This window comes from Hydrogenothermus marinus, assembly GCF_003688665.1.
GTDB classification, from domain to species: domain Bacteria; phylum Aquificota; class Aquificia; order Aquificales; family Hydrogenothermaceae; genus Hydrogenothermus; species Hydrogenothermus marinus.
The window spans coordinates 460,681-505,272 of sequence record NZ_REFO01000010.1 but is presented as its reverse complement, the minus strand read 5'-3'; the positions used below and the strand labels follow the sequence as shown (position 1 = coordinate 505,272).

The following is a 44,592-nucleotide window of genomic DNA, read 5'->3' as shown; positions in this document are numbered from 1 at the left end:
TTTATATTTCTTATTCTTTTTTCTCTCTATAAAGGGTTTATTATTTTAAACCTTTCTCTTTTTTTGTCAAGTTCTTTTTAAAAGGTGTTCTAAAAATATAGAGTCAGATGTAAAATAAGGTAAAAACTAAAAGTAGGGGGGAATAAAAATAAGAAGAACTAGATTGAAATTCAAAAAAATAATCAAAATAACTAAATCAATACTAAGAGAAAAAAGCAAAAAAGAGAAAAAAGGGAAAGGAAGACCAAAAGAATATCCAGACTATTTAATTATATCAATATTTCTATACCAAATTCTAAAAGGATATTCATATAGAGAAGTATTAGAAGAAACAAAAGATATAATACAGAAATTACCATCATTATCTGTATATCATTATAGGGTAAAGACTTTGCCAAAAAGTTTATTACAAAAAGTAATACACAAAACAGCAATAATCATAATAAAAAAGATAAAGAAAAAAGCTTCTTATTTTATAGCAGATGGAACAGGATTTAGTTTTGATGATATATACCCTCTTAAATACTTAAGAGGATTAGAAATAAGGAAGGTACAAAATCATATAAGAATAGTACCTAATAAGTATAGTTACAGAAGATAAAAAAAGAATAGTTTTATGGGCAGAAGAAGGGGAAGCATATGCAAGTGAAATAAAGCTTTTAGAAAGGGCTTTAAAAAATATAGATATATCTAAAATTAAAGTTTATTCCTTTATAGCAGACAAAGGATTTGATAGTATTAAAATAATGGAAGATATAGCAAAATCAGGAGTAGAATTAGCTATTAGAGTAAAAGAAACATTTAGGATAAATGTAAAACATCCATTAAGGAAAAAATCAAAAGAAGGCTGGAATAAGTTTGGTAGGTATAGATATTTAATAGAGAGCTTATTTGGTAATATAAAACAGAAATTAGGGGGAGTGTCTATAAAACTGTGTAAATTTTAACATAACCTAAACTCTCCCTTCAAATAAAATTGAAAGTTGGCCATAAATCCTTCCCCATTCTGTAATAGGTTTCCTTGCCCACTTTTTCTCAAACTCTACGGCTACTATATACAAATTCTTTAGTAAAGCTTCATCTGAAGGATATACTCTTTTTCCTTCTGTTATTTTCCTAATCTTACTATTAACACTCTCTATTATATTCGTTGTATATAGCACTTTCCTAATTTCTACTGGAAATTCAAAAAATGCCATTAATTCTTCCCAATTTGCTCTCCAGCTTCTTCCTATGTGAGGATATTTATCTGACCATTTCTCCTCAAATTCCTCTAATCTTATCTCTGCTTCTTCTCTTGTCGCCGCTTGATATATCCTCTTTAAATCTTTTGCTATTTGCTTCTTCTCTTTCCATGATACATATCTTAAAGAATTCCTAACCTGATGAACTATACATCTTTGTATGTATGCTTTTGGATATACGTTTAATATCGCTTTACTCATTCCTGTTAAGCCATCTACACTAAATATTAATACATCTTCTACTCCTCTACTTTTTAAATCATTTAAAATTTTTAACCAAAATGCTGCACTTTCTGTTTCGCTTATCCAAAAACCAAGTATATCTTTATATCCTTCTTTATTTATTCCTATAACCACATTTACTGCTTTTTGAACTACTTTTCCTTCTTGTTTAACTTTAAAAAAGATACTATCCATAAAAATTATAGGATATACCTTCTCTAAAGGTCTATTTTGCCATTCTTCTATTTTTGGAATTAGTCTATCTGTTATTTTTGATATTAATGATGGGCTTATGTCCATTCCATACATATCAAGTAGTAGTTCTTGTATATCTCGTGTTGACATTCCTTTTGCATATAATGCTATTATTTGGTTTTCTAATTCATCTATCATTGTTTTTCTTTTAGGAAGTATTTTAGGTTCAAACTCTGAATTTCTATCTCTTGGTGTTTTTATTTCTATTTCTCCAGCATCTGTTTTTACTGTTTTGGATATGTGGCCATTTCTGTAGTTATCTTTCTTTGTTCTTTCATATTTTGGGTATCCTAAGAATTCTTCTAATTCTGCTTCAAGGGCTTCTTGTAATGTTTATTGAACTAAATCTCTAATTCTTTGTTTGATTAAGTTAATTTTTTCTTCCATAGTGTCCACCTCCTAAAATTTATTGAATTATTTTTACACACTTTGGTGGACACTCCCAAATTAGGATCCCACTTTAGGGTAAAAAATCAAGAAATATCTAAGAAAATGGGTTTAGCTGTTTTTGCCATTTATAATATGTATCTTTTAGTTATTTTTTTCTTTCTTATTACTACCTTATTTTTATTTTTGATTGCTTAATTTTAGAACATCTTATACCAAATAATTGACAAATTTAATATGAAGTGTTATATTTTTTATCCTTGATTTGAGCCGCTAGCTCAGTCGGTAGAGCACCGGTCTTTTAAACCGGTGGTCCCGGGTTCGATCCCCGGGCGGCTCATAGTATGCCCCCGTCGTCTAGCCAGGCCTAGGACACCGGCCTTTCACGCCGGCGACACGGGTTCGAATCCCGTCGGGGGCATTTTTTATTTTCTTTATTTTCATAGTTAAATTTTTTAATAAAGATACCCTTAAAACTACTTGTAAATTTACTAAATATGAATAAAAGTATTAAAATATACTGATATAACTAGTAATTTTAGTAAACACAACCTTTATAAAAGTTTTTATCCTAATCTACATTAACGATGATTGATTTTTAAATTTCGCAAAATAAAGAAAGCAGGTCGGTTAGCTCAGATGGCTAGAGCGCCTGCTCGACACGCAGGAGGTCGGAGGTTCGAATCCTCCACCGACCATTATTCCCATTCAATTGTTCCTGGAGGTTTTGAGGTTATATCATAAACTACTCTGTTTACACCTTCTACTTCATTTATTATTCTTCTCATTATATTGTCTAATAAATCATAAGGGAGCCTTGCCCAATCTGCAGTCATTCCATCTTTAGATTCAACAGCTCTAATAGCTATTACTTTTTCATAAGTTCTATAATCTCCCATAACACCAACAGTTTTTATAGGAAGTAAAACAGCAAAAGATTGCCATAAATCTCTATATAGCCCAGTTTTTTTTACTTCTTCTACTACAATTGCATCTGCTTCTCTTAAAATTTCTAAATCTTCTTTATTTACTTTTCCAACTATTCTTATAGCAAGTCCTGGCCCTGGGAAAGGTTGTCTATAAACAATATCATCAGGAAGTCCAAGTTCTTTCCCAAGTTCTCTAACTTCATCTTTAAAAAGCTCTCTTAATGGTTCTATTAGCTTTAAATTCATTTTTTCAGGTAGACCACCAACATTATGATGAGTTTTTATTACAGCAGAAGGGCCTTTAACAGAAACACTTTCTATAACATCAGGATAAAGAGTTCCTTGAACTAAATACTCAACATCTGGAATTTTTTTTGCTTCTTCTTCAAAAATTTCTATAAAAAGATTTCCAATTATTTTTCTTTTTTTCTCAGGATCTTCTACGCCTTCTAAAGCTTTTAAGAACCTTTCTTTAGCATCTACTACAATTAAAGGTATATGGAAATTATCTCTAAATGTTTTTTCTACTTGTTCTCTTTCTCCTTTTCTTAAAAGGCCATTATCAACAAATATACAAGTTAAATTGTCCCCAATAGCATTATGGACTAAAACTGCAGCAACAGAAGAATCTACTCCTCCTGATAAAGCACAGATAGCTTTTTTATTTCCTACTTCTTTTCTTATTTCTGCTTGCTTTTCCATTAAGAAATTTCCCATAGTCCAATTAGGTGTTATGCCACATATATTTACTGCAAAATTTCTAAGAACTTCTTTTCCCATATAAGAATGAGCAACTTCAGGATGGAACTGAACACCCCATATTTTTTTATCTTTATTTCTTATTGCCGCATAAGGAGAATTAAAAGTAATTGCTATAGGCTCAAAACCTTCTGGTAATTCTAAAACCCTATCTCCATGACTCATCCATACATGGATATAGTCAGGAAAATCTTTAAATAAGTCTTCTTTATTTAATATCTCAAGTTCTGCTCTTCCATATTCATGTCTTTCTGCTTTAACTACTTTTCCACCAAAATGATGAGTAATAAGTTGAAGTCCATAGCATATACCTAAGATAGGAAGTCCTAAATCAAAAACTCTTTCATCTGGCTTTGGAGCATCTGGTTCGTAAACTGATGCAGGGCCTCCTGAAAAGATTATTCCTTTTGGATTATGTTTTTTTATTTCTTCAATAGGTGCATTAAAAGGTAAAATCTCACTATAAATATTAGCTTCTCTAATTCTTCTTGCTATTAATTGAGTATATTGAGAACCAAAATCTAAAATTACAACTCCTTCATGCTTCAAAACTTTCACCTCAAACAAAATTTTACTGAAATAATTATAAATCAGGTTGAAATTTTTATCTTTTTGAATAAAATATTAGTGTATTTTAATCAAATTTTTTATGTAAGGTTATTGCATTTTTTTAAAAAATTATATATAATAAAAATTAAGAATTAATAATTAAATAAAAAGGAGGTAGATGGAGATGGCAAGTTTAAAACCACTCTATGATAGAGTTGTTGTAAAACCAATTGAAGAAAAAGAAGGTAAAACACCATCTGGAATTATAATTCCAGATACTGCTAAAGAAAAACCTTCAGAAGGTGAAGTAATTGCAGTTGGAGAAGGAAGACTTTTAGAAAACGGACAAACAGTTCCTTTAAAAGTTAAAGTTGGAGATAAAGTAGTTTATAGCAAATATGCAGGGAATGAGTTTGTTGTTGATGGTGAAGAACTTATTGTTTTAAGAGAAGATGACATTTTAGCAATCATTGAAAAATAAAAAAAGGAGGTGAAATAGATGGGTGCAAAACAAATAATTTATGGTGATGAAGCAAGAGCAAAATTAAAAGCAGGTGTTGATAAACTTGCAAATGCAGTAAAAGTAACTCTTGGACCAAGAGGAAGAGAAGTTTTATTAGAAAAAAAATGGGGATCTCCAAATGTAACTAAGGATGGAGTATCTGTAGCAAAAGAAATAGAACTTAAAGATCCTTATGAAAATATGGCAGCTCAACTTGTTAAAGAAGTTGCTTCAAAAACAGCTGATGTTGCTGGTGATGGTACAACTACAGCAACAATCTTAACTCAAGCAATCTTTACTGAAGGATTAAAAGCAATTTCTGCAGGAGCAAATCCTGTATATGTAAAAAGAGGAATTGATGAAGCAGTAAAAGCTATTGTTGAAAAATTAAAAGAAATGTCAAAAGAAGTTTCAGGAAGAAAAGAAATAGAACAAATTGCTACAATTTCAGCAAATAATGATCCAGAAATTGGAAAAATAATAGCTGATGCTATGGAAAAAGTTGGTAAAGATGGTGTAATTACTGTTGAAGAATCAAAAACTGCAGAAACAACTCTTGATGTAACTGAAGGTATGCAGTTTGATAGAGGATATTTATCTCCATACTTTGTAACTGATCCTGAAAAAATGGAAGCAGTATTAGAAAATCCTTACATCTTAATTTATGAGAAAAAAATCAATAATATAAAAGAACTTTTACCAGTTCTTGAAAAAGTTGTTCAAACAAATAGACCACTTTTAATAATTGCTGAAGATGTAGAAGGTGAAGCACTTGCAACATTAGTAGTAAACAACTTAAAAGGTGTATTAAAAGTTGCAGCTGTTAAAGCTCCAGGATTTGGAGAAAGAAGAAAAGCAATGCTCCAAGATATTGCTATCTTAACTGGTGGTACTGCTATTACTGAAGATCTTGGAATTGCTCTTGAAAATGTTGATCTTGATATGCTTGGACAAGCTGACAAAGTAGTTGTAGATAAAGATAACACTACAATTGTTGGTGGAAAAGGAAATCCAGAAGATATAAAAGCAAGAATTGAACAAATCAAAAAACAGATAGAAACTACAACATCTGATTATGATAGAGAAAAACTCCAAGAAAGACTTGCAAAACTTTCTGGTGGAGTTGCAATAATAAGAGTTGGAGCTGCTACAGAAGCAGAATTAAAAGAGAAAAAAGACAGAGTAGATGATGCAGTTCATGCTACAAAAGCAGCTGTAGAAGAAGGTATTGTTCCAGGTGGTGGAACAGCATTACTTAGAGCTTCTAAAGTTCTTGAAGATTTAAAAGAAGAAAACCCTGATAAAGCTTGGGGTATCAAAATAATTAAAAATGCTGCTAAAGTACCTTTAAAACAAATAGCTTACAATGCAGGATATGAAGGTTCTGTAATATTAGAAAAAGTAGAAAAAGAAAATAAAGAAAATTACGGATTTAATGCAGCAACTGGTGAATTTGTAGACATGATTGAAGCTGGTATTATAGATCCAACTAAAGTTGTTAGAACTGCTATACAAAATGCAGCATCAATAGCAGGAACATTACTTACAGCTGAAGCTCTTGTTGCAGAAATACCTGAAAAAGAAGAAAAACCAGCTGGTGGTGAAATGCCAGGAATGGGAGATATGGGCTTCTAAGAGAGCCTTCAAAAATAAAAAAGCCCCCTTAAAGGGGGCTTTCATTTTTTAAATTAAATTATTTTTCAGCACCTTGAACTTGTCTAATTCTTTTTGCAAGCTCTCTAATTGCTTCTATCTCAGAATATCCTTGATCCATTAACTGCCTAACTGTTTGAGCTTTTGCTAAAGTATTAACTACTTCCAAAACATCATCTCCTATTTTACAATCAGATTTTCCTTGAGTTTCTATAGCTTGAGTTATACAGTTATCAAGTTGCTCTGGAGTAAATTTTTTTGCAAGCTCTTTTATCTCTTTTATATTCATTTTTATTACCTCCTAAAGTTTCAATTTTCCTTTATACTTTTTGGAAAGCTCTCTTTTTAGTTGTTTTTCTTTTAAAGCTTCTCTTTTTTCGTATTTTGCTTTTCCTTTTGCTAATGCTATCTCAATTTTTGCTTTTCCATTTTTAAAATAAATTTTTGTAGGAACAATTGTCAATCCTTTTTCTTGAATTTTACCCATTAGTTTTAAAATTTCCCTTTTGTGTAATAATAGTTTTCTTTTTCTTGTTGGATCATGTTGAAGTCTTCCTGCAGGTTTATAAGGACCAATATAAAGGCCTACAACATAAGCTTCTCCATCTTCTATTCTTATATAAGCATCTCTTAGATTTACATTTCCTTCTCTTAAAGCTTTTACTTCTGTTCCTTTTAAAACTAATCCTGCTTCATAAGTTTCAAGAATATTATAATTGTGATAAACCTGCTTATTAGTAGCTACTACTTTTATTGTCATTTGTCTCTCCATTTTTTTGTAGAATTGTATATTATAATCTTATTCCGCAGGTTTTGTTATGCAAAAATACATAATTATTATATTTTTGTTTCTTTTTAATTTATCTTTTGCAAAAATAGATTACTTTTTAGAATTAAATATTCAGGCAAATACTTTAAATGGTATAGCTACTATTAATTATGATAAAGAAAAACCAAAAATTTTCTATAAATCAGTTTTAATAATAAAGAAAATAAAAGAAAAGAAAAATCAGATAAAAATTTTCTTCTCAAGAAATTTAAATTATAAAGAAGAAATAACTATTTTCTCAGATGGGAATTTTTATCCTACTATAGATGAGCTTGCATATTATCATTTAAAATTAAAAATTCCAAATGGATTTATACCTATTTCTGAATCAGAAAATATAATAAAAAAAGAAAATGTATATATTTTTGAATTTCCTTATAAAGCAGAAGGAATAAATATTTTTGCAAGAAAAGATTATAAAATAGAGAAACTAAAAATAAGAGATGATTTAACCATTTATGGATATTTTTATAAAAATGGAACAATAAAATTATTGTTTCTTGCAAAGGATTATATAAAACATTATGAAAGTATGTTTGGGAAATTTCCTTACAAAAGATTTTCAATTGTTGAGACTTCTTATCCTTATGGATTTTCATTTCCAACATTTACTACAATTTTTAGTTTTTTGATAAATAAAGATTTTATTTTTAATTCATCTTTACCACATGAGATTTTACATCAATGGTTTGGTTGTAGTATTTATGTAGATAGTAAAAATGGAAACTGGTCAGAAGGATTAACAACCTATTTTTCTGATTATTATTTTTCAAAAAATAAAAAAGAGTATAGAAAAATTACTTTAGAAAAGTATGATGCTTTAGCAAATAAAAATATTCCTTTAAAGGATTTTAAGTATAAAAAAGATAAATCTTATGAAGCTCTTGGTTATGGAAAAGGTATGTTTTTCTTTTATATGCTTGAAAATTTAGTTGGTAAAAATCTATTTTTAGAAGGTATTAGAACATTTTATAAGGAAAATAAGTTTAAAAGAGTAGGTTTTTATGATATAGAAACATCTATTGAAAAGTACTATAAAAAAAGTTTAGAGCCATTTTTCAATCAATGGTTAAATAAGGCATACAATCCGGATTTTAGTTTTAAAATTAATGATGTTATTTACAATATTGACCATTTTGAGATTTTTTTAACCTTTATACAAAAAGAAAAATTTTCTTTAAATCTTCCTGTAGTAGTTGAAACTAATGATGGAAAAGAAAGGAAAGTTATTCAAATCTCAGATAAGAAACAAAAGGTAAAAATAAAAACTAAAAGTATCCCATTTAGAATATATATAGATCCAGAATATCAAGTTTTTAGGATCTTAAAAGATGAAGAAATAGATCCTCTTTTATATTATGGATTAAAAAATGTAAATAAATTAAACAAAAATTTTAAAATTTCTAATTTAGAAAATAAAAATATTTTATTTATAGATAATGATTTTTCATATCTGAAAAATATAATTGGTAATTTTGAGATACCAAAAGGAAAATTTGTTTATTCTTTTAAAAATCCACTTGGAAACAAAAAATTTATATTTTTAACAAATGATGAAAAATTATACAAATTAGCTACTAATCATTATGGAAATTATACAGGAGTTATTTTTGGTAAAGATATAAAAAAGGCAAGGAGTATAAGTTTTTATGAGTATTATAAAAATATTTATGATAAACCAGAAGTAGTAGATATACAAAAAGGAGCTTACAACTTTCAAAATCTTTTAAAAAATATTAAAAATAAAAGATTAATATACATAGGAGAAAATCATACTGAGTTTGAAGATCATATAATTCAACTTGAGATTATAAAAAATATTTATAAGAAATATAAAAGAATAGTAATTGGAATGGAAATGATTCAAAAACCTTTCCAACAGGTAGTTGATAATTACATAGATGGAAAAATTTCTGAAAAACAATTTTTGTCAAAAATAGAGTATTACAAAAGATGGGGATATGATTATAGACTTTATAAACCTATTTTTGATTTTGCAAGAAAAAATAAAATAAAAATTATAGCTTTAAATCTTCCTGTAGAAATAACAGAAAAAGTAAGAAAATGTGGATTAGGTTGTTTATCTGAAAAGTATAAAAAATATATTCCTAAAAACTTAGATTTTTCAAATAAAGAGTATAGAGAATTTCTTAAAATAATTTATAGTATGCATTCAAAAAATAAAGGCAATTTTATATATTTTTATGAAAATCAGATTTTATGGGATGAGACAATGGCAGAAACTATAGCAAGCTTTATAAAACAAAAACCAGATTATAAACTTATAATCCTTGCAGGAAATGGTCATTTAAGATATAGATATGGAATACCAGATAGAGTTAAAAGAAGAACAGAATTAAATGGAGTTGTAATATTAAACAATGACGAAATAAGAAAAAATATAGCAGATTATATAATTTATATGGATAAAATAAGATATAAGAAAAGTCCAAAATTAGGAGTATTTATAGAAGAAAAAGATGGAAAAGTTATAATTAAGAAAGTTTTAAAAAACTCTCTTGCAGAGAAATTAGGATTAAAAAAAGAAGATATAATTGTTCAAGTTTCAGATATGAAAATAAAAAATATATATGATTTGAAGTTGGCATTAACTTTCTTAAAGAAAGGAGAATTTATATATATAAAAAGAAAAGGAAAATTAATAAAAATAAAAACTAAATTTACAGCCTAATAGATTTTACACCTAAATCTATTTAGTGATATAATATTAAACTTGAAAGTTTATATAAAATTTAGGAGGTTTTTGATGTCCATTACTCAAGAAAAGAAAGCTGAGATTATAAAAAAATATGCAAGACATGAAGGTGATACAGGTTCTCCAGAAGTTCAGATTGCTATATTAACAGAAAGAATTAAAAACTTAACAGAACACATTAAACAGAATAAAAAAGATCTTCACTCAAGAAGGGGTCTTATTGGAATGGTTAACAAAAGAAGAAAATTATTAAAATACTTACAAAGAGTAGATGAAGAAAGATACAACAAAATTGTTGAGGAACTTGGATTAAGACAAAGTGCTGGGAGTAAATAATGGATAATGCAAACTATACTGCTTACACTGTTTCTGAAAAAATAGATGACTCTGTTATAACTATAGAAACTGGTTATTTTGCAAGACAATCCAGTGGAGCAGTTATAGTTAAACAGGGAGGAACAGAAGTATTTGTTGCTGTTGTTGTTTCGCCAGAAGCACAGCCAGATATAGATTTTCTTCCACTTACTGTTGAATATAGAGAAAAAACATATGCTTATGGAAAAATTCCTGGTGGATTTGTAAAAAGAGAAGGTAAACCATCTAATAGAGAGATTCTTGTATCAAGATTAATAGATAGACCTATTAGACCATTATTCCCAAAAGGTTTCCATAACGATATTATTATTACAGCTATGACTTTATCTGCAGATGATAAACATGATCCAGATGTATTAGCTATATTAGGAGCATCTGCAGCTTTAACAATATCTGAAGCACCTTTTGAAGGACCTATTGCAGGAGTTAGAGTTGGAAGAGTTGATGGAAAATTTGTAATAAATCCAACTTATGAGGAAAGAGAAAAATCAGATTTAGATATAGTAGTTGCCGGTAGTAAAGATGCTATTGTAATGGTAGAAGGTGGAAGCGAAGAAGTACCTGAAGAAATAATTTTAGATGCAATTATGTTTGGCCATGAATATATTAAAAAACTTATTGATTTTCAACTTGAACTTGCTTCAAAAGTAGGAAAAGAAAAAATAGTTGTTGAAAAAGATGAATTTGAAGAAGATTTAAAAAATAAACTTGTAAACTATAAAGAAGAAATACTTAATGCCTTTAAAATAGAAGATAAAAAACAAAGAAATAGAACAATAGATGAAATATTTAATAAAGTAATAGAAGATTTAGAAATTCCAGAGGAACTTCAGACAAAAGCTGGATTTGTTTTCAAAGAGTTTGTTTCTGAAGTTATGAGAGAACAGGTTTTCAAAGAAAAAATTAGAATAGATGGAAGAAAACCTGATGAGATAAGGCCAATTTGGATAAAGGTACATCCTTTACCAAGACCTCATGGTTCAGCAATATTTACAAGAGGTCAAACTCAAGCCCTTGGAGTTGTAACCTTAGGAGCACCTGGTGAAGAACAGATAGAAGAGAGCATAGAAGAAGGTGAAGAAAAGAAAAGATTTATGCTTCATTATAATTTTCCTCCTTTTAGTGTTGGAGAAGCAAGACCTCCAAGAGCACCTTCAAGAAGAGAGATAGGACATGGAGCATTAGCAGAAAGAGCCTTAGAACCTTTAATTCCTTCTGAAGAAGAATTTCCTTATGTAATAAGAGTTGTTTCTGAAATATTAGAATCTAATGGATCAACTTCGATGGCTTCTGTTTGTGTAGGTTCTCTTTCTTTATTTGATGCTGGAGTTCCTATGAAAAAACATGTAGCTGGCATTGCTATGGGACTTCTAAAAAATGAAGATGAGTATATAATTCTTACAGATATACTTGGAGACGAAGATCATCTTGGAGATATGGACTTTAAAGTAGCAGGGACAAGAGATGGTGTTACTGCTATACAGATGGATATAAAAATAAAAGGATTAACTAAGGAAATATTACAGGAAGCACTTGAAAGAGCAAGAGAAGCAAGACTTTATATACTTGATTTAATGTATGATGCTATACCAAAACCAAGAGAAGAAGTTTCTAAATATGCTCCAACTGTTGTTAAATTAAGAGTTTTACCAGATAAAGTACCTTTAATTATAGGCCCTTCTGGTAAGAATATCAAGAAGATAATTGATGAAACAGGTGTAAAAATAGATATTGAACCTGACGGTTTAGTTAAAATATATGCAGTTAATAAAGAAGCTGCAGATAAAGCTGCAGCTATGATAGATGAGCTTGTAATGGATATTGAGAAAGGAGACGTTTTCTTAGGAAAAGTAACAAGAGTAGAAGATTATGGTGCATTTGTAGAACTTCTTCCTGGTAGATTAAGCTTATTACATGTTTCTCAGATAACAGGAGAGAGATTAAAATCTGCTAAGGATAAAATATCTGTAGGTGATGTTCTTAAAGTTAAAGTAATAGATGTTGATGAGCAAGGTAGAGCTAAGGTTTCTTTATTAGATGTAAAAGAGGAAGATATTCCAAAAAATAAAGATATATTTCAAGGTTAAAGGGTTAGCTTAGTTACTAACCCATTTTCATTCTTTATTAAACCTTTCATTTCCATCTCAAATAGCAAAACTGTTAATTCATCTAATTTTATATCTATTTTTTCAGATAATTCATCAATATGAATCTGAGTTTGGATTAAATTTAAAATATCTTTTTCAATGTCATTTAGTTGTATATCTTTCTCAAAAGAAGTTAAATATCCTATTTCTTCTAAAATAGTATTTTCATCAATTATTGGAGTTGCTCCATCTTTTATTAAAATATTACAGCCTTTACCATTTTTATTATCAATATTAGATGGTACCGCAAAAACAGTTTTTCCATAATCATTTGCAAATCTTGCAGTAATTAAAGAACCTGATTTTTCTGGAGCTTCTATTACAACTGTAGCTTCAGACAAACCTGCTACAATTCTATTTCTTTGAGGAAATGTATATTTTGATGCTTTTGTACCAAAAGGAAACTCTGAGATAACTGCTCCATTTTCAGAAATTTCATCAAATAATTTTTTGTGAGATGGTGGATATAAAAAATCAAAACTTGAACCTAAAACTGCTACTGTTTTTCCATTTTCTTTTAATGCTGTTTTATGGGCAATACTATCTATTCCATAAGCACCGCCTGATACTATGCATATATCTGATTTTACTAAGTTTTTAGTAATTAGCTCTGTAATTTTCTTTCCATAGTAGGTAGGTTTTCTTGTACCAACTATTGAGATAGAGTAATTATTAGGTAATTTACCTTTTATAAATAAAACAGGTGGAGGATCTGGGATATTTTTTAGGTTTTCAGGATAATTTTTATCTTCATAACATAAAATAGAAACCTTAAATTTTTCTGCTAAAAAAAGCTGTTTTTCTGCAAGTTTTTTATATTTTAGGCTTTCTTCCAAAACAAGCTCTGCAATTTTAGGACTAAATCTATTAGAAATTTCCTCAAAAGAAGAATTATATAAATTTTCAATATTTCCGAAAATATCTATTAAGGACTTAATTGTTTTATGTCCAAGTCCTTTTGTGAAATAAAGCTGTAAATATTTTATAATATTTTCCATAAAATAATTATAATAGGATATGTTAATGAATGTAATAGATTGGATACAAGAAAAAAAGGTTATAGATGTTTATGCTTTTTATGAAGAAGTCCCAATAAAAGTAAAAATAGAACTCCATGAAATAGATTTTGATAAAGAACAGATAATTTGGTCTTTAAATGAAAAACTTCTGTTTGCACTTTCAAAAACTAAGGAACTTTATTTTGAATATAACGAAACTATTTATGTTATGGGTGTAATTATTTATAATAAAGAAGAAATGGTAACCACATTTCCTACAGTTGCAGCAGAGCCAAAACTAAAAAGAAATCATATAAGAGTTCAAACATCTGAAGAAGATCCTATCTATATTAAATTTGATGATTATAAAATAAAAGCTTGGGATATATCAGAAGGTGGAGTTGGTATTTTATTACAAAAACCAGACTTATTTGAAATAGGAAAAGAGTATAAATTTATTTTAGAAATTTTTAATAAAGATTTTAAAGTAAAAGGTGAAGTTGTTTATATAAAAGAGATAGATAAAAGCAATTATAAAATAGGTATTAAATTTATTAATATCTCTCCTACATTAGAGGATACTATTTTTAAATATATTTTAAAGCGACAAAAAGAAATTTTAAAGAAATTATCTTATTTTAAATAAAGATAAGGCAAACACCTTCTCTTCTAAAACCTTATTTTTTTCTTGCCATTATATAGTATAAAAGAGGAACATATACTAAAGTTAAAAATGTACCAACAATAAGACCACCAATGGCAACTGTTCCAAGAGGTGCAAGTCTTTCAAGACCTAAAGCCCAACCTAAAGCAATAGGAATCATTCCAACTGCAGTACCAAATGCAGTCATTAAAACTGGCCTTGTTCTTAATTTTATACTTCCAATAACTGCCTCTTTTAAAGATTTTCCTTCTTTTAATGCTTGATGTATAAAATCTATTAATAGAATTGAGTTTTTAGTAATTATACCTGCAAGTAAAACTATCCCCATCATTCCTGGCATTGATTGGTGAAATCCTGCACCAAGTATTGACCAAGCGGCACCTATCACAGATAAAGGTATAGCAAATATAACTGCTATTGGAGCTAAAAATGAGCTAAAGGCTGGCACAAGAGCTAAGAATAAAAGTAAAATACCTAATCCTATAGCTTTTACCATTCTTTTCATACTATCATTAAGCTGTTTTATATCACCTTCATGGGATAATGTATATCCTGCTGGCACTTGAAATCCTGATTTTTCTAAAGCTTTATCAAAGCTTTCTACAATATGAGTAATTGCTGCTTTCTCTCTATATCCGATAATATCTATTGTATAGGCTAAATCTTGTCTTGTAATTAAGGAAGGTTCAACATCTTTTTCTATTTTAGCTACTTCTAATAAAGGTATTTTACCTTTTGGAGTATCAATGTAATAACTTGCTAAATCAAGTTTAGAACTTCTGTTTTTATCAGGATAAACTACCCTTATAAATAAACTTTTTTCATTTGGTACATTAAATATTGAAACAAAGCTTCCTTTAATCTTTTTACCTATTTGAGATGCTATTTGATAAGGTGTTAAGCCATAAAAAGATGCTCTTTTATAATCAATTTTTAATTTATAAATTATTTTGTCATAATCCCAGCTTTTTGATAGAGAAACTATTCCTTTTGTGTTATATGCAATATCAAGAACTTTATTTCCAAGTTTATCAAGGGTTTTTAAATCTTCGCCACTTATTCTTATATCAAGGTTTCCTTTTATTGAAGAAAGTGGTGTTGCACCATAATCAAAAACTTGAACATATTTTACATTAGGAACATTTTCCCATATTTTTTTTCTTAACTCTTCTTCAATATCCCAAATACTTTCTTTTCTATGGAATCTATCTATATAATGGATAGTCAATGATAAAGTTTGAGTTGGATTTCCTGAACCAATTGTGAGTATTCCCGGTTCAGAACCTGATGCTATATAAAACATTTCTACTCTTTTATCATTTTTTAATATATCAGCTATTTTTTTTGCAGCTTCTTCAACTTTATAAACAGATAGGTTTGTATCAAGATTTATAGTTGCCTTTACAATTCCTGTATCCATAGGAGGCATTATTTCTCTACCTACAAGAGGAATAATTAATTTTAAGCTTAATACAAATAAAAGTATTAATGGTATAAAATATAAAGGCCTTAATATTTTTCTTTCCATTGCAAGTTTGGCCATAGAAGAGTATAAATTTTTCAAAGGCTCAACAATAGTGGCAGATATTTTATATGTAATTTTTTCTATTATATTTTTTTCTGAATTATCTTTTTTCAATAAAAATGGAGCTATTAGTGGAATAAAAAATATTGAAACAAAATAAGATACTATTACAGCAATTATTAAAGTTGATGCAAGAGGTCTAAATATTTTTTCTGGATAATCGCCAACAAATAATAATGGAAGTAAAACAGAAGTTGTTGCAATTGTTCCTGCTAAAACTGCAAATATTACCTCTTTTGTCCCATTTATTACTGCAGTTTTTATATCTTCTTTTAATTCATATAAATGTCTTTCTATATTTTCAAGAACAACTATTGCATCATCTACTAGCATACCAAGAGCAAGGATTATTGCAGTAAGACTTACTATATGAAACTCAAGTCCTAATATCCACATAATACCAATTGTAATAGCATAAACGAAAGGAATAGATATAGCTGCTATTATCATTTGCCTGATATTTGCTAAAAAGAAGAAAATAACAATAGAAACCATTATTATGGCATCTCTAAGAGCTTCAAGCATATTAATATTACTAAGTCTAATAATCTTTTCTTGTGTATCTGCTATTTCAAATCCAAGATTTGGAAACTGCTTTTCTAATTTTGGAATTAAAGCTTTTACTTGACTAATAGCTTTTAAAGTATCACCTGTTGCTTGTCTTTGTACTGCTAATGCTATAGCTGGTTTTCCATTTCCTATAAAGAAAGATTTATTAATATAATAGTCATACTTAACCTTAGCTATATCTGAAAGTTTTATATCTTTTGTAATTTGTATATTTTTTAATTGCTCTATATTTTTTGCCTTATTTATAGATTTTACTAAAATCTGATTATTTTTAGAGATTAAAAATCCAATAGGAATATCTAAGTTTGTTTGTTGTATTTTTGCAAGAACAACGCTTGAAGGAATATTTAGCTTATTTAGTTTATCTTTATCTATTTCAATAAATACTTCTTTTTCATATCCTCCAAAAACATCAACATTTGCAACTTCTTTTAATTTTAAAATCTGATCCTTTATTTGGTTTTCTGCTATCTGTCTAACATCTGCAAGGGATAAACTATTATTTTTTGGATATACTGCTAAAACTAAAACAGGTGGTGTTGCATCTGTAATTTTATGATACTGAGGTTCTTTTATATCTGATGGTAATTTTGATTTTATTTTATTTACTTCATTTTGAACATCCACTACTGCTTGATTTATGTCTTTATCATACTCAAATTCTGCTTTTATAACTGTAAATTCATCAAGAGAAGTTGATGATACTGTTCTTACTTTATCAATTGTATAAAGTCTTCTTTCTATGGGCAGAGCTATATTTTCTGCCATATCCTTAGCAGATGCACCAGGTTCAACAACAACTACTGCAACTGTTGGTCTATTTGCATCAGGAAAAAGTTTTTGTTTTATATTAAAAAATCCTATAATTCCAAGTAATATAAAGGCAAGAATTAAAGATATTATTAAATGAGGTCTTTTTAATACAAGATTAATTATATTAAAGTTCATTTTTGCTTTCTCCAGTTATTAATTTTGCTTTTCTACCAGAAGCTAAAAGTCTTAATTTACTTTCATCACCGATAGCTACTGGATTATTTCCTATATTTCCTTCAACAATTACGTAGTCCTTATTTTCACCTTTGATAACAACAGGAACTTTTATAAATTTTCCATTTTTATATTCAAGAATATAAGTACCATCTGTAAGATGTAAAACTGCATTAACAGGTAGTTTTATGCCTTCTACAGTCTTTTCTAAAATAACATTTATATTAGAATTTGAAGTTAAACTTGCAGGTTTTTTATTTAATATGGTTCTTAAAATTTTAAGATTTCTTTCTGCATATGGATAAAATCCAGCTATTTTTAGATATATTTTTTTACTATCTGTTTGAATATATGCTTTTGTATTTTTACTTAATTTAAAATCTTGAGGAAGATTTATATCAACTTCATATGTTTTACTTTCAATTTTTAAAATTGGTTTTATAGTTGAAGCTAAATTTCCTTCTCTTAATATTATATTTTGAATAGTGCCATCTGTAGGTGAGTAAATTTTATAATAAGTAAGTTCATTTCTTAGATTATTTATATTTTCTTGGATTTTTTCTATATTATTTTTTAGCTGTTTAATATTAGATTTTATCTCTTCTAAATTTGCTTGTGCTGATTTATATGTTACATAACTTTTTTCAAATTCAATTTTTGGTAGTAAATCTTTTTTATATAGCTTTAAATATCTTTTATAAATTCTTTCTTTTTCTTTTAAATCTTCATTAATAGCATTTTCTTTTGTTTTTAATGCAGAAAGCTTATTATTTAAGTTTTCTAAATCTAATTTTAGATTCTCAATTTTTGTTTTTATATCTTTATCATCAAGAATAACTAAAAGCTGTCCTTTTTTTACAGGTTGTCCTATTTCAACCCTTATTTTCTTAATATAAACTGGCTTTTTAGATTTTATATCTACTGTATTTACAGGTTTTATATATCCAAGAAATTCTTTTTTTTCTGTTATTTTATCTTTTTTAGGTATTACACCACTTACTATATAAATTGGTCTTTCTGGTGTTTTTTCATTTAAAAGTTGTTGTTTCCTTTTTTTTATAAGAGTTATTCCACCTGCTACTAAACCAGCAAAAATTATAAAAATAATAACAATTTTAATAACTTTTTTCATTTTTCTATACCTCTTATATAAAATTATTTTTATATTAAAATATAGTTATAAAAATGTCAAACATTTTTCTATGATGGGAATTATAACTGTTTTATAATATTAACAAAAACAATTAATGAGGAGTAAAGATGGAAAAAATACTTGTTCATATATGTTGTGGTGTTGATGCAGTATGGGCTTTAAGAAAGCTAAAAGAAGATTTTCCAAATAGCCATATTGAAGGATATTTTTATGATCCAAATATTCATCCAGAAGAAGAGTATGAACTTAGATGGATTGAAACAAAAAGAGTATGTGATGATTTAGGAATACCTTGTGAAAAAGGTGATTATGATATTGAAAACTGGTTTAAGGCAGTAAAAGGTTATGAAAATGAGCCAGAAAGAGGCGAAAGATGTAGTATATGCCATGATATTAGACTTGAAAAATCTGCTGTTTATGCAAAAGAAAAAGGTTTTAATAAATTTACCACTGTCTTAATGATGAGTCCAAAAAAGGATTTTGAAGTTTTAAAAGAGATTGGAGAAAGAATAGCTGACAAATATAACCTTGAGTTTTTAGCTGTAAACTTTAGAAAAGGCGGTGGAATGCAAAAAATGAATGAACTTTCTAAAGAAAAAGAGCTTTACCATCAAAACTATTGTGGATGTATATATGGACTTTTTAAACAAAGACAAGGACTTGAATATATTCCAGAGCTTGTATCCTTTTCAAAGGAAATTTTACCAGGAAGTAGAGAAGAGACTTTAGAAATTAAAAAGATAAGACTTTTTGCTGAAAATCTTGGTTTAAAATGTCATGAAGAAGAGTTTAATTTTATAAACTGGAAATTATTAAATTCTATTGTAAAAGTAGGAAAAGAACCAGTTTCTCATGAAGTTTTACCTTATTCTGCCTCAATAAGAGGTATTTTAAGAGATAAAGTAGAAAATATAATAGAAAAAGAGAATAAAACTATATTAAGATTTAAAAAATCAAATGTAGAAGTATGGATGGTAGATAATATAAAAAATATCAAACTTGATAAACCAAGATTTATTACAAATCCAATATTTATAATTGAGAAAAAAGATATAGAAATAGGCCAAAAGTTTGAGTTTCAACTAAAAACAGAAATAGATCATAATGCTAAAAGTAGCATTTTAATAATTGGAAATTTAAAATCTGAGGAAAATATTTTTGTTTCCATTAGTGAAGGTTATAATAAGGTTATAAACTTAATTAAAGAAAATATAGAAAACATAAAAAATAATAAAATATCTATCGTAATAACAGGTTCAGATTTATATGGTGATATAGGTAAATATTATTTTGATACATATATAAATAAAAAAGAAAAACAAAGTTGTTGAAGAATTTTTTCTAGGCTGGAAAGTCCAGCCTCTTTTTTTAAACTAAAGTTTGCTGTATTATATCTTTTAATTCTTTATATATTTTTTCTCCACCTGCTATTACATTACCATCTAAAATCTCTTTTCCTTCAAAATTGGTAAATATTCCACCTGCTTCTTTTACTAAAATAAAACCTGCTGCTATATCCCATATAGAAAGTTTCATTTCAAAAAATCCATCAAATACACCTTCAGCAGTGTATGCTAAATCTACGGCTGCTGCTCCCGGTCTTCTAACTGCTGAAAATCTAATCATTGTTTCTCTAAAAGCTTTTAAATATTTATCAATTTCTTCAATTCTTCTAAATGGAAATCCTGTAGCTACAATAGCAAGTTCTTTTTCTTTATTAGAAACTTTTATTTTAGTTCCATTTAAGTATGCGCCTTGTCCTTTTCCAGCCCAGTAAAGTTTATCAAGCATAGGAATATAAATACTACCTGCTATAATATCATTTTTATATTGAAGTGCAACAGAGACTGCAAATATATCAAATCCATTTATATAATTTTTAGTTCCATCTAATGGATCAACTATCCATAAAAAATCACTTTCTCTATTACCTATTACTCCATCTTCTTCACCTAAGAAAGCATGATCGGGATATATAGAAAGAATAAAATTTCTAATTCTTTCTTCTGATTTTTTATCTACATAAGTAACAAAATCTTTTCTTCCTTTTTCTTCTATATCCTTTTTTTGAATATGCTTAAAATGTTCTTTTAATATCTGTCCACCAATAGTAGCTGCTTCTTTACATGTTTGTATATAATTTTCTATATCCAAAATATTACTCCTTCTTAGTTATAGCTTCAAGACAAGGAAGCATTTTCCCTTCTAATAATTCTAAGAATGCTCCACCACCAGTTGATATATAGCTAATTCTATCTGCAACTCCGGCCTTGTGTATTGCATAATCTGTATCTCCACCACCTGCAATAGATAAAGCTGGGCTATCTGCTATCATTTTTGCAAGTTCAAATGTTCCTTTTTTGAATTTATCAAGTTCAAAAACTCCCATAGGCCCATTCCATATTATTGTTTGAACATCTTTAATAATTTCTGAAATTAATGTTAAAGATGCATGTCCGATATCAAGGCCCATCCATCCTTGAGGTATTTCTTGCCATGCAACTTCTAAAACAGGTGTTTGATCTGAAACTGCTTGTCCACAAACAAAATCAACAGGAAGGTAGAGTTTTACATTTTTTTGTTTTGCTTTTTCAATTATTTCTAAAGATTTTTCAATCATATCATCTTCAACGAGAGAACTACCAACATTGTATCCCATGGCTTTTATAAAAGTAAAAGCCATAGCTCCGCCAATAAACATTTTATCTACTCTATCGACTAAATTATTTAAAACACCAAGTTTAGAAGATACTTTTGCTCCACCAATAAATGCTAAAACTGGTCTTTGAGGATCAAGTAAAGCTTTTTCAAAAAATTTAAGTTCTCTTTCAAGTAAAAATCCCATTACAACAGGTTGTATATAATCTTTTATTCCATACATTGAAGCATGTTTTCTATGGCATGTACCAAAAGCGTCTATTACATAAATATCTGCTAAACTTGCAAGTGCTTTTGCAAATTCTGGATCATTTTCCTCTTCTTCTTTATGGAATCTTAAATTTTCAAGAAGTAAAACATCACCTTCTTTAAGTTCATTAACCATTTTTTCAACTTCAGGTCCTACACAATCAGGTGCAAATTTTACTTCTTTTTGTAAAAGTCTTTCTAGTCTTTTTGCAACAGGGTATAAAGAGTATTCAGGTTTTCTTTCTCCTTTTGGTCTTCCCATATGAGATGCAAGTATTAATTTTGCATTTTTATCTAAAATATAATTTATAGTAGGGATTGTTTCTCTTATTCTTGTATCATCAACTATTGCTCCATGCTCATCAACAGGTACATTATAATCTACTCTAACTAAAACCTTTTTACCTGATATATCTACATCTTCAATTGTAAGGAAATTTTTAAACATCATATCCTCCTAGAAAGATATATCATCGTCTGATTCATTTTCTTCAAGGCCATCAAATATATCCCAGTTAGGACTTTCTATACCTTTTAGTTTTAATGCAGTATTTCTTAAAAGTTCCAGATAAGCAGCTACATCTTTGAAGGCTTCAAGCATCGTTGAAAGTTTTTTCTTTTCTTCTTCTGATAATTTATCTTTGTTTAATTTTAATGCCCTTTTTACTGCTGCTTTAGTAACTATGATCTCTCCTACTTTTTCTTGCCACTGACTCCAAAATTCATCTGTTCCCATAGGAGCTTTTATTACAAATCTTTCTAAGTTTGTAATTTCTTGAGCAAGTAACATATTAAAAGGAGATATATCTTTTTTCATTTTATTTAAACCTCTTTATTATTATTATTTTTGTACTGCCTTATTGCTTCTTTTATTAAAAAACCAATAATAAGTACAGCTACACTAATAAAAGCTATAGCTGAAATAATAGCTGTTATAGGTTCATTATGCATCGTATCCACCTCCTTAATCTATCCAGTAGTTAGGTGCCTCCTGTGTAATATATATATCATGTGCATGACTTTCTCTTAATCCTGCATTTGTTATTTTTACGAATTTTCCTTTTTCTTGTAACTCTTTTATTGTTCTACTTCCTGTATATCCCATTCCACTTCTAAGGCCACCAACAAGCTGATAAACTACATCAGATAAAGGCCCTTTAAATGGAATTCTTCCTTCTATACCTTCAGGAACAAATTTTTCAAGATTTTCTTGAGAATATCTATCTGAAGAAAATCTTTCCTTCATAGCTCCTAATGAACCCATTCCTCTGTAAACTTTATATGATCTTCCTTGATAAAAGATTCTTTCTCCCGGTGCCTCTTCTGTACCTGCAAATAAACTTCCAAGCATCACTGCATCAGCACCTGCAGCTATAGCTTTTACTATATCTCCAGAATATCTAATTCCTCCATCTGCAATTATAGTTCTATCATATTTATGAGCAACTTCAGCACATTTTGCAACTGCTGTAATTTGAGGAACTCCAATACCTGCTACTACTCTTGTTGTACATATTGAACCTGGGCCAACACCTACCTTAACTCCATCTGCACCTGCTTTTATTAAGTCTTCTGCTGCTTCAGGGGTAGCAATATTTCCACCTATTACATCTAAATCAGGATATTTTTCTTTTATAGCTTCTACAGTTTTTAAAACTCTTACAGAATGGCCATGGGCTGTATCTACTATTATTATATCAACACCAGCATTTACAAGAGCTTCTACTCTTGCAAGTGTATCAGGACTTGTTCCTACAGCAGCACCTACTCTTAATCTTCCTTTCTCATCTTTACATGCATTTGGATATTGTTTTCTTTTTACAATATCTTTTATTGTAATTAATCCTTTAAGTCTTCCTTCTTCATCAACAACAGGAAGTTTTTCAACTTTATGTTTTTGTAAAATCTCAACTGCTTCATCTAAGGTAATACCTTCTCTTGCAGTTACAAGTGGAGCTTTTGTCATAAATTGTTCTACTGGTTTAGAATAATCTCTTTTATGTAAAAATCTTAAGTCTCTATTTGTTAAAATACCAATTAGTTTGTTATTCTCATCAACAACTGGCACACCCGATATCTTGTAAGTTGCCATTATTTCAAGAGCATCTTTAACAGTTTGGGTAGGCTTTATTGTTATAGGTTCTGAAATCATTCCACTTTCTGCTTTTTTAACTCTTTCAACTTCTCTTGCCTGATCTTCAATGCTCATATTTCTATGAATAATACCAATTCCACCTTCTCTTGCAAGGGCAATAGCAAGTCTATAGTTCGTAACAGTATCCATTGCAGCAGAAAGAAGAGGAATATTTAATTTGATATTTTTAGTAATATAGGTGCTAACATCTGTCTCATGCGGCAAAACATCTGATTTTTGTGGTAGTAGTAGAACATCATCAAAAGTTAATGCTTCTTCTATATTTTTAGGATCAAACATGATTGCTTATTTCCTCCAAAATAGGAATGTATAAAATTAAATATATTAATTTTAACATTATTTTAGAGGCTAAACATCTAAAAATTTAAATAAAATTAGCTGAATTTGAATTTTATAGTACTCCCTACAGATATATATAATCCAGACTCTTCTTTTATTTTGGGTATATTTTGTTTAAAGTCAAATTCTGCTAGTAATTCTAATTTTCCTTCAATTTCATCAACATCTTTTAAATCATTAAATTTTACAAAGTTAGTAAGATTTTTATTATCTATGAGATTTTTTACTTCATCAAGAATTTCTTCTTGAATTTTCCCTTCATCAGAATTTTTTTCTTGAATTTGAATTTTCCCTTTTTTAACAAATTTATAATGCATTTCTTCACTTGCAGGAGCTTGATTTATGTCTTCTTTTTCTAATTCTATTAAACCTAAGCCATAACGAGTATCACCACCTATAAAAACATTTTTTAAATTTTTCAAAATATCTTCAAAATTACTTATATCTAATCCAATATATCCAACCCAATAGATATTTTTAGGTAATATTACATCTATTTCATGGAGAGATTCATCTTTTGCACTTAATGTTTGAGGATTTATTGCTGTTGAAATATAAGTTGTTACAAACTCTTTTCTAAATTCTTTTTCAGATAAATCTCCTAAAAAAAACTCTCCATCCTTAAACTTTGGATATAAAACTTCATTTTCAATCATAGGATAAAAACAGGTGATATTTTCAAAAAGCTCTTCATTGTAGTTTCCTGTATTTTTAAAATATGCATTAGTCAAAGCGCCCCACATGGTTTGACCAGGAATAAAAAGTCTGGTTTCATTTATAACGCCATACTTGTTATATCCTATATGGATTGGTTGAATTTGTTTAAACTTTACCTTATACCAAACTTTATTATCTTCTTTACTCATTCTCAATCCTTCCAAGCTTTTGCGTGATATCTTGCATAAATTAAAGTTCTTTCTAAAATCTCTTTAAAAAATAAAAGCTTATGTAAATCCTTAGAAAGTTCTTCGAAAAATTTCTCCTTATCATCATAATCTATATCCATTATTTTCATTAATTCTTCTATTTTTTTAATGAAAACATCATCTATCTCTTTTGATTTGCAATAAACCCAGTAAGCATAAACACCATCATTTGCTAAAACACTTAAAGCTTTATCTATTTCATTTTTATATTTTGTTTTATCTTTGCCTTTAGTTTTTATTTCTTCTACTATCTTGTAGCCAACTTCATTTATTTTTGCGTCAAGATTCTCCATTTTCTCCTCCTGAAGCAGGATTCTCATTTTCCTTATAATTTAAACTACTCATTTTCAATCTCCCAAAACCTCTTGTTGTCATTCCACCTATTCCAAGAGTCTCAAAAAAATGTTTAGAATCTTCCAAAGCTTCACATACAAGTTTTATTTCAGGCAAAGTATCATCATTTAATCTTTTAAATATCCTTATATTCCCACTAAAAATTGTTCCTCTTGGTATTGCTTCACTTGTAAATAAAGCACCTTCTTTAGCCGCCCCAGTGATAGGATCTATAGAAACAGATGTTCTCACTTCTAAGTTAGAGTTTATAATATGAGAGAGTAATTGATCTGGAACTATTACTATATCTTTTCCTGATAATTCATAAAGATTTTTAAGTTTGTCAGTTTGAATATTTATACTTCTTACTTCATAAGGAAGATTTAACCATCCAAGATTTATATATTTGTTATTTTCTGAAGGATTTTCTAATACTATAGCTTTTTCTTCATTATTCTCTTTAGATTCTCCATTTTCTAATAATCCATTTTCTATTAAAATCCTTTTGGAAGTTATCCATTTGGTTCCAAATCTTGTATAGACTGGGAAAAATAAAATATGCAAATCACTAAAAAATAGCATCCCTTGGCTTGATATATCTTTTTTAGAAAATCCAAAAGCTTTACAAACTATACAATGCCCACAATGACCTGTTTTACTAGAAGGTGTTTCATTAATTTCTATATTTGGAGATTCATCTTGGCCAGCGCAAGTTATTCTTGCAATCTTATTATATTTCCAATATTCCCATTTTTTCCCATCTTCTTCTGGTTCATTTTTCCATTTATATCTTTCAAACTTTTCCTTTAAATTTCCATGAGATTCATACTCTGTACTATTAAAATCAGGTTTTTTGTCTTTTATCTCACTAATTAATTTTAAAGCCATATAATATCTCCAAGTTCCAGCCAAACTACTACCGGGTATTTTGGGAATATTTGTAATAGGATCTCTAACTATTGTATTGTCAACTCTTCCTATGGTATAACCACCTGTGCCTATGTATATTGGATCTGTTGAGATAGCAAAAATATCTATTTTTTTTGTTAGTGCTTCTCCCATTTTATATCTCCTTTAATGTAGTATGATAATATTCAAACATATCAATAAATTTTTTCATCTCCTTGAAACTATAATCTTTAATTCCAAACTTTGTTACATTTATATTTTCTCTTTTAAAAGTAGATTCCATAAACTTTTTAAAACTATCTTCATTGTTTTTCCAGTCTCGTAATTTTGAATAAATTAGACTTACTAATCTATGTAAAATGGCTGGTTTATTTTCAAATTCCTCTTTGAAAGCTTTAAATTGTGTCCATTCTTCCCAAATATAAGGTCTATTTGATTTTAGATCAGATGCTCTTTTCCCATTTTTATAATAAATATCATTTCTTCTTGAGTTTGTATCTAAAAATTCAAAATCTATTGTATTTGGATAAATTATAAATTCTTCAAAAGGATTATAATTTTTAACACCTTTACCTAAAGGTAAATTTAAAAATTCATAATCTGGATTAACATTTGTTTCATAAAGAGAGTAATAATCTACAGGATTATTACTAATTTTTTCTATATCATCACAACAATTTATACAAACTTTATCTTCTGTTTTTATATCTTCCCAATCTTTTATATCTCTTCTTATGTTTCTTAAAGCTTTTATACCTACATAAAGAGGTTTTTTGTAATCTTGAACAACTACTCCAATATGAAGAGGTAGTTTTCCATTTACATATTTAAAATGTTTATAATAAAGTTTTTGTATTTTTTCTATAACTTCATTAGTTTTATTAGCTGGAATAGCAAACTGCCAAGAGATAGGTGTAGGATCAATAATAGAAAAATATTTTTTGTATTTATTATCGTCTTTTATCTTTTCTAAAATCATGTTTTTTAAATAATTTTCAGGTAAATCTTGGATAATATTTTTAAAATTTTCTTTTTTTCTAATATCAGTTATACTTCCTAATATATCTCTTTTTACTTCTTCAAGAAAATTTTTAGTACTTTCCCAAATTCTTCTAAGTCTTGCTGGAGATGGATTTTTACGAAGTAAAAATTGAAGAATAAGTTTTGATAAAAATTCTATGTCTTTATCTGTAAGCTCATCCCATTTAATATTGCGTTTTTCAAAATCTATAATACTTTTATTGGATAAATTATTTTTTATAAACTCTTCCCAAATATCTCCTATGCTTCGTTCTAATAATAGATTTTTTATTTGTAAAATTGTAAAATTTATAGCAAATATTTTATATAAATGATCTTTACAAGTTTTACAAGGTTTAGTGTATTCATCAAAAGAAATTGATGCGCTTTCACTTATGATAATTCTTTTATTATCTTTATTAAAAAACTTATAATGTTTTAACCACTCCTCTTGTTGCAATAATTTTTTAACAAGCGGATTTTGTTTATTTGTACTTTTTTTTAGTTTGCCAAAATTATTTTCAAAAGGTTGTCTTATACCTTTATAATCAAAAAGAGATAAAAATTTTTTTATTTTATTTTCATCTTCTTCAGTTATTTCTAAATTTGTAATTACATCTTTTTCTAATTGTTTTTTTATAAAATTTATTAAATATTTAATGATCTCTGTATATTCATTAAAATTCTCCTTTCTAACCAATAAACTACTAAGCATTCTCCCATTTAACCACTCTTTAAGCTCAAATTTAAGAGTCATTAAAGCTATACGGCCATTTTCATCAGCAACTTCACCAGTCCATATAGTTTCTCCTTCTTGATTTTGAATCCAATTTTCTAACCTTCCCTCTCTTCTTTCCCTACAAATATCACACATTAAAGTTTCATCATCTTTGGTTGCAAATCTAACTTTGCAAACTTGACAGATACCTATTTTATCATTTCCTTTTTCTTTATCATTTTCTTTATCTTTATCTATTTCTTTTTCTTTATTTTTATCTTTATTTTTTTCTTTTTCTTTTTCATCATCATCATCTTTTTCTATTTCTATTTCTAGTTTTAAAAAGTTTTTCTTTGAATCATCTAAAAGTTTAGTCAAATTCATAATGCCGCGACTTGGCTTTGTTAAATCAAAACTTGGATATATTAATTCATCTTTTTTAAACTTTTCAGAAAAAACTTCTCTAACTTTATCATAAATTTTATCTTTTAAATCTTGAGTATTTTCAAAGCTTTCTGGAACTAAAAAATATATCCCTGTTTCATCTCTATAGATTTCATTGCCTAAAGGATATTCTATTTCAATAATCTCTTTTATTTTATCTTCTACTTCCTTAGATGCTTTTCTATACCAGCTTATATGGGCTGGTTTTAAACCTTTTTCAGCTAAAGCCAATTTATCATATTGAATGCCTAAAATACTCCATTTAATATTTTGAGGATTGTTAATATATTTTTCCTTTGCTTCTTCTAAAGATGAAGAATTTATTATTATTTCAGCTAAAGCTGACTTAAACATAGTAGAGCTCATATAAGCTTGATCAAATAAGGTTACATCATTTATAGGAAAGCGAGTGTCACTTAAAAGATTTGAATACCAACTTTTTACCTCTTTTAAAACGAACTCTCTTATTTCTTTCCAGTTTGGATTATTAAACCACTTATTTTTTTTAAATTCTTCGTTTAAAGCTATAAAAAAACATTTTCTCTTGTCATCAAAATAATATTTATTTACATCTTTAATATAACTACCAAAAGCATTTGAAATCCACAAAGAATTATTTAATTGTTCTTTTGGTGAACCTTTATCTATGCCAGAATTTATATTTTCACACCCTTTAAAAAATATATTTTTTATAAAATCACTATTTGAAGCATTTCCTTTAAAAAACTCTATCCATTTAATTTTTTCATTATTTATTTCAACTTCTTCTTTAAAAATAAACTCTTTTAATTTAGGATTAATTTCTTCTAATTCTTTTCCAAAATAACTCTCATTATTATTATTTTCCTTGTAATAATCCTTATAGCTGCTAAATTTTTGCTCTTCATTTGGAAAATATTTCTTCCAAAAACCTATATGTGTTTTTCCAAGATTAAAAAGCAAACTTCCAATTTCAGCTTTTAATATTTCATCTCTATTTTTTTCAATCATTTCCGCACTCATCTCCATTACTCCAAAAGCATTGAAAATCTATATCTTGACACTTACCCCATCCCAATTTTGTCTTGGCTCCAATGCCGTTTTCAAAAGCTTTTTTTATACATTTTTTTAAAAAATTCAAATCTCTTTCAGCCTCTTCTTTTATTGTTTCATTAGGAGCCATCACTTTATCAAAAGGAATATAAACAATTTGCAGTTTTCCTTTTGTTTCTTTTGGAACAACTTCATAATAAATAGGGTTTTTTCCAGCTTTAGTTCTACGATCGTGAGGATTTATCACTTCAAGAGATAAACTATCAAAAAATGTAGGATAAAATATAGCTCTTCCTTTTTGAGCTTGGATATTTTGTTCTTGGTATTTTTTGAATATATCTTCTAAATTATCATCTTTTTTGATACTAATTCCTTCTAATAGGAAAAATAACTTTAGTTTATTTTTATCTAAATTCTTATCATTTATTAATTCTCTAAAGTTTTCACTGCCAACTCCAAAAATTCTAAAATAACTTTTTAAATTTTCAATTGTCTTATTAGAATCATTATCTTTATTATTTTCATTAATTATATCTATTGCTGACTTTTTTAAAACTCCTTTCCAACTACTTCCTCTAATCATAGGAACTTTAAAAGCTTTATCCTTTAAACATGGATTATTTATTAAATAAAATTCATCATCATCATGAGAAAAATAGGGAGATTTTAATTTAAATTTTGCTTCTATTGCGAAAGAGTATGGGATTAATAGTTTTGTAAATTCTTTTAAGTTTTGTATTTGAGCTATATTATTAAAAGTTTCATTTTGTATATTTATTTGCTTCTTATTTTCTTGTTCTAAATTATATTTCAGATATTCAAGTGGAAAATTTTTGAGCTTATAATTTTTAAAATTTTTATCTGTAGGATTTGGATTTTTCCAGAAAGGAAATAATTTTTTTAAATCTTCTTCTGTATCTTTAATTTTAGTTTCTTTGTAATCTACATAAATTTTACAGAAATGAATATAATAAGAAAGATCGTCCTCAGTTTTATTGAGTATTGTTTCGTAATGCATTTTCAATTTCCTGTTTATATTTATTTATTATTTTATTAATATTATTAATATTAAGTAGAGAAATAATATGGCAAATACTATTACTATTATCAATCATAGAAAAATAAAAATTTGAAGCTTCACCCTTTTTCCCGAAATTTTTATCTCTAAATTCTTTTCTTTCCTTTTTTCTCAAAAAATATTTTATGTTATATCCTAATATTTTTTTATTTTTAATTTTATCTTTTGCTATTTCTTTTATGTCCAAAGAATCCCAAATTACAATTTGCTCATCACGAATATTTTCATTATATTCATTTAAATCTCTTAAATTTTCATATTTTAATTTCACAAAACCAAAACCAAAGGATTTTTTCCCACCAAGAAGGATAAATTTATCTTCATAAAATTTTAAAAATCTTAAGAACTCATCTTTAAAATTAGGAGAAATTTTAAAATCAACTTGTATATTTTCTATGTATTTGAGTTCTTTTTTTCCATTAAATAAAACTTTTTTTGTCCAAAAATCTGTATTTATTAAAAATTCTGTATCTATATCATCTAATTTAAGAGTATTTAAATCATATTCCATATTCTCTATCTCTACTCTACTTTTCCAGCCAGTGCAACCAAAAATTCTTGATGGCAAAGATATTCCCATTTGAGCTAATATTTCATCAGATATTTCTTCTAAATCAATATCTTGATTATTGTTTTGATGTTTTATGATTTTTTCTTTTAATTTTTTTAGGAATTTTTTATAATCTAAGCTTTCTTCATATTTGACTTCTATCCCTGCAAAATGGCAATAAACTTCAAACCAAAATCTAAGACTTCCAATAATAGATGATGGTTTTAATTCTGAGCATTCTTGCCATGCATCTCCGGTAAAAACAGGTGTTATTGTTTCAAACTCTACTGAAAAAGATTCCTTCCCCATCTTTTATCCAAAATATTTTATATGCACTGAAATTTTAAAAAAATTTTTTATAAATTTCAACCTGTTAATTAATTCCTTATAGGTAGGCTACAAACAAGTTATAGAGTAGGGTAGAGAAGATGAATGAATACATAGGTTTCAATTCCTTATAGGTAGGCTACAAACTATAGAGGAAATTGACGAAAACCTTGAGTATTATGGTAGTTTCAATTCCTTATAGGTAGGCTACAAACGGAGAAGATGTATTTTTATATGTAGAAGTTCCTAATGAGTTTCAATTCCTTATAGGTAGGCTACAAACATAAATAAAATAAACACCTTCCACACACACATAGACGGCGTTTCAATTCCTTATAGGTAGGCTACAAACAAGGAATCCTCATCTTCACAAGTTTCTCATTGAAAAAGGAAGTTTCAATTCCTTATAGGTAGGCTACAAACGATTTTGCGAGGCAAGCCTGTCTGTGAGCGTGTTTCTGCGTTTCAATTCCTTATAGGTAGGCTACAAACCTTGCTTCAATCTTGAAAAGACTAAACTTACAAGCACGTTTCAATTCCTTATAGGTAGGCTACAAACAATTGGAAAACACCAATTTTTTATGCAATAGATGATGATTGTTTCAATTCCTTATAGGTAGGCTACAAACCCTTTATTCTTTATTCATATTCTATTGCCAAGAAACCAGCATAAATATTAGCTATATTTAAAATTTACATCAAAAAAATTTCCTTGTCAAATTGAGTTTATTTTCTGTCGACCTTCAATCCTGTAAAAATCCTTAGAGATCGACAAATCAGCATCATTATTAGCTTAGAGTTAAATTTTGGCAAAATTTTAACATCTTAAAAGCACTAAAATTTCCCTAAAATTACCCGATCGACAAATTTTTAAAACCACATTCGTAAGCCAATAAGAGAATTAAAATAACTTGTATCTTTTCCTGCTTGTTCAGCACTATTTTTGGTAACTCCAAGAAGTTTTGTATATGAAAATCCAATATATGGAGCAAATTCTCTTTTAAATTCATATCTCAATCTAAAACTTAACTTTACATTGTTTATACCTGAGCCTATACCAATTTCTTCTATTTTTGAGAATGAAAATTTAGTATCAAGCCTTGGTTGCAGAATAAGTCTTTGTGTAAGTAAAAGATCATATTCTGCTTCAAAATCTCCATAAATTTCACCTTTAGAGGTTAATCTAAAATTAGTATCTATTTCAAAATAGTAAGGAGCAAGGCCTTTTAGGCCTATAACAGCCATAGTTCTATCTTTAGATACATTCCCATAAGAAGAAGTATATCCAATACCTCCTCTTATGTCCCAAAAAGGAGAAATTAATTTTCCATATAATAAATCTAATCTTTCAATATTGCCTTCTTCATTTTTAAAACTATGTTCACCTTCTAATTCTATCCAAATTCTTCTATAATCACCACCATACCAACTGGTTATCTCGTAGTCAAAATTATTTTTATCATTGTATTCTAATCTATCAAAAAGGAACTGGCCATAGTATAATGGCTTCATCTTTTTTACAGGATAAAATTTATATTTCTCATTATTTTCAGCTATAGATAATCCTATTATAGATAGGCTAATAATTATTATTTTTTTCAACATGATTTACTCCTCCAAAATTAACAAACTTGTAAGACCCTAAACATACCTGTATGCATATGGTACAAGATGTGGCAATGAAATGCCCAATTCCCAAGAGCATCATTATCAATTTCAACACAAACTTTTTCTGCTGGCTTTATATTTATAGTATGTTTTCGTGGAGAGTATTCACCATTACCATTTTGAAGATACATCCACATACCATGAAGATGTATTGGATGATCCATCATTGTATGATTTATGAAAACAAGTCTTACTCTCTCTTTATATTTTGTTTTTATTAATTGATGGAACTCAGAACTCCAATCTTTACCATCATAGGAATACATTTTCCATATATATCTTTCCATATTTCCTGTAAGATGTATATCTATTTGCCTTTCTGGATTTCTTATTTCAAAAGGTTTTATACTTTTTAAATCTGCATAAGTTAAAACTTTGTGTTTTACATTTTCAAAACCTACTCCTGGATCATTAAGCCTACATATAGGATTTTTCATGACCATTGCAGCATCAGGTCCAAAACTATTTGGAATTTGCATAGGTTTACAATTACATAAATATTTCATAGGGTTCATATGATGTTGCATTTTATGATGCATTCCCATTGCTATCATACCTCTTGTTGAAGGAGGTCTTCTCGGAGGAACAGGAGCTTCCATGCCTATTTTAGGTGCAAGAGTCCCTCTTGTATATCCGCTTCTATCCATTGTTTCTGCAAATATAGTATAAGCTTTATTTTCCATAGGTTGGACTATAACATCATAAGTTTCTGCAACAGCTATTCGAAACTCATCTACTTCTACTGGCTGTACATTTTGCCCATCTGCTTGTATAACTTTCATTTTCAAACCTGGAATTCTTATATCAAAATAAGTTGTTGCTGAAGAGTTAATAAATCTTAATCTTATTTTTTCACCAGGTTTAAAAATAAATGTAGGGTTTTCTTCTTTTGTCATTCCATTAATAAGATATATATATGTTGAGGCTGTAACATCTGCTATATCTCTTGGATTCATTCTCATTCTTGCCCACATAAGTCTTTCTTTGATAGTGTATTCAAGGCCTTTTGTTTTAATATCATTAAATAAATCTTGAATAGTTCTTTTTTGATAGTTATAATATCCATCCCATTTTTTTAGATGCATTAATACTTTATAAGGATCTTCAAATGTCCAATCTGAAAGCTGAATTACATAATCTCTATCATATTCAAAAGGCTCAGGATATTTAGGATCTATTACTAAAGGACCATAATGACCAAGTTGTTCTTGCAAGCCTGTATGGCTGCGATACCAATATGTTCCAGACTGAACAACAGGGAAACGATATGTAAAACTACTTTTAGGTGGTATTCCTGGGAATACTACTCCTGGTACACCATCCATCTTATTAGGTAACCTAATACCATGCCAATGAATAGATGTTGATTCATTTGTCTCATTTATAACTTTTATTATTGCTTCTTTTCCTTCTTTAAGCTTTATAAGAGGAGCAGGAAAATTTCCATTAAAAGTAAATGCTCTTCCTTGTCTCTCTCCTATATCTATTTTCTCCTTTTATATAACTATTTCATATATAACAGCATTTTCATTTTCTTTTCTATCTGCTATATGGAAACCTCTGCATGAGGCATAAACAGGTAAGGATTTAGTTAGTATGCTTAAAGCTACTGATGATACTGAAAATTTTAATAAATCTCTTCTATTTATTTTCATCACTTAACCTCTTTTTAAATAAAAATAAATATAAATATAGTATAGTAATAGCATAGTAAATTATGCAAAGTTTCAAGTATTTTTAATTAAAGGTATTCAGTTTTAAAGTTGCTTTTTATTAAAAATCAAAAACTACTCTTTAACTAAATATATAATTAAAAAATACTTTGAATATTTTTATAAAGTGTATATAATTTAAAGTATTAATATAATCAAAAGGAGTTTAACAACTATGGAAACAAGTAGTTTACAGCAACAAAAAGCAATACAGATAGAAAAGTCTAATTTAATTGCTAAAACTTATGGTCTTTTATCCTTAGGATTTCTTTTAATGGCTTTAGGTACAGTTGTTGGTCTTCAATTTGTACCTCAGCTATTATCCTTAGGTAAATGGGGATTTTTGATAGTTTCTCTTGTAGTAACTATTGGAACTATGGTTCTTGCTTTAATGAATCAAAAGAATGCTCTGGGCTATTTATTTTTCTTTGCATTTACTTTTTCTATTGGATTTTTTGATGCTCCTGCTATTGCAGTTATTTTTTCTTCAGCAGTATTGTTAGAAATATTTAAGCAAGCATTTTTATTAACAGCTATCATTACAGGAAGTTTAACAGCATATGCTTTTATTACTAAAAAAGATTTTAGTTTCTTAGGTGGATTTTTATTTACAGGTTTAATTTTAGTTGTAATTATGGCTGTTGTTGGTTTATTTTGGCATAATACTACCTTATCTTTTGTAATGTCTGGAATTGGTGCTTTAGTTTTCTCTGGATTTATTCTTTATGACACTTCAAGACTTATTCATGAAAAAGGTACACCTATTGAAATAGCTATAGCATTATTCTTAGATATAATTAACCTATTTTGGATGTTATTTAATCTTTTAAATATCCTAAAAGGCGAAGAGTAAATGTACTGGTAATAATGTTTTTAAATAAGGAATTTTCTATGTTTTAAAATTAAATATTAAGCTTTTGTAATAATTTCAAAGAAGTATAGGTTTCTATATCTGGAGAGTAAAAGTTTTCATCATTAGTTAAAATAATATTACATTTATTATTTTTTGCTAAGGTATATTGTAAGGTGTCTTCTAAATCTTTAGATTTTGGATTTTTTTCCATTAGAGTTATTGCTTCTTCAACTTCTTCATTAGAAAATGGAATAAGTTTGTATACATCTAAAGAATCCTTTATATTATATAAAGCGTTTTTTTTTATCTTCTTTTTTTAGAATATAATAAACTGTTGTTAATAAATCACAACTTGTATAAAGATTAATCTCTTTTATAGATAAAAGATAACTAATTACTTTTGTAGATGACTGATTATTTTTCCTTTTTTTGTCGAAAACATCAATAATTATATTTGCATCTACGAAAACATTTTTAATATTCACTACCTTGTTCCTCTTTTAGCTCTTGAAACGTTTTATTTTTTGTAATGCCTGCGAAAAAATCTGCTCTTTTTATAATTCTATTAAAAGCTTTCATCCTTTTTTTAACCTGATATTCTCTAAATTTTTCTTTTAGAAGTTCCTCAATTAATACACTTTGAGGCTTTTTGTAGTATTTAGCCATTTCTTTTAATTCTTTATCTGCAACTTCTGAAAGAACTATATTTTTCCTAACTTTCATTTTCTACTCCTTTCTATTGTTCTACACACTATGTGAATATATATTTAAAATTTATTATGTCAATAAATTTATGTATATTTTAATATATATAAATCTTCTGTGTCTTTCTATCCAGATTTATAGTTTTTTAACTTTTTATAACATCTAAAAGCTCTTTTTTAACTTTATCTAAAAGGTTTTCATCTGTAATTTTTTTCATATCTTTTGTTCTTACATAAAATGAATCTCTGGCTCTTTCTCCTTGAGTTGTAGCTTTTACTATATGAACATATAAATCAAATTTTGAAAGAACCTTTATTATGTCAAATAAAAGCCCTATTCTATCTTCTGCAGAAATATCAAAAATTGTATAGCTATCTGATGTTTTATTGTCTATTTTTACAAATGTTGGTGGTGGTATTGTTCCTGCTTTAAAACCTTTATATTTTATAGTTTTTACTATATCTTCAAAAGTGATAATTCCTTTTCTATAATCTTCAAAAATCTGAACAAATTTTTTGAATTTTTCTTTATCTACTGCTTCTAAAGCTGGCGTTGAGATATGGGCTTCTATTAATACTGTATTGTCTTTTCTTGTGAAACTAAAGATAGATAAAATATTTATATTCATAGAACTTAAAATACCTGTAAAAATTAGTAATGGATTTTCAATATCAGAAACTGCAATTATTAATTCGGAAAAACCAACAGTTATATTTTCTTCAAAAATAAATTGTGGATCTCCTGTTTTTAAAAGTTCATACTCAAGTTCAAAATGTTTTAATATATCATCTAAAGATGTAGAGATAATATAATAATCAGAAACTCTATTTAAAAATTTATTTGCTACTTCTTTTGAGTATTCTTTTTCAAGAATTGCTTTAATTTCTTCTTTTTTCTTTGCAAGCTGTCTTTGATGATGCTCTTCTGCTGATATTCCTTCTTCTAAAATCTGATATGCTTTATAATAAAGCTCTAATAAAAGTGCATTTTTCCAGTCATTCCATGCATTAGGACCTACTGCATTTGCATCACACCAAGTTAAAACAGTTAACATTTTTAAAAATTCTTTATTTTTAACCTTTTTAATAAAATCATTTAATACTTTGGGATCATTTAGATTTCTTCTTTGGGAAACTTTAGCCATTTCAAGATGATATAAAACTAACTTACTTACAATTTTTGCATCTCTTTTTGAGTATCCAAATCTTGTCAAAATATCATAAGCCATCTGAGAACCGAGGACACTATGGTCTGTGTTATGTCCTTTACCTATATCATGTAAAAAAATTGCCCATATTAAAAGATCTTTTCTTTCTATCTCTTTATAAATTTCATAATATGGTTTTTTTTGTGGATTATCTGCTATTTTTAAACCTTCAAGCATCTCAACTGCTTTTATTGCATGGGCATCAGTTGTATATTTGTGGTAAGTATCATACTGGAAATGACATCTTTGATAACCAAATTCTGGGATAAGTTCATCTATTACGTAAAATTCTTGCATTTTTCTTATTGTATTTGGAAGATTTTTCACATCTGAAAATATCTCTCTCACTAATTTTTTTATATCATTTCTATGGATATTTTCTTTTAAAGATTTTTCATTTTTCCTAAGTAAATACTCAAGCTGAGAAGAAAAGTCAAGATAATATTCTTTAAAATATTTAAATGCTTTTAATATATTTATTACATCATTTTCAAACTTTTCTTTATTTATAATATCAAGCTCTGTAGAATTTCTAATAAATACATCATCTATTGGTATATATTCTTCAAAATAGTTTTGCTGTGTAAGATTTTTTAAAATTCTTTTTGTTATTGTGTTAATAGATTTTGCATTTAGATAATAAAATCTCATCATCTGTTCTATAGATGCTCTAAGTTGATCTATATCATCATTTTCTTGAGCATATCCAAGCTTTTTAGCTACTTCTTCTTGAAGTGGAAATACAAGAACATCGCATTTTTTATTGCATATAAGATGCATTTGGTTTCTTATTCTAAGAATAAAATCATAAGCTCTAATAAGTTCAACATATTCTTCTTCTAATATTATATTTTTTTCTATAAAATATTTATAATCTTCAACATTGTCTAAAACTTTTGCTATCCAAAAAACTTCATGAAAATCTCTTAATCCGCCTTCTCCTTCTTTAACATGAGGCTCCATCATATATATACTACTTCCTGTTTTTTGGTATCTTTGTTTTCTTGCTCTTAATGTTGCATTTATATACTCATTTCTTTTTCTTTTAATTAAATTTTTAAATCTTTTAATTAGATTTTTGTATATATCTTCATTTCCCCATAAAAATCTTCCTTGAAGTAAAGAAGTTGCAACAGTTAAATCTTTATCTGAAAGTTTCATAAATGTTCTTATATCTCTTGGTGAAAAACCTATATCTACTTTAAGGTCTAAAAGAAGATAATAAAAGCTTTCTAAAGAGGCTTTTAAATTTTCAAAATTTTCTTCTTTAAAAACTAAAGAAATATCTATATCTGATTTAAAACAAAGTTCCCTTCTTCCATATCCTCCAAGTACAACTATTGATACATCTTCTGGATTCTCAAATGAAAGCTCTGCAAATTTTTTTATAGTTTCATCTGTTAAATCTGATAAAGCCCTGACAGTATTTAGTCCTGTTTCTCCTTTATAATGTTTTTCTATAATTTCTTCTTTTTTCTGAAAATAATTATTTAGAATTTTTTTTCTATCATCTATATTTACAGTTTTCATTATTTTCTACCTACATACTTTTTTATTTCATCTAACGAAATTTTATAATATATTGGTCTTCCATGGGGGCATAAATTTGGATTATTTGTTTTTAACCAGTTTTCTAAAAGAGAGTAAGCTTTTTCTTCATTTAATCTATCTCCTGCTTTAACTGACATTTTACAAGCAATATTTGAGAAAATTTCTTCAAAAGATATATTTAGATTTCCTGTTTCTAAAATCTCTCTAAGAGCATTTTCTGCTTCATTTTGTTTTAAATTGTAAGGAATAGCTTTAAGCAAAACTATATTTTCTTCTATATCAAACTCAAACCCAATATTTTTTAGTTTATCTTTTAATATATTTAATCTTTGGATTTCATCAGGTGCAAAAGATAGTTTTGAAGGTATTATTAGTCTCTGAGAAGGAATATTTCCTTTTTCTAAAAACTCTTCCATTAACATCTCATAAAAAATCCTTTCATGGGCTACATGCTGGTCTATAAAATAAACTTCTCCATTAAAATATGCTATTAAAAATGTATCTTCTATCTGTCCTATTATCTCAAAATTTTTCTTTGCATTGTAAGTGGCTGTTTTTTGTTTTAATTGATCAGTTTCTTCTTTCTTAAACTGATATGAAATAGATTTAAATTTATTAAGATTTTCATTTAAAGCTCCTTTTATTAATGAAACAACAGAAGATTCTTTAACAAATTTAACTTCTTCTTTTGCAGGATGAACATTAAAATCAACAAAATAAGAAGGAAATTGAAAAAATAGAATATAAAAATTATCTCCTATAATACTTTTTATAGTATTTTGAATTAACCAATTTCTAACAGGTCTTCCATTTATGAAAATATATTTTTTCTTTGTAATATATGAAGATGTTGATATTAAACCTTTAATAGTTCCAATATTTCCTTCATATTCTATCTCTATTAAATCCTTTTCATTTTCTTTTCCAATAATATTTAAAACTCTATCTTTTAAGGTGGAAGGATAAAAGTTATAAAGCTGTTTTCCATCTACAGTTATAGATAAATATTTGTCTGTATGCAAGAATGCATATTTTGAAAAAACATCAAGTATATGTATAAGTTCTGTTCTATCTGATTTTAAAAATTTTTGTCTTGCTGGTATATTAAAAAATAGATCTTCAACTATTACAGATGTTCCAATACCACAGCCAGTTTCTTTAAAATGTTTTATATTTCCTCCTTCTATATAAAGTTCATATCCTACTGGGTTTCCTAAGGTTCTTGATATTAATTTAAATTTAGATACTGCTGAAATACTTGCTAAAGCTTCTCCTCTAAAGCCATAAGTTTCAAGATTAAACAAATCATCTTCTGAAAAAATTTTACTTGTTGTAAATCTTTTTACTGCTTTTGGAATATCATCAGGTTCTATACCAGTTCCATTATCTTTTACTTTTATTAATCTTTTACCGCCTTTTTCTATAAAAACTTCTATTTTATTGGCACCAGCATCTAAGGAGTTTTCTATTAGCTCTTTTAAAACATTTGCTGGCCTTTCTATTACTTCTCCTGCAGCTATTTTATTTATTACATTTTCTGGAAGTTGTTTTATTTTCATTTAAACCTCTATACTACTTGCATTTATATAAATATTGTCATATTTTAATTAATAATTAATTTAAAAATTATAAACAAAGGAGGGCTTGTCAATGGCAGTAAGAAAGTTAGAAAAATCAGAATGGGAATCTTATTTTGATGAATGGGACAAAAAATACAGAGAAGGTCAAGTGCCAAAAAGAGATGTAAAGATTGAACTTGTAAACGAAGATTTAGGAGATCAAATTGAAACTTGGTGGCAAGAGTTAATAGGTCTTGATTATGATCCTAAGAATGATATTTTTGAAATTGCTGCGGAAAGACATGATCATTTAATAAGAAAACCTACTGAAATTTATGTAGATGAAGAAAATGGAGATATTAAAAATTTAGAAGTTATTCAATGGGATGGAACAAAGCATATAATTTCATTCAAAACTAAATAATTAATGAAACTCCCCTTTTAAAAGGGGAGTTTTTTATTTTGATCCACAGATATAACTTACTCCTTCAGTAGTTTCAGCCCAATGTTTTGTTTTAGGTTTTATTATTAACATATCTCCAGGTTCAAGTATTACTTCGCCAGTTTCATATCCAATTTTTACCTTGCCTTTATAAACCCATCTTACTTCTTCATAATTATGAGTATGCCAGTCGTAAAATGTATTTGGGCTATCTGTCCAACTATATATAGAATGGTATCCTTCCTTTTTTAGTATATCTTTTATCTTTTCTATATCAGTAATACCTGTTTTTACTACTTGTACATCCATTTTTCTACCTATGCAACAATATTTTCAGGATTTCCTTTTAAAAATGATTCTATATTATCAACTGTTATATCAAGTATTCTTTGTAAGGCATCTCTTGTATTATAAGCATTATGTGGAGAAACTATTACATTTTCTTGTCTTAATACATAATAAGCTTCTAAAGCTTTTTTTAGTTTTGTTGCTGGTAAATGCTCTTTCTTTAAAAATTCTTCTTCAATTATTACATCTTCAGCTTCAAAAGTATCTAAAGCTACACCACCAGAAAGTCTTCCTTCTCTTAATGCTTCAATTATAGCTTCTGTTTCAACTACTGGTCCTCTTGAAGTATTTATAAGCATAGCATCTAATTTCATTAATTTAATATTAAATCTATTTATTAAATGATGAGTTGACTTAGTATAAGGTACATGTAAAGTAACAATATCAGAATTTGATAAAAGCTCTTCTAAACCTACATATTTGACTCCATACTGTTCAATTAGATTTTGCTTTTTAGATCTATCATAAGCAAGTATATTCATACCAAAACCATGTGCTATTTTTGCAACATAAGAACCTATTCTACCTGTACCAATTATTCCAATAGTTTTTCCCATAATATCAATACCCATTAATCCCTGTCTTGAAAAATCGCCTCTTTCTATATTTAAAATCATTGTTTTAAATTTTCTTGCAAGAGCAAGAATCAGACCAAATGTATATTCAGCAACGGTATTATTACCATATCCGGGAACATTTGAAACCTTTATTCCTTTCTTCTTTGCATACTCAATATCTATATGATCAAATCCAGTAGAACGAGTAACAATATATTTAAGATTAGGCATGCTATCTATAACATCTTTTGTTATTTTGGAATAAATAAAAACACTAATTATTTCTGCATCTGAAAAATTTTTAACATTTGTATTGTCAAGTTCTTCATTTAAAAATTTAACTTCAGCATCAATATTTTTTTCTTTTAGTCTTCTTTCAATATGGATTTTTTCCCAGTTTTCCACTTCAAAAAAGTATATTTTCATAATAAATACCCCTCTTTTATTTTTGTTATAATTAATACTAAATTCAATTTTAAATTTAGTCAATTAAAAGGAGGTTTTAAGTTGAGCATAAAAGGAAGAGTTTGGAAGTTTGGAGATGATATTAATACAGATGAAATAATTCCGGCAAGATATTTAATCACAACAGATCCAAAAGAGCTTGCAAAACATGTAATGGAAGATGCAGATCCAGAATTTCCTAAGAAAGTTAAAGCAGGAGATATTATAGTAGCAGGTAAAAATTTTGGATGTGGTTCATCAAGGGAGCATGCCCCACTTGCTATTAAAGGTGCTGATATCTCAGCAATAATAGCAGAAAGTTTTGCAAGAATTTTTTATAGAAACGCAATAAATCTTGGAATGTTAGTTATAGAATCTGAAGAAATAGCAAAAGAAACAGATGAAGGAGATGAACTTGAAATAGATTTAGAAAAAGGGGTTGTAAGAAATTTAACAAAAGGAAAAGAATATAAATTCAATCCACCACCTGAAGATTTAAAGAAAATTCAAGAAAAAGGTGGCTTAATGGAGTATGCGAAAGCTAAATTAGAGGAAAAGTAATGCCTTTTAAAAATATTTTAGTGTGTGTTGATTTTACAGATATATCAGATGCAGTGGTAAATTCCGCTGCAGTTTTATCTAAGGTTTTCAACGCAAAACTAAATCTTTTAACAGTTGTAGAACAACCTATTGTTTTTTTACATGAAGATTTTGAAGGGGTAATAGAACCTGAAGAGATTGAAATCTTAATAGAAGTTGAGAAAAATTTAAGAAAAGAAGCAGAAGAAAAATTAAATAAATATGCTGAAAGCTTAGCAAAAGAAAATATAGAAGTAAAAACTATTATAGAAGTATCAGTAGATATTGCAGATACTATTTTAGATAATATTGAAAATGAAAAAGTAGATTTAGTAATAATAGGAAGTCATAAAAAAGGTTTATTAGATAAACTTTTACTTGGAAGTGTTTCTGAAAAGATAATAAATAAATCACCTGTATCAACTTTAGTTATAAAAGGAAGACAGATTGAAAAATTAGAAAAGTTATTAGTTGGTTATGATTTTCTACCAAATTCTAAAGAAGCTTTACATTTAGCAGAAGAAATTGCTGAAAAAACTAAAGGTGAAATCTTTATAGTTCATGGAGATACTGACTCCAAAAATACTCATATTATTTCTATTTATAAATCAGTGCGAGAAAAAAAAGAGAAATTACTTAAAGATATTATAGAAAATCTAAAACAAAAAGGAATAAAGGCAAAATATGAGATTTTAGAAGAAAATCCTGTTGAAGCAATATTAGATGAAATAGAAAAATATAATCCTGATTTAACTATCGTAGGTAAAAGAAAATCATCAAAAATAAAAAGATTATTTCTTGGTTCTACTGCTTTAAAAATTGTAAAAAATTCATCATACCCAGTCTTAATAGTAAGGAAAGAAAATGATTAAAAAATTATTATTATCAAGTATATTTTTATTTAATTTTTCATGTGCGGCAATTTCAAATACAGAAGATGCTTATTATTATTATGTAGTATGTAAATATGCCAGTGAATCAAAAGATTACGAATCAGCCCTTGAACTTTGTGATAAAGCAAGACAAGAATTACCAGATACAAAGCAGATTTATAAAGATGAGATTTTTATTGCTTTAAGATTAGATAAAACAGAAAAAGTAGAACAACTTTTAGAAGAATATATAAACAGATTTAATAAGCCAGAAGATTATATATTTGTTGCAAACACTTACTATCATTTAAGGAAAATAGATAAAGCTATATCTGTTTTAGAAGAAGGACTAAAAAAATATCCAAATAACTTAGATATCCTTTCATATTTAGCAGACTTTTATATTAAAAACGGAAAAATAAAAAAAGCTGAAAATATTTTAAAAGAAATAACAAAACATAAAGAGTATAAAAAATTAGATAAAGTTTATTATATTCTTGCAAGAATTGAACTTTCAAAAGGAAATATAAAAAAGGCTATAGAATATCTTGAAAAATCTTTCAAATTAAACAAAAAAAATCCAGAAGTTTATGTTCTTCTTGGAGAGTTGTACAGAGAACAAGGAAATTATAAAAGAGCAGAAGAGATTTATAAGCAAGTATTAGCTGTTAATCCAAAAGATTATGAAGCATTAAATAGATTATTTCAGATTTACGTAGATACAGATCAGTATGAAAAAGCAAAAGAAATAATAAATGATATTACAAAACTTTACCCATCATCAAAAGATAGTCTGTTAAAAGAGTTTTTATTATATCTTAAACTTGGTCAAG

General features: G+C 27.6%; 41 protein-coding genes, 3 tRNA genes, 1 pseudogene and 1 CRISPR repeat array (1 of these 46 only partly in view). Of the genes and pseudogenes, 17 read left to right on the top strand and 28 right to left on the bottom strand.

Features of this window, described 5'->3' with window-relative positions:
• The first annotated feature begins 163 nt into the window (after positions 1 to 163).
• Together CLV39_RS02990 and CLV39_RS02985 are read left to right on the top strand one after the other, a co-directional pair.
• Positions 164 to 601 (top strand): hypothetical protein, encoded by a 438-nt coding sequence (locus tag CLV39_RS02990; RefSeq protein WP_121922727.1) that lies wholly within the window; start codon positions 164 to 166, stop codon positions 599 to 601.
• Positions 579 to 947, top strand: a complete 369-nt coding sequence (locus tag CLV39_RS02985) for a transposase (protein ID WP_121922726.1) — start codon at positions 579 to 581, stop codon at positions 945 to 947. The genes CLV39_RS02990 and CLV39_RS02985 overlap by 23 nt, the downstream gene beginning before the upstream one ends.
• 6 nt (positions 948 to 953) lie before the next feature.
• Here CLV39_RS02985 and CLV39_RS02980 read toward each other — a convergent pair.
• Positions 954 to 2,039: pseudogene (locus CLV39_RS02980) on the bottom strand (IS256 family transposase); the annotation flags it as partial.
• A 336-nt stretch (positions 2,040 to 2,375) separates the two neighbouring features.
• On the opposite strand from CLV39_RS02980, the gene CLV39_RS02975 reads away from it, so the two are divergent.
• The 3 genes from CLV39_RS02975 to CLV39_RS02965 all read left to right on the top strand — a co-directional run bounded on the left by CLV39_RS02975 (position 2,376) and on the right by CLV39_RS02965 (position 2,806).
• Positions 2,376 to 2,448, top strand: a tRNA-Lys gene (locus CLV39_RS02975).
• A gap of 6 nt (positions 2,449 to 2,454) precedes the next feature.
• Positions 2,455 to 2,529: transfer RNA gene (locus CLV39_RS02970), tRNA-Glu, on the top strand.
• A gap of 203 nt (positions 2,530 to 2,732) precedes the next feature.
• Positions 2,733 to 2,806, top strand: a tRNA-Val gene (locus CLV39_RS02965).
• Here CLV39_RS02965 and guaA read toward each other — a convergent pair.
• On the bottom strand, positions 2,807 to 4,345 hold the full coding sequence (guaA, locus tag CLV39_RS02960; protein ID WP_121922725.1) for a glutamine-hydrolyzing GMP synthase: 1,539 nt from the start codon (positions 4,343 to 4,345) through the stop codon (positions 2,807 to 2,809).
• A gap of 184 nt (positions 4,346 to 4,529) precedes the next feature.
• Between guaA and groES the strand changes: the two genes are divergently transcribed.
• Positions 4,530 to 4,826, top strand: coding sequence for a co-chaperone GroES (gene groES, locus CLV39_RS02955; protein WP_121922724.1), 297 nt, complete (start codon positions 4,530 to 4,532; stop codon positions 4,824 to 4,826).
• A gap of 18 nt (positions 4,827 to 4,844) precedes the next feature.
• Positions 4,845 to 6,482 carry a chaperonin GroEL gene (gene groL, locus CLV39_RS02950; protein WP_121922723.1) on the top strand — a complete coding sequence of 546 codons (1,638 nt, stop codon included), beginning with the start codon at positions 4,845 to 4,847 and terminating at the stop codon, positions 6,480 to 6,482.
• Positions 6,483 to 6,540: 58 nt separating this feature from the next.
• Here groL and CLV39_RS02945 read toward each other — a convergent pair whose 3' ends face one another.
• Together CLV39_RS02945 and smpB are read right to left on the bottom strand one after the other, a co-directional pair.
• Positions 6,541 to 6,789: a DUF6952 family protein gene (locus CLV39_RS02945; RefSeq protein WP_121922722.1), complete on the bottom strand. Its 249-nt coding sequence runs from the start codon at positions 6,787 to 6,789 to the stop codon at positions 6,541 to 6,543.
• A gap of 12 nt (positions 6,790 to 6,801) precedes the next feature.
• Entirely contained in the window at positions 6,802 to 7,272 is a 471-nt protein-coding gene (gene smpB, locus CLV39_RS02940; protein WP_281271958.1) for an SsrA-binding protein SmpB, read from the bottom strand.
• Positions 7,273 to 7,318: 46 nt separating this feature from the next.
• On the opposite strand from smpB, the gene CLV39_RS02935 reads away from it, so the two are divergent.
• The 3 genes from CLV39_RS02935 to CLV39_RS02925 all read left to right on the top strand — a co-directional run bounded on the left by CLV39_RS02935 (position 7,319) and on the right by CLV39_RS02925 (position 12,507).
• The gene (locus tag CLV39_RS02935) at positions 7,319 to 10,021 is read left to right on the top strand and encodes a ChaN family lipoprotein (RefSeq protein WP_121922720.1); all 2,703 of its coding nucleotides are present in this window, start codon (positions 7,319 to 7,321) and stop codon (positions 10,019 to 10,021) included.
• A 75-nt stretch (positions 10,022 to 10,096) separates the two neighbouring features.
• Positions 10,097 to 10,381: a 30S ribosomal protein S15 gene (gene rpsO / locus CLV39_RS02930; RefSeq protein ID WP_121922719.1), complete on the top strand. Its 285-nt coding sequence runs from the start codon at positions 10,097 to 10,099 to the stop codon at positions 10,379 to 10,381.
• Positions 10,381 to 12,507, top strand: a complete 2,127-nt coding sequence (locus tag CLV39_RS02925; RefSeq protein WP_121922718.1) for a polyribonucleotide nucleotidyltransferase — start codon at positions 10,381 to 10,383, stop codon at positions 12,505 to 12,507. Before rpsO ends, CLV39_RS02925 begins: the two co-directional genes overlap by 1 nt.
• On the opposite strand, the gene dprA is transcribed toward CLV39_RS02925, so the two are convergent.
• Positions 12,504 to 13,565, bottom strand: coding sequence for a DNA-processing protein DprA (dprA, locus tag CLV39_RS02920; protein ID WP_121922717.1), 1,062 nt, complete (start codon positions 13,563 to 13,565; stop codon positions 12,504 to 12,506). The two genes, CLV39_RS02925 and dprA, sit on opposite strands and share 4 nt — an antisense overlap.
• Before the next feature lie 25 nt (positions 13,566 to 13,590).
• Between dprA and CLV39_RS02915 the strand changes: the two genes are divergently transcribed.
• Positions 13,591 to 14,211 carry a flagellar brake protein gene (locus CLV39_RS02915; RefSeq protein ID WP_170145589.1) on the top strand — a complete coding sequence of 207 codons (621 nt, stop codon included), beginning with the start codon at positions 13,591 to 13,593 and terminating at the stop codon, positions 14,209 to 14,211.
• Positions 14,212 to 14,242: 31 nt separating this feature from the next.
• Here the strand turns inward: CLV39_RS02915 and CLV39_RS02910 are convergent, their stop codons facing one another.
• Together CLV39_RS02910 and CLV39_RS02905 are read right to left on the bottom strand one after the other, a co-directional pair.
• Complete coding sequence (locus CLV39_RS02910; RefSeq protein ID WP_245960290.1) at positions 14,243 to 17,332, bottom strand: efflux RND transporter permease subunit; 3,090 nt, start codon at positions 17,330 to 17,332, stop codon at positions 14,243 to 14,245.
• Positions 17,322 to 18,503: an efflux RND transporter periplasmic adaptor subunit gene (locus CLV39_RS02905; RefSeq protein ID WP_121922715.1), complete on the bottom strand. Its 1,182-nt coding sequence runs from the start codon at positions 18,501 to 18,503 to the stop codon at positions 17,322 to 17,324. The genes CLV39_RS02910 and CLV39_RS02905 overlap by 11 nt, the downstream gene beginning before the upstream one ends.
• Positions 18,504 to 18,631: 128 nt before the next feature.
• On the opposite strand from CLV39_RS02905, the gene CLV39_RS02900 reads away from it, so the two are divergent.
• Positions 18,632 to 19,855, top strand: coding sequence for an epoxyqueuosine reductase QueH (locus CLV39_RS02900; protein WP_121922714.1), 1,224 nt, complete (start codon positions 18,632 to 18,634; stop codon positions 19,853 to 19,855).
• Between the two features lie 37 nt (positions 19,856 to 19,892).
• Here the strand turns inward: CLV39_RS02900 and CLV39_RS02895 are convergent, their stop codons facing one another.
• The 14 genes from CLV39_RS02895 to CLV39_RS08800 form a co-directional block, all read right to left on the bottom strand.
• Complete coding sequence (locus tag CLV39_RS02895) at positions 19,893 to 20,678, bottom strand: inositol monophosphatase family protein (protein WP_245960289.1); 786 nt, start codon at positions 20,676 to 20,678, stop codon at positions 19,893 to 19,895.
• Positions 20,679 to 20,682: 4 nt separating this feature from the next.
• Positions 20,683 to 21,879, bottom strand: a complete 1,197-nt coding sequence (locus tag CLV39_RS02890) for a phosphoglycerate kinase (protein WP_121922713.1) — start codon at positions 21,877 to 21,879, stop codon at positions 20,683 to 20,685.
• A gap of 9 nt (positions 21,880 to 21,888) precedes the next feature.
• Entirely contained in the window at positions 21,889 to 22,248 is a 360-nt protein-coding gene (locus CLV39_RS02885; protein WP_121922712.1) for a hypothetical protein, read from the bottom strand.
• Positions 22,249 to 22,253: 5 nt separating this feature from the next.
• Positions 22,254 to 22,382: a hypothetical protein gene (locus CLV39_RS08805; RefSeq protein ID WP_281271957.1), complete on the bottom strand. Its 129-nt coding sequence runs from the start codon at positions 22,380 to 22,382 to the stop codon at positions 22,254 to 22,256.
• A gap of 13 nt (positions 22,383 to 22,395) precedes the next feature.
• On the bottom strand, positions 22,396 to 23,865 hold the full coding sequence (gene guaB / locus CLV39_RS02880; protein WP_121922711.1) for an IMP dehydrogenase: 1,470 nt from the start codon (positions 23,863 to 23,865) through the stop codon (positions 22,396 to 22,398).
• Between the two features lie 95 nt (positions 23,866 to 23,960).
• A complete protein-coding gene (locus CLV39_RS02875) occupies positions 23,961 to 24,791 on the bottom strand; it encodes an RAMP superfamily CRISPR-associated protein (protein ID WP_121922710.1) in 831 nt (276 codons plus the stop codon).
• A 2-nt stretch (positions 24,792 to 24,793) separates the two neighbouring features.
• Positions 24,794 to 25,144, bottom strand: a complete 351-nt coding sequence (locus CLV39_RS02870; protein ID WP_121922709.1) for a hypothetical protein — start codon at positions 25,142 to 25,144, stop codon at positions 24,794 to 24,796.
• Complete coding sequence (locus tag CLV39_RS02865; RefSeq protein ID WP_121922708.1) at positions 25,131 to 26,246, bottom strand: RAMP superfamily CRISPR-associated protein; 1,116 nt, start codon at positions 26,244 to 26,246, stop codon at positions 25,131 to 25,133. The genes CLV39_RS02870 and CLV39_RS02865 overlap by 14 nt, the downstream gene beginning before the upstream one ends.
• Position 26,247: 1 nt before the next feature.
• Positions 26,248 to 29,277, bottom strand: coding sequence for a CRISPR-associated protein Csx11 (locus CLV39_RS02860; RefSeq protein ID WP_211325037.1), 3,030 nt, complete (start codon positions 29,275 to 29,277; stop codon positions 26,248 to 26,250).
• The gene (locus CLV39_RS02855) at positions 29,258 to 30,325 is read right to left on the bottom strand and encodes an RAMP superfamily CRISPR-associated protein (RefSeq protein WP_121922706.1); all 1,068 of its coding nucleotides are present in this window, start codon (positions 30,323 to 30,325) and stop codon (positions 29,258 to 29,260) included. The genes CLV39_RS02860 and CLV39_RS02855 overlap by 20 nt, the downstream gene beginning before the upstream one ends.
• Entirely contained in the window at positions 30,300 to 31,244 is a 945-nt protein-coding gene (gene cmr1 / locus CLV39_RS02850) for a type III-B CRISPR module RAMP protein Cmr1 (protein ID WP_121922705.1), read from the bottom strand. Before cmr1 ends, CLV39_RS02855 begins: the two co-directional genes overlap by 26 nt.
• A 65-nt stretch (positions 31,245 to 31,309) precedes the next feature.
• Positions 31,310 to 31,891: direct repeats of the CRISPR family, unit length 30 nt; unit sequence GTTTCAATTCCTTATAGGTAGGCTACAAAC.
• Between the two features lie 241 nt (positions 31,892 to 32,132).
• Positions 32,133 to 32,867 (bottom strand): copper resistance protein B, encoded by a 735-nt coding sequence (locus CLV39_RS02845; RefSeq protein WP_245960288.1) that lies wholly within the window; start codon positions 32,865 to 32,867, stop codon positions 32,133 to 32,135.
• Positions 32,868 to 32,884: 17 nt separating this feature from the next.
• Positions 32,885 to 34,411, bottom strand: coding sequence for a copper resistance system multicopper oxidase (locus CLV39_RS02840; RefSeq protein WP_281271966.1), 1,527 nt, complete (start codon positions 34,409 to 34,411; stop codon positions 32,885 to 32,887).
• A gap of 15 nt (positions 34,412 to 34,426) precedes the next feature.
• Entirely contained in the window at positions 34,427 to 34,585 is a 159-nt protein-coding gene (locus CLV39_RS08800; RefSeq protein ID WP_170145588.1) for a hypothetical protein, read from the bottom strand.
• Between the two features lie 232 nt (positions 34,586 to 34,817).
• Between CLV39_RS08800 and CLV39_RS02835 the strand changes: the two genes are divergently transcribed.
• Complete coding sequence (locus CLV39_RS02835) at positions 34,818 to 35,495, top strand: Bax inhibitor-1/YccA family protein (protein WP_121922704.1); 678 nt, start codon at positions 34,818 to 34,820, stop codon at positions 35,493 to 35,495.
• Positions 35,496 to 35,544: 49 nt separating this feature from the next.
• Here the strand turns inward: CLV39_RS02835 and CLV39_RS08720 are convergent, their stop codons facing one another.
• The 5 genes from CLV39_RS08720 to mutL form a co-directional block, all read right to left on the bottom strand.
• Entirely contained in the window at positions 35,545 to 35,748 is a 204-nt protein-coding gene (locus CLV39_RS08720) for a PIN domain-containing protein (RefSeq protein WP_245960298.1), read from the bottom strand.
• A 31-nt stretch (positions 35,749 to 35,779) separates the two neighbouring features.
• Positions 35,780 to 35,980 carry a PIN domain-containing protein gene (locus CLV39_RS08715; protein ID WP_245960287.1) on the bottom strand — a complete coding sequence of 67 codons (201 nt, stop codon included), beginning with the start codon at positions 35,978 to 35,980 and terminating at the stop codon, positions 35,780 to 35,782.
• The gene (locus tag CLV39_RS02825; protein WP_121922703.1) at positions 35,970 to 36,218 is read right to left on the bottom strand and encodes a hypothetical protein; all 249 of its coding nucleotides are present in this window, start codon (positions 36,216 to 36,218) and stop codon (positions 35,970 to 35,972) included. The genes CLV39_RS08715 and CLV39_RS02825 overlap by 11 nt, the downstream gene beginning before the upstream one ends.
• 127 nt (positions 36,219 to 36,345) lie before the next feature.
• Positions 36,346 to 38,937, bottom strand: coding sequence for a [protein-PII] uridylyltransferase (gene glnD, locus CLV39_RS02820; RefSeq protein WP_121922702.1), 2,592 nt, complete (start codon positions 38,935 to 38,937; stop codon positions 36,346 to 36,348).
• The gene (gene mutL / locus CLV39_RS02815; protein WP_121922701.1) at positions 38,937 to 40,517 is read right to left on the bottom strand and encodes a DNA mismatch repair endonuclease MutL; all 1,581 of its coding nucleotides are present in this window, start codon (positions 40,515 to 40,517) and stop codon (positions 38,937 to 38,939) included. Before mutL ends, glnD begins: the two co-directional genes overlap by 1 nt.
• Positions 40,518 to 40,608: 91 nt before the next feature.
• Between mutL and CLV39_RS02810 the strand changes: the two genes are divergently transcribed.
• Complete coding sequence (locus CLV39_RS02810; protein WP_121922700.1) at positions 40,609 to 40,941, top strand: DUF5335 family protein; 333 nt, start codon at positions 40,609 to 40,611, stop codon at positions 40,939 to 40,941.
• Positions 40,942 to 40,974: 33 nt separating this feature from the next.
• On the opposite strand, the gene CLV39_RS02805 is transcribed toward CLV39_RS02810, so the two are convergent.
• Positions 40,975 to 41,268 carry a cupin domain-containing protein gene (locus CLV39_RS02805; protein ID WP_121922699.1) on the bottom strand — a complete coding sequence of 98 codons (294 nt, stop codon included), beginning with the start codon at positions 41,266 to 41,268 and terminating at the stop codon, positions 40,975 to 40,977.
• Between the two features lie 8 nt (positions 41,269 to 41,276).
• The gene (locus CLV39_RS02800; protein ID WP_121922698.1) at positions 41,277 to 42,290 is read right to left on the bottom strand and encodes a hydroxyacid dehydrogenase; all 1,014 of its coding nucleotides are present in this window, start codon (positions 42,288 to 42,290) and stop codon (positions 41,277 to 41,279) included.
• Between the two features lie 81 nt (positions 42,291 to 42,371).
• Here CLV39_RS02800 and leuD point away from each other — a divergent pair, with 81 nt between their 5' ends.
• The 3 genes in view from leuD to CLV39_RS02785 are tightly spaced (each overlapping or abutting the next) and all read left to right on the top strand, a layout consistent with a single transcriptional unit that may run on beyond the window.
• Positions 42,372 to 42,869 (top strand): 3-isopropylmalate dehydratase small subunit, encoded by a 498-nt coding sequence (leuD, locus tag CLV39_RS02795; protein ID WP_211325035.1) that lies wholly within the window; start codon positions 42,372 to 42,374, stop codon positions 42,867 to 42,869.
• Positions 42,869 to 43,759 carry a universal stress protein gene (locus CLV39_RS02790; protein ID WP_121922696.1) on the top strand — a complete coding sequence of 297 codons (891 nt, stop codon included), beginning with the start codon at positions 42,869 to 42,871 and terminating at the stop codon, positions 43,757 to 43,759. The genes leuD and CLV39_RS02790 overlap by 1 nt, the downstream gene beginning before the upstream one ends.
• A protein-coding gene (locus CLV39_RS02785) for a tetratricopeptide repeat protein (RefSeq protein WP_121922695.1) crosses the window boundary here: on the top strand, positions 43,752 to 44,592 show its 5' portion. It continues 836 nt past the right edge of the window; 841 of the gene's 1,677 nt are visible here — the first part of the coding sequence; it begins with the start codon at positions 43,752 to 43,754; the stop codon falls past the right edge of the window. Before CLV39_RS02790 ends, CLV39_RS02785 begins: the two co-directional genes overlap by 8 nt.

What these genes read in the sequence shown, in the direction of transcription:
- groES (WP_121922724.1), top strand. Translation starts at nt 4,530, where the DNA reads ATGGCAAGTTTAAAACCACTCTATGATAGAGTTGTTGTAAAACCAATT.
- groL (WP_121922723.1), top strand. Translation starts at nt 4,845, where the DNA reads ATGGGTGCAAAACAAATAATTTATGGTGATGAAGCAAGAGCAAAATTA.
- CLV39_RS02945 (WP_121922722.1), bottom strand. Translation starts at nt 6,789, where the DNA reads ATGAATATAAAAGAGATAAAAGAGCTTGCAAAAAAATTTACTCCAGAG.
- smpB (WP_281271958.1), bottom strand. Translation starts at nt 7,272, where the DNA reads ATGGAGAGACAAATGACAATAAAAGTAGTAGCTACTAATAAGCAGGTT.
- CLV39_RS02935 (WP_121922720.1), top strand. Translation starts at nt 7,319, where the DNA reads ATGCAAAAATACATAATTATTATATTTTTGTTTCTTTTTAATTTATCT.
- rpsO (WP_121922719.1), top strand. Translation starts at nt 10,097, where the DNA reads ATGTCCATTACTCAAGAAAAGAAAGCTGAGATTATAAAAAAATATGCA.
- CLV39_RS02925 (WP_121922718.1), top strand. Translation starts at nt 10,381, where the DNA reads ATGGATAATGCAAACTATACTGCTTACACTGTTTCTGAAAAAATAGAT.
- dprA (WP_121922717.1), bottom strand. Translation starts at nt 13,565, where the DNA reads ATGGAAAATATTATAAAATATTTACAGCTTTATTTCACAAAAGGACTT.
- CLV39_RS02915 (WP_170145589.1), top strand. Translation starts at nt 13,591, where the DNA reads ATGAATGTAATAGATTGGATACAAGAAAAAAAGGTTATAGATGTTTAT.
- CLV39_RS02910 (WP_245960290.1), bottom strand. Translation starts at nt 17,332, where the DNA reads ATGAACTTTAATATAATTAATCTTGTATTAAAAAGACCTCATTTAATA.
- CLV39_RS02905 (WP_121922715.1), bottom strand. Translation starts at nt 18,503, where the DNA reads ATGAAAAAAGTTATTAAAATTGTTATTATTTTTATAATTTTTGCTGGT.
- CLV39_RS02900 (WP_121922714.1), top strand. Translation starts at nt 18,632, where the DNA reads ATGGAAAAAATACTTGTTCATATATGTTGTGGTGTTGATGCAGTATGG.
- CLV39_RS02890 (WP_121922713.1), bottom strand. Translation starts at nt 21,879, where the DNA reads ATGTTTAAAAATTTCCTTACAATTGAAGATGTAGATATATCAGGTAAA.
- CLV39_RS02885 (WP_121922712.1), bottom strand. Translation starts at nt 22,248, where the DNA reads ATGAAAAAAGATATATCTCCTTTTAATATGTTACTTGCTCAAGAAATT.
- CLV39_RS08805 (WP_281271957.1), bottom strand. Translation starts at nt 22,382, where the DNA reads ATGCATAATGAACCTATAACAGCTATTATTTCAGCTATAGCTTTTATT.
- guaB (WP_121922711.1), bottom strand. Translation starts at nt 23,865, where the DNA reads ATGTTTGATCCTAAAAATATAGAAGAAGCATTAACTTTTGATGATGTT.
- CLV39_RS02875 (WP_121922710.1), bottom strand. Translation starts at nt 24,791, where the DNA reads ATGAGTAAAGAAGATAATAAAGTTTGGTATAAGGTAAAGTTTAAACAA.
- CLV39_RS02870 (WP_121922709.1), bottom strand. Translation starts at nt 25,144, where the DNA reads ATGGAGAATCTTGACGCAAAAATAAATGAAGTTGGCTACAAGATAGTA.
- CLV39_RS02865 (WP_121922708.1), bottom strand. Translation starts at nt 26,246, where the DNA reads ATGGGAGAAGCACTAACAAAAAAAATAGATATTTTTGCTATCTCAACA.
- CLV39_RS02860 (WP_211325037.1), bottom strand. Translation starts at nt 29,277, where the DNA reads ATGAGTGCGGAAATGATTGAAAAAAATAGAGATGAAATATTAAAAGCT.
- CLV39_RS02855 (WP_121922706.1), bottom strand. Translation starts at nt 30,325, where the DNA reads ATGCATTACGAAACAATACTCAATAAAACTGAGGACGATCTTTCTTAT.
- cmr1 (WP_121922705.1), bottom strand. Translation starts at nt 31,244, where the DNA reads ATGGGGAAGGAATCTTTTTCAGTAGAGTTTGAAACAATAACACCTGTT.
- CLV39_RS02845 (WP_245960288.1), bottom strand. Translation starts at nt 32,867, where the DNA reads ATGTTGAAAAAAATAATAATTATTAGCCTATCTATAATAGGATTATCT.
- CLV39_RS08800 (WP_170145588.1), bottom strand. Translation starts at nt 34,585, where the DNA reads ATGAAAATAAATAGAAGAGATTTATTAAAATTTTCAGTATCATCAGTA.
- CLV39_RS02835 (WP_121922704.1), top strand. Translation starts at nt 34,818, where the DNA reads ATGGAAACAAGTAGTTTACAGCAACAAAAAGCAATACAGATAGAAAAG.
- CLV39_RS02825 (WP_121922703.1), bottom strand. Translation starts at nt 36,218, where the DNA reads ATGAAAGTTAGGAAAAATATAGTTCTTTCAGAAGTTGCAGATAAAGAA.
- glnD (WP_121922702.1), bottom strand. Translation starts at nt 38,937, where the DNA reads ATGAAAACTGTAAATATAGATGATAGAAAAAAAATTCTAAATAATTAT.
- mutL (WP_121922701.1), bottom strand. Translation starts at nt 40,517, where the DNA reads ATGAAAATAAAACAACTTCCAGAAAATGTAATAAATAAAATAGCTGCA.
- CLV39_RS02810 (WP_121922700.1), top strand. Translation starts at nt 40,609, where the DNA reads ATGGCAGTAAGAAAGTTAGAAAAATCAGAATGGGAATCTTATTTTGAT.
- CLV39_RS02805 (WP_121922699.1), bottom strand. Translation starts at nt 41,268, where the DNA reads ATGGATGTACAAGTAGTAAAAACAGGTATTACTGATATAGAAAAGATA.
- CLV39_RS02800 (WP_121922698.1), bottom strand. Translation starts at nt 42,290, where the DNA reads ATGAAAATATACTTTTTTGAAGTGGAAAACTGGGAAAAAATCCATATT.
- CLV39_RS02790 (WP_121922696.1), top strand. Translation starts at nt 42,869, where the DNA reads ATGCCTTTTAAAAATATTTTAGTGTGTGTTGATTTTACAGATATATCA.